The following is a 57,671-nucleotide window of genomic DNA, read 5'->3' as shown; positions in this document are numbered from 1 at the left end:
CGTTCACAGCGTGCGGATTGAAGGGTTGCGGCCCGCCACCAGATACCGTTACCGGGTTTATACGCAGGAAGTGCTCAGCCACGAGAGTTACATCGTGAAATACGGCAGCATCGCGGCCAGTGCGGCTTACCGGGCAGAACTGCCCACCTTCACCACGCATAATCCCTCGGCCGATCACATCAACTTCGCCGTCATCAACGACATGCACCAGCAAAATGATGTGATCAAAAAACTGTTGGGGCAGGTAGACTGGACAGACAACCAGCTTGTGTTCTTCAACGGCGACATGCAGAACAACTCGCGGAACGAGGCCCAGATATTCAGTTCGTTCATGGACACGGCCATCCGTATCTTTGCGGATCGCATCCCCATGTACTATGCCCGCGGCAACCACGAAACGCGCGGGGAGTTTGCCGCCGCATTCCCCCGGTACTTCCCTACCGCCACCGGCAAGCTGTATTACCTCGTCCGCACCGGCCCTGTCTGTTTCGTGGTGCTGGATACGGGAGAAGACAAGCCGGACTCCGACATTGAATACACCGGCATTGCCGATTATGATGCATACCGCACGCAACAGGCAGCCTGGCTGAAAGAAGCCCTGAAACGCCCCGAATATACCAGCGCACCCTATAAAGTGGTGGTAGCGCATATTCCGCCATTCGGCGGCTGGCACGGAGAGAAAGAAGTGGCGGAGAAATTCGTGCCTTTGCTCAATGAGGCCGGCGCCCAGATCATGCTGTCTGGGCACCTGCACCGGCATGTCAAAAAAGCGCCGGAAGCCAATGGCTGGCGTTTCCCCGTTCTGGTGAACTCCAATTCAGCGATCATCAAGGCAAAAGCCGATGCGCGGCAGCTGCAGATAGAAGTATTCGACCTGCAAGGGAAGAAAATCGACGCGGTAACGATTGCACCATCGAAATAAATGCGGCGGAAGAACAGCCGCCCATTTTCAGAAAAGATATTCAACACAAAACCCGCTCACGGAGCGGGTTTTGTTATACTACAGGCATTTTGCCGTCATTCGTTCCCCTCCTTTTACCATCACCTCCACAAACGACAGCCGATCACCATTTGCGTCGACCGTATAAGCTACCTTCATCTTTTTACCATTGACTGCAATAGCCGTCCGGTTCCCGGCGAATACCGCCCTCCAGCGAAGCGGGGCTTTACCTTTGTTGACAAAGATCGTGGCGGCACCGGTATGCTCCACACGAACAGTGGTATTCAGCAGCAGCAGCCCATCAAGCGAGGAAACGGCTTCCTTTCCTCCACGGTAGAATGTGGCAATCGTGTTATGAACCGCATCCGGTGTGATGCCCATCCAACCACCGACGATGCTTTCCATCACGGCGTACGACACCTCCGGGTATTCCCTTCTGGGTGTAGCGGGATTGGTGAGATACCGCATGTATTTGTTCGCCTCCTTCCAATAACCGTACCGGTAGAGCAATGCCGGCAGGTACGAAGTATTTTCGACATTAAATTCACCGGCCACCAGGTGGTCGATCGTTTTTTTCCGGCGCAGCGTATCGGTCAGTGCATCGAACCACAGCAGGAATACCTCTCCCTCGCCTTTCCCGAACTTTCCATTGCCGGCATAGTTGGTAAAATAAAGGGAAGTCTCGCCGTCCCACCAGGCCTCATCGATCTTTTGGCGGTAGCGCGCAGCTCTTTGCCGGTATTGCTGCGCCTGAACGGGATGTCCCTGCAACTGCAAAATGTCAGCGTAAGTCTGCATTCCCCTGTAAATGGCCGCCACAAGGTCGATGCCCATCTTCAGATCCGGCACGTTTTCCACATACGACGCGAGGCCGCGGCAGCGGTGGAAGTTATCGCGGGGATTAAAAGGAACAGGGGCATTCGGATGGGTGGGCCGGGTTAACAACGAGTCTTCGTGCAACACCCACCGGTCAACGTATTCGTTCACGGACTTTTCAAAAAAATGCGTGAACACGGGATGACGGACATAGGCCGTGTCTCCCGTCCACATATACAATCGCCAACAGGCGAACAGCAGGTCGAAATTGGCATTGAGATTATACCAGAATTCGCGGTCGTTCCGGTAGTCTTCCGGCGCGGGCCGGTTATCCCGGTTGATTTCCCAATAGGAGCACCAGTCTTTACCCTCGGAAATATTTTCGGCGAAACGTGTCAGCATGTTTTTGTTTTCCCTGCCCAGGCCCAGTATTTCAGCGCCAATTACCTGGTGCGACACATCGCGCATACAGAATGCAAAACGGGCGGGCAAAGCCGCTTCGTACCATGGCCCCACCGGGTCTGCCGGGTTACCCCGGTAACGCATGGCCATTTGTTGCGCCCGGTCGAAAACGAGTTGCATGGCCGTATCGGTAGTGCTGAAAGTAAGCGCTGCGTGTTGCGCAGCCGCCAGTCCATACCCACAACAGATTGCCGTCAGCAGCAGCCATCTTCTTACAATATGCTGAATGTTCATCGTTATAATTTAAAAATCCGAAGCCCGTATGGCCAGGCAATGTTCATTGTTATCATTCAAAGACCCAACAGGATTTCAGGGGCAGTTATTCACGGCCGTTTCCCTGACCGTGCATTTCAAAAAGGTTTCCGGGCCAATGCCCAGGTAGCCCGAACCGGTCTGCAAACCGGGCACCCTGCCGGAAATAAAATCGAGGTACCAGTTCATCCATGGAAAATTATAGCCGTACAGCTCGGCGGCATGCACCACTAATCCGTCGCCGGCCTTTTGCGGCATCTTTTTCCCTTTGGCCTGGTAGAAATATTCCCCTGTCGTATGCAGCCATTCGTGCAGCCATACGCCCGGATCGGTGGTTTTGTAATAGTTGATCCTGTCGTTGATATTCGTACCGGCATTGAACTTGATCGTCACAAAACCGGTTTTGATGGTTTCGTTCATCGGGTTGGTCCATGCCAGGCCGAAATAATTGCTCGTAAAACTGCAATTGCCTTCACTTTCCCGCCAGAACACAAAAATACAATCGTAAGCGCCGGGCCGGATATCCGGCAACAATTTCGTGATCGAATCGGGCTCTACGGTAAACCAGGTGTTACTGCCTTTTTTGAGACGCACCGGCACGGAAATGTCCCGCCTTTCAGTTTCCCATTGCATCGTACCGTAAGAATATTTCTCAAAGTGCTGGCTGATGCTCCACTTGTAAAAATCGAACCCCGCATCCAGATCGGCTTTGGAAAAACGGGTGCTGCAATCGCCTGTGGCAGCGCTGCCGGTTGTTTCATGCAACCCTATCCATAACGCTTTCCATACTTTCGGCGCCGGTTTGTCCGCTGCCGTTAAATTCACGGTGGCATTCGCCGTCAGGTTGACTTCCTTTTTCAGATACTGAAAGGAACTTTGCAAAGCCACCCCGATGACATGGTTTCCCTTCGGCACTTCAATCGTATTGGGCGACCGGATGCCGGTATAACTTCCGTCGAGGTAAATGAAGCCGGTTTCCGTGGCAGCAACAGTCACTTTTACGTAACCGGAAGCAGGAGGCGGTTCGCCGGAAGGATTGTTTTTCTTGCAGGACCAGCAAATGCCTGCAAGCACCACTATAACAAAATATTTTTTCACAGTCGTTTTGTTTTATACGCACTAAAAAGTACGACCCGCCGGGCAGAAGAATGCTCCTGTACCCTGAACGGGCCGTACGGGGTTACGATCCATTATCAACCGGCCGGCTATTAATTGTAACCGGCGTTTTGAGGCAGATTCGTTCTCCTGATTTCATCACGTGGAATAGGCAGCAGGTAGTGCTGGGGCTTAAAGACCCTGTCCTGCACTTTGATCGGCGTATAAGTTTTGGAACCATCCGCGTTCTTCACGATTTTCATACCGCCCAGTTGTTTATTCTCCGTCACATCCGCGATCTTCCAGCGGCGCACGTCGTAATAACGATGCCCTTCGAGGCAAAGTTCCACCTGGCGTTCGTTTTGTATTTTCTGTAACAGTGCTGCGCCGGTCAGCGTACCCGGAAGGTCTGTTGCAATGCCCGCCCTGCGCCGGAGGATATCGAGTTGCTGCCGGGCCACGTTTTCGTGTCCCAGGTTGAACTCGGCTTCGGCGTAGTTGAGGTAAATTTCCGCGAGCCGTGCCACTACCCAGAATTTGTTGGTTTGTGTTTCCACATTAAAATTGAAGGTGGTATCTACATACTTGCGGAAACTGTACCGGGTGAAGCTGGCGTTCCAGTTATCCCAGCCCTGCTGGGAATCCAGGCCGCCTTCATACATCTCGGCAACATTGCTGTGCCCCGCGTCGTAACGGTCTTTGAAAAAATCAGGCCTTCCGTAAGGGCGGCCATCAAAAACGATGTCGCTGTAAAAACGCGGGTCGCGGCCGGCATACGGGTTTTGCGGGTTATACCCGGAAGCGGGATCTGCAATATCTCTCCCGTTGGCCATACCGAAAGCGTCTACCAGGTTCTGACTGGGCGCGAAAGACGACCAGCCGTGGAAACCGTTGGGCGACAGGAACATCTCCGCTCCCTGGAACGCGTTCCACTGGTGTTCCTTGTTCACGCCGCGCGTCATGATCAGTTCCGAATTGAGGGTGGTAAAGATGTCTGCGTAGTTGCCCGTGTAAAGCTGGAAACCCTGCAGGTCGAGCACGGCTTTCGCCGCATCGGACGCGCGTTGCCATTTACGGCTGTCGTTGGCGGCATTCCATTGCGGGCTGGCGGCATATAACAACACCCTCGATTTGAGCGCCAATGCAGCGGCTTTCGTGGCGTGACCGAACTCCTTATTGCCCGCGCTGTAATTCACAGGCAGCAGAGCAGCCGCGGCATCGCATTCCGCTGCGATAAATTCCGCGCACTCGTCGAACGTACTGCGCGGCACTTCGAAATTACTGTTGAGACTGAAAGGCGTTTTCACCAGCGGCACGCCGCCATAGTCGCTGATCAGCTTGAAGTAAGCATATGCACGCAGGTACATTACCTCGCCTTTCAACCGGCCACGGACAGCTGCGTCGCCGGGCACACTTTCGATTTTAGAAAGAAACAGGTTGCAGTCCTGAATACGTTTGTACGTTTCGTCCCAGATATCAAAATTACCCAGGTTATCGGGCGTCAGCGCGCCGGAGTTCATAATGGAAGCGTTATAGTCGTCGAACTTGTTGAACGCCTCATCGCAGGCGGAAGACAGCGCCCAGGAGCGGTTAGACAACTTGTTCCAGTAGTGGCCGGGATTCGGCAGCACGTTGTATTGAAAATCAGCAAATGCTTTTGCGAGGTTCAGATCGTTCCAGACAGATTTGTCGGAAAACGAGTCCAGCGGCACTTTATCCAGCACATTTTTTTTACAGGCCGTCAGGGAAGCAACCGCCAGTAATGCAACGCCTATTGTCGAGTATATTCTTTTCACGTTGGTAGATTTAATGGATTATAAACCGATGTTGATGCCGGCGCGGTAGATCCTTGTTTGCGGGTAATTGATGCCGGTCACGTTGTTGGTTTCAGGATCGCGGTAGTATTTTCTCATGTGGTCGATGGAGAACAGGTTGAACCCGCTCAGGAACACCCGGATGTTTTCGATGCCGATGCGATTATATACGCTCCGCGGCAGCAGGTACGACAGCTGGGCCGATTTCAGCCGGATAAACGACGCGTCCATGAGCCAGAAGTCTGCGTACACGGAGTTCCTCGTATCCCTTGCGTTGAATGCCCTTGGGTAAGCCGCATCAGGGTTTTCAGCCGTCCATCTTCCGTCATAGAGCCATTGCGGCGGCGCTACCACCGAGCCCTGCATCTGGGGCAATATCAGCTGCCTGGCTTTTGTTTGCCCGGCCCATACCATTTCCAGAGCGAGCCCTTTGTATTCGCCCGCCAATGTTACCCCGAATACAATTTTGGGATAAGCAGACTCGGGGATACGCACCTGGTCATCGTTCGTGATGGCGCCGTCCTTGTTTTTATCGACCAGCCACAGGTCGCCGGGCGCTGCGCCCGCCATATGGGGTGAACGGTTCACTTCGTCCTGGGTGCGGTAAATACCGTTGGTTTCAAACACTACCCACGAATCGATGGGTAGCCCCGTAGACCGTTGATAAACAGGAATATTGGGCGCTTCATCCCTGAACAGCACTTTGCTTTTGGCATAGGTGAAATTGAACCCAGCATTGTATTTGAATGCACGCACCTGACTCGTGTAGTTGACGATGAGATCAAATCCCCTGTTCAGTGTACGGCCGATATTTTCATCCGGCAGTTTCAGGCCCGTGTATAACGGAACGGAAGCATTGCGCGGTGCGAGGATGTCTTTGCGGAGGTTCCTGAAATAATCCACGGTGATACTGAGTTTGTTGTTCAGCAACGAGGCGTCCAACCCCAGGTTCCGCGTATCCTGCTTCTCCCAGGTGATATTGGCATTCGGGACAGACGACAGGTAGATGGCGGTGGCTTCTGAATAATTCGGGCCGAAATAGGTATTGTACTGTTTCGACAAACCGCTGGCCACCAGCCCGTACCGGGCGATATACTGGTATTTCGAAATCGCGTCGCTGCCCATCAGGCCCCATGACCCACGAACTTTCAGGTTATCGACGAAGGTCACGTTGTTTTTGAAGAACGGCTCTTCAGACACGCGCCAGCCCAAAGACACCGAAGGGAACAGCCCCCAGCGTTTGTTTTCGGGAAAGTTGAACGAACCGTTGTAGCGGCCCACCACCTCTGCGAGGTATTTACCGGCATAGGCGTAGCCAATTCTGCCGAGATAACTTTCGCGCCCGTCCTGGTCCGCGCTACCGGAAGCATTCTGATCCACCGTGCTGCCCGTAAACAGCTGGTCGAGCTGGTCGCTCACGAGGTTCCGCCGGTAAGCGGTGGTTTTACGGTAGCTGCTGACGGTCTGCTCGTACCCCACGAACGCATTGAAACTATGCAGTCCGAACGCCCTGTCGTACGCCACCTTGTAGAAGTACGTGTTCATACTGTAGGTGCGTTCGTCCTGCGTGAGGCTGAGAATAGCAGTGGTTGATTTCTGATTGTTGTATGTGTTGGTAGAAAGGCTGTAGGTATAGGCATCCCAGGGGCGGGTAAAGATCTTTTCGCTCCTGACGCGGTAGTCGAATGCCGCATATCCGCTCACCGACAATCCCTTCGTGATCGCCGGCAGCGCAAGGTCGAAGCCCAGCTTGGGTTGTACCACCAGGTCGGTCACCTTGTCGTAACCGGGCGCCGACGACGTCATCAGGTAAGGGTTCCGGCCGTTCGAAATACCTGCGGAAGGCTGCCCGTTCGTCCAGAACACAGGGATGAAAGGATACATGCTCACCGTTTCGTGGAGGATGTTGGCGGAAGGGAGCGCGGGATAATCTCTTTCTTCTTTCCGGGCGGCGATGTCGAGGTTGATTTTCAGGTTCTTCGACACCGAGGCGTCGATATTGGAGCGCAGGTTATAGTTGCGGTAGCGTTCATCGCTGTTCTGCCAGTTGCTTTGCTGCGACATGTAACGGCCGGAGATAAAGAACCTGACAGCTTCGCTTCCTCCCCGCACGGTAACACCATGGCTGGTTTGGGGCGCATTCTGCCGGAACACTTTCCTCAGCCAATCCGTGCTCGTGTAATTGGGATCGTTGCCCGCTTTATGTTTTGCGATCTCTTCGGCCGTATAGGGCAATGTATTGCCCCGGTAGCCGTTCAGTTCGTTGTAATAGGTCATGTACTGCCAGGAGTTCACGCGGCGGTCCATCCTCGTCAGCTGCTGGATGTCGTAGGTGCCCTCATAGGAAATCTGCGGCTTGCCGGCCTTCCCTCTTTTGGTGGTTACCAGTATCACCCCGTTGGCCGAACGAACGCCGTAAATGGCCGCGGCGGCATCTTTTAACACCGTTACGCTTTCGATGTCGTCGGGGTTGATGCGGTCGAGGTTCCTGTCCGGTATACCGTCCACGATGATCAGCGGATCTACCCCCCCGCTGAAGGAATTAAAGCCGCGGATGTAAATGGACGAATAATCGTCGCCCGGCCTGCCGGACCGGTTATTGGCGATCACACCGGGGATGCGCCCTGCGAAGGTGTTAGACACGTTGGCGGTCGCTACTTTGGCGATGTCGTCTCCTTTCAGGGAGGCTACCGAGCCGGTGAGGCTGGCTTTTTTCTGTGCGCCGTAGCCCACTACCACCAGTTCCTGCTGCTGCGATACCAGCCTCTTCAATACCACGCGGATACTGGATCTGCCGCCAACCGTCACTTCCTGCCTTTCCATGCCCACGAAGGAAAATTGCAGCACGCCTGCCCGGTTATCCGGCACATTGATCCTGAATTCCCCGTTCGCGCCGGTCACCACACCGGTGCTGGAACCTTTCAGCTGCACGGTTACGCCGATGAGCGGGGCGCCGTCTTCGTCCGTCACCTTTCCCGTTACCTCCGCGTAAACGGGCGGGGAAACGCTGGACGAACCGTTTTCTTCCGGAGCGCCTTTCCTGACGATGATCGTCTTGTCGATGATCCCGTACGAAACAGGCTGATTTTTAAAACACAGGCGCAGCACTTCTTCGAGGGAAACCTGCTTCACCTCGATGTCTACATTGGAACACTGCTTCAACAGGCCGGTATTGTACACGAAATTGTACCCACCCTGTTTGCGGATTTCCTTGAATACCGCACCCAGCGGAGCGTTCCTCAGCGAAAGGGTAATGGTCTGCGCTCTTGTTGCCGCGTTGGCCTGTACCAGCAACACCAGTGTAAAAAACGTAACCAGCCTCATGACTAACCGGATTTTGGCGAAAAAATGCGTCCGGGGTTGTTTCAACCCGCCGTAGCGGCCGCCGGAAAAAGGGGCCCTACAAAAAACATTTTGCATACTTTTGTGAGTGTTTGGATGTAAACAATTAGCAGTCCCTATGATTGTATAATTGAGTTATCCAACTATTCCCGGGGAGTGCCGCAAACACTTCCCGTTTTTCGTTCAGACAACTGTTTCACTTAGTTTTTGTCGACCACGATCTTATTTCCGTTCATGGTAAAACGTACGCCTCCACTGAGTTCCAGGAAGCGCAACAATTCGGGGAGAGGCACCTGCCGGGATATGTCCACGCTATAGGTATCGGTGATCGTGCTGTTGAATCTCACTTCCACATCGTACCACCTTCCGATCTGGCGCATGATCACGTCCAGGCCGGCGTTGTTAAAAGAGAACCGGCCGTTCATCCACGCCGTGAGGGCCTCCGTATCTACCTGTTCCAGCACTTTGATGCCTTCTTTCACCCGCGCCTGCTGCCCCGGTATAAGGGCCACCTCTTTCCCTTTGCTGCGCACCGTTACGCGGCCTTCGAGCAGGGTGGTGCTGAGCACCGGTTCATTCGCATATGCATTGATGATAAAGTGTGTGCCCAGTACTTTCACTTCCGTTTCCCCCACAATGACCCTGAACGGCTTTTCCTTGTTGTGCGCGATCTCGAAATACGCCTCCCCTGTCAGTTCCACCTGTCGCTCGTGGCCGGTGAAAGCGGAAGGGATGCGCACAGACGATGCCGCGTTCAGCCACACCTTGCTGCCGTCGGGGAGCACCACCTGGAACTGGCCCCCTCTGGGCGTGGAGATGGTGTTGTACACAATGCTTCCTGTTGTTTGACCGGGCGTGTACACCAGCCGGCCGGTGCCAAGGTTCAATACCCGGGTATTTCCTTGCTGTGCAACGGTGCCGCTGCCCGCACTGTCAAGCACCACGGTGCTGCCGTCGGCCAGCGTCAGCAGTGCCTTGTTGGTACCGGGTGATACCGCTTTTTTAGTGTTTCCGGAAGAATGGGCCATGCCCGGCTTTTCAGGTTGGAACGGATGCAGGAAGAGCAGCGACAATGCGCCGGCCACCAGGATAACGGCCGCCGCGGCGGCCATGTGGTAAAGGGATATCCGTTTCCGGGGCGCGACTTCCGCCGCTTTTTCCATGATGCCCCGGAAAACAACATCGGCGCGGCTTTTGTCGGCAGCACCGGCAAACGAATTTTCAGTCAAGGCCTGTTCAATGGCCTGCTGCAGGTGGCCGTATGATGCATCCCCGCGCATCAATTCCAGGAGTTCCTGTAATTCACCGGCAGAGAGATCATTCTTAAGGTAGCGTTGCAGCAGCGTTTTCAAACGTGCATTATCCATGTTGTATCAGCGTGAAATTTCACCGGTTGGCCCGGTCTATTAGTAAAGACACCAAATTTGAGGGGAGGTATTAGTTGCGGCAAAAAAAATAAATGACCAGGAGGATTTCCGTTTCGTGGCGTTGCTGCATATAGTGCCGGATGGCCTGTAAGGCTTTATTCATATGGCTTTTCACGGTATGGCGGGATATATTGAGCGAATCGGCGATCTCTTCCTGGCTGAGGCCCTGGCGGCGGCTCATCTGGTACACGGCCCGTTGCTGCGGCGGCAGCCCTGCCACGGCCGTCTCTACCATTTGTTCCAGTTCCTTGCACAGCAGCGGCGCGTCGGGCGTTTGCGCCGTTTCCAGGAAATAGCCGAACAGGTGATCGGTAAATTCCTCCTCTTTTACTTTCCTCCGGAGTTCATTAAAAATATGGTTCCGGGCCACCATAAAAAGATAGCCGTCGAATTTTTCCACACCTGAGAGCTTTTCCCGCTTCAGCCAGATTTTCAGAAAAACATCCTGCACCATTTCTTCGGCGATGGCAGCCGATTTGGTGAAAGCCAGGGCAACGCCGTAGACATTGTCCCAATAATGGTCAAAAACTCTCCTGAAGGCGGTTTCATCACCCTCCGCCACCCTCGCCAGAAGGGCTGTTTCATTGTATAACGGAATAACCTGCAAAGTGTAATAGACGGTTATAAGTGGAATATAGTGGCCGGTGTAAGCGTGGAATGCCAACCATCGCTATCAATCCTGTGGATATAATTTTGGTTTTTTGTTTCAGCTTGTCAGTTAATCGTGCAGGAAAGGTAACGGAAAAACCAATAGGCCCGTTATCACCGATTGACCATTTCTATGCAGTTTTTAACCTGCTGTCATTTCCGCCCATAACTTCTCCGGGCCGCGGAGTTCGGTTCAACGTGCGGAAGGGATGCCCGCCAAATGTAAGTGACAACAAGGGCGCTGCACCAGTTCTATTTTGACCGTTTTGCATGTTATTTTTGCGCGGAACGGCATTCAGCAACGTTGGTATCCGGGGAAGCGAAAGAAGGATTCCCCGTTTTAATGTGGTCTTTCATCTCCTCCCAGGTGACAACTGCACCTTTCAAAACAATCAAATCTGATACTGTATTTATTGACCACCGTTCTCTATTTTGCAGGAAATTTCACGGAAGCCATGCCAGCAGCGCGCACTATGCCATCGACGGATAATACCACCGGCGGATGGATAAACGGATTTATCGGCGTACTTATTTTTAGCGGTTCCCTGCCTGCCACAAGGGTAGCCGTGCAGGATTTCAGCCCGGTGTTCGTCACCGTGGCCCGTGCCGCCATTGCAGGCGTACTGGCGCTGGGTTTGCTGCTGATATTTAAAGAGAAGCGCCCGGTGCGGTCGCAGCTCTTTTCATTGATCATCGTTGCCATAGGCGTGGTGGTGGGATTTCCCCTGCTTTCCGCTTTGGCTTTGCAATATGTAACATCGGCCCACTCCATCGTTTTCCTTGGTATGCTGCCGCTGACGACCGCTATTTTCGGCGTCATCCGGGCAGGTGAACGCCCCCGCCCGGCGTTCTGGATTTTTTCGATCACGGGTAGTTTGCTGGTAATCGGTTTTGCCGTTGCGCAAGGCCTTACGGCGTCACCGGCGGGCGACATCCTTATGCTGCTGGCCGTGCTGGTATGCGGCCTCGGTTATGCCGAAGGGGCCAAACTGTCTAAAACGCTTGGCGGCTGGCAGGTCATCTGCTGGGCGCTGGTATTGTCCCTGCCGTTCATGGCGCCTTTAACACTTCTCCTGCAGCCCGCATCTTTCGCCGGGGTCAGCACCCCCGCCTGGGTCAGCCTGGGATATGTGGCCCTTTTCAGTATGCTGATCGGATTTATCTTCTGGTACCGCGGCCTCGCCCAGGGAGGCATCGCCGCCGTCGGACAACTGCAGTTACTGCAGCCGTTTTTCGGGCTGGCCCTCGCCGCCACGCTGCTGCACGAACAGGTCAGCATCGGCATGCTGGGCGTCACGGTCGGCGTTATTCTCTGTGTGGCTGGTTCGCGAAAATTCGCGAAGTAGCGGTTTATTCATATCCGTTCTCAAACACTACCGACTGTCCTTTTTTGAGCTGCACGGTCACAATACCGTCTGCCGATATGGTAAAGGCCGACATGGGCATGGATTTGGACAACCATGTCCTGAACGGCAACCGTATCCGCAGCAGTCCTTTCTTTTCCGCCACCACGGTCACTTTTGAAGGCACCCCGTTTTCTTTCGCGGCGGATACCAGGAAGGCGCCTTCGGCCCTTAAATTTTCGAACGAAACGTCTTTCCAGCTGCGGGGCACCGCCGGGAATACCTGCAAATACCCGTTCCTGCTTTGCAGCAACAGTTCGTGCACGCCCTGCGCAAAGGCGAAATTACCTTCCAGCGTGAACGGGCGGTAGGTGAAGGAAGAATATTGCCCGCCTTTCTGATCGCCGTTGAGATGGAAACTGTTAGGCGAACAGAAGTTGGACGCAAAAATCTGCAACTGCTTCACCGCACTGTCTGCCTGGTAGGCCCGCGCGTACAACGACGCCATCCAGCTGAACGAATAACCGCACCAGGCCATCGTCCCTTTTTCTTCAATCCGTTTCAGCGAATTGTCGATGATGGTTTTGTCTTCGGGTTTATTGACGTCGAGCAGGGCCAGCGGATAAATGGCCATGTACTGCGACATATGCCGGTGCGATTCGTTGAGGTTCTGACCCGGGGCCACCGTGAAGCCGGTTTCATTGACTTCGTATGCCGGCAGCTGCGCCAGTATTGCCTGCCAGTGTTCGGCTTCTTTGGATTTCCCCATGGCCGTAGCCACCTCGCCGGCAGCGGTGAACAGGAATTTTGCGAGCGACAGGTCAAAATTGCTCCATTCCAGGAACCATGCGCTGATCCGGTTGTCGTTATATTCCGGGCTGGAGCTCAGCGGCAGCTTCCGTACGCCGTCTTTCAGCCGGGTAATATTCTCGAGGTACGTGGCGGCTTCGTGGATGTAGCGGTAAGCCTGCTTTTTCAGGAAACGTTTGTCCATCGAATATTTCCACTGCCAGTAAAAGTGCTGGGCACACCAGGCCACCACCGTCGGCGACAGCGAATACTGGATCCAGCCGCCCATCGGGTCGCCGCCAAGCGTTACAACGCCCGGTACATTCAGTCCTTCCACCCCGAAATAACTTTTTGTATACTCCTTGTTCTTCGGCCGTATTTTCCAGAGCCAATCGGTGAACGTGGCGCCTTCCGCCAAACGGTTGCCCGTATAAGCTGGCCAGTAGCTCAGCTGGGTGTTCAGGTCGTTGTGGAAATCTCCTTTCCAGGGCGGCAGGCTCCCGTTGTCGGCCGTCCATACCGCCTGCAAAGTAATGGCAGGAGCACCTTTGCGGGCTGCGCTGCCGAGCTTGTACAATTCGAGGTAATATTGTTTCTCCACGGCTTTATCGGGTAGTACCACGGCCGACTGCGCCCAGAAATTTTTCCACCAGGCGAGATGCGCGGGCCACTCCGTAGGTTCGTCCGTGCTGGTGAGACGCGACAGTTTGGCGGGCCGGTCGTTGCTGATCGTCCAGCTGCCGATCACCTTGTTGCCGGGATATTTTTTCCACTGTATCATCACTTCGTAATAATGCCCGTCGTAAATAGGCTGATGGTACAGCGTGGAATTTTCGTTTTGGGTGATGGTCCCTTTGGCGTAGCCGAGTTTCTCCAGGCCTTCGCCGGCATGACTGTTATCGTTCTCCCGTTTCCCGCCGTTGTAATTATGTGCCAGCAGTCGGGGTAATGCGGCCAAAGAAGTATCGTGCAGGTTTTCAAAACTGAAATACCCTTCCTGCTGCGAAGCATGGATATAACAGTTGAACACGGTCCCGTTGGTGAATTTGACGGTATTGAGCGCGGTGGCGATATCCAGTTCATTGGACGCTACCTCGCCCAGGGAACGGATATCAAACTCTACGGCAGCTGCCGGGAGTTTGGTCGGATATGGAATGGCGTTATAGGGATGGTCGCCCACGGCCTGTACGGGGCCATAATCTTTTTTCAGCACCTGCTCTTCCACCCATTTGAAAGTGAGCTTCGACATGTCCAGCGCTTTGCGTTCGTCCCATAGATCCGCTCTGTCGAGCGAAAGGCGGAGCTTTCCTTCTTTTTGCCAGATCAGCGCACCCATCATGCCGTTACCCAGGGGCATCGCTTCATCCCATCTTTTGGCGAGATGATTAAAACGAAGGTTATGTTCGGGTTTAGGCTGGGCGTATACATCCACCGCGCCTGCCGCCAATAGCGACAAACAAATACAGACAATAAATTTCATAGAGTGCATCTTTTTACATCCGGTTGCCTTGTGCCGGCAACCGGATTTAACCCCATAATACGATTTTTTTTGCGAGCCTGTACCCGCCGTTTATTCTGCCTGCCGGATGAGGTACCAGCCAAACCCGCCCGCGGGGAGCGATAACTGCATTTCCACCGTGGCGTCATTGTTCAGCGCGAGCGTCATGCGGTCTTCATTACCGTTGGAGATGGCTGCTTTCCCTTTAACGCCGGTATAATACAGGGGCACCCGCACTGTTTTTGTGATGGCGCGGTCGGTGGGGTTGAAGGCAACGAGCATGCCCTTGTTACCGGCCGAAGGATTGACATGCAGCATCAGGTCGATGTCCCGCCCGTCCGGACGGCCGAGATGGATGATGTCCGCCGTCAGGATGTCGCGGTACAGTTTGAACCAGTTCACCCATTTCGACACCATCGCTTTGGTTTCAGGCGTATCGTACAAACGTTTGCCCCTTACCGTAAACTGGCAGCCGCTGGCAAGGTGCTGGAAGAGGCCAGTTTCGTAGCGGTGAAGGTTCTGCGACAATGGTTCCAGCCCTACACGCGGATCGTTGGTGTAAAAACCAACGAGCTGCAAGCCGAGCCAGCCCATCGTCGGCGTTTTATGCCAGGTGCCGTCGTAGATATACTGGCGGCCCAACAGCAGCTGCTGTTGCGGCGTCAGGTTGGCGCTGGCCTCGCGGTAGCCCATGCCGGTAGACGACTGACCGTTGAGGAAATACCAGTCCGGTATGGGGACGTACATATTGCGGCGCTGCAGTTCATGCAGTACTTCCACCTGTGTTTTCCATTGCTTCCACTGTGAATCTTCCAGGCCGCTGTGATGCGCATGCGTGGTGGCCGCGCACACGTCGCCGTGATACGGTCCGTCCATATTGTAGGTCATCAGGCCTGTGCGGTCGTAAAACTTCCACATGTTGGGATAATACGTATCCTTCCATCCACTCGCGATGCAAACGCTTTGCCCGAACAGGCTGCCGGGTTTGCCGCTTTCCGGGTCCACACAATCCACTTCTTTCCCCCTGCCCCGTGATGCTACCTGCAATTCATAGCCTCCCATCACGATGCCTTTTTCTTTTGCAAAAGCTGCGATCTCTTTCCACAATGCCACATACCCGGTATCGAGCCGGTCGTGCGATATACCGGGCCATGCCATGATATCGAGCCGTTCGAAACCAAGCTCCCCCATCTGCGTGATGAAATGTTTCAGCTCGGCGCGGTCGTGCGACGTGATGCCGCCGGTAAGCAGCGATTCGGTCACCTGCGGAGCCAGCGTACGGTAGAACCGGCGGTGGGCCAAACTCTGCCGCTCACGGTCGTCGCTGTCGTGCAGCATTTCGAAGGTGGTAAAGGACGTGAAGGTATCTTTCGGCGCCAGCATATCGGCGGGCCCCATGGGCAGCTTACTCACCAACAGCGAATGATGTGGAAAATCGAGGAATTTGTCTTCCGCCTGGTTATGCGACGCCCAGGTGTGATAATCCCTGTCTACCTGCCAGGAAGTAGTGGAGCCGCCTACGTGGTACGCAGGCGGTTCGCCTTTGTAATGCATCAGCGCACTACCGCGGCGGTCCGCATTCGCCAATGCAAAGGAATAATCGCTTTCCACATGCAGGCGTTTTTCCTGGTCCTGGCACACGGCCAGCACTTCACATTCCGTTTCCGCCACCAGCACGGGCTTCCCTGTTCCGTTCCGGATGGTCATCCATTTTGCGAGCACGGGAATGCCGTCGTATATTTCGTAGTGTACAGACACTTTAAAATTGTTCTTCCACTCCGGTTTGCTGCCGGGTGCTTCATAGTGCATCACCACCTGCAGACCTTTCGGCGGCCAGTCCGCATGCGCCGCGTTGTATTTCTGCTGCCAGGGGTAACGCGCCTGCGGCTGCCGGAGCTCCAGCCCGGTGAACTGAAATGCGGACGGTTCGGTGACCATGTCTTTCAGCCAGCTTTCCAGCAGGTATGATTTTTCCGGCTGACCGGAAAGTCCGCCGATATCGTACCAGGTGCTGTCCAGCTTGATCCTTGCTTCCGGCTTCACCGCACGGAGATATTGCGCGCCATTCGCCAGGTTCCTGAAACTGACGCCGGCGAGGTTGTCGCCAATGTAAAACTCGCGGCTGATGAGGCCGTTCGACAGTTGCAGCTTACCGGTGAGCCCGTCGGGCGATTGGCGGAACGACAATGCCGATGGCCGGTTGATTTTTGTCACCAGCCAGTCCTGCTGCACGGCATTTTCCGTCAGTACATCTACGGTGTTGACTTTTTTATTGGCAACGATGGCGGCGATGATCGCTTTCTGCCTGCTGTCTGCCAGCTGTTTGTTGCGGGCGACGGTTTGCTGGTTATAATGCAGGTCTTTGGCAGGATTGAATTTCCCGTTTGCCAGCTTCGTCAGCCGGGCATCATACAACAAACCGCTGAAAGCCGGCGTACGGCCAATGGCGCCAAGGAAAAGAGAATCTGAATCGAGCGCCGTTGTGCCGGGCACGTCGAGGCTCTTTTTGCCGTTCAGGTAAACGGACACGTTTTTACCGGTGCTCACCAGCGCGATGTGCGCCCATTCACCGGGCATCACTTTGCCTATGGGTGTGCCTGCAACGCTTCCGGGTGTACGAAGCGCCCATTCGCCGCCCTCTCTTGATATACCGTAGCCTTTCGCCTGTGAGCCGATGTGCACGACGGATGTTTTGGCCGGCAGGCGGTCGGCCGCGCCCTGCCGTGCATTGGCCTGCAGCCATACTTCCAGCACAAAGTCCCCTTTTGCGCCTGCCGTTCCCAATGAAACGTATCCTGCATTATCCTGGAACAACACCGCTCCTTCCCCGGACAGTTTCTTTTCCGCCGGTGCGTCCGCAAAAAACAGGGGCTGCCCTCTCCTTTTGAGCGGGAGGCGTGTGCCGGCTGCCTGCCACAAAGTATCCGGGGCCGTTGCATAGGTCACGGCTCCTGCCCTGCCCATGTTGTAATACACCACGGGGGCCTGCTGGCCGAGGGCGTTGCCCGTCATTACAGTGAATGCGGCAGGGAGCAGCGTGTTCATTAATCCTTTTCTGTAGTTCATCACAATATGCTGTTGTAAAGTTTATCGATGATTGTCCGCCGCTGGCTGCAGCGTCACCTTTCCGTCCGCCGTAATCCGTACGGTCAGTTCACCGCCGGCAGGCACATTTACTTTCGGCCAGCGCAAAAATGCGGTGTACCCCAATGGTTGCGACGCCTTGCGGGCGTTTTCCGCGAATACCGATACGGCAGCGGCGTACGGCGTGCGGTTGGTCAGGCGTAACGTCACGGAAACCCGGTCTTCCGCTACCCTCGCCACCCCGATGTGATCGAACACATACATTTTTCCTTCTCCCGGCCGCACGTAAATACCTGGCAGCTCCATCGCCATGAGAATGCCGTTTGTTTCTGTCCATGAGTTGCGGGTATGGATGAAGTTGCCGATGGCACCTTTCCCTTCCGCATCGCTCGGCTGAATGCGTTCCATGCTGCTGCCGATGAGATAATTGGTGGTGATGTGACCGGGCATATTCACCGCCTCGGTATGCGCATGCTGCATGTCGCGGATCAATTCTGCGTATTGTTCGTCGCCGGTGGCGCGGTATAATTTGAAAAGATGGTCTGCAGAGGAAGTACAAACGCCCGGCGCCGCATGTTTGTTCTGGCTGCTGGCCCAGATGGCACCGGTCATCCGGCCGCCCAGTTTTGCGATAGTACTGCCGGGAGGGAAAACCGGATCATATGCCAGGGCCCAGCTGGAGCAGAGTGCGGCCTGTACTTTGGCACGGGCCAGCCATACCGGTTTGCCGGTGTAATTATACAACGCCATCAGCGACTCCAGGAAACCGAAAGCGGTTTCCGAATCTGCATCCTGAGAAATATCACCGCATGCGCCGCTGGTGAATCCCTGTTGTTCCACATCGCGCTGATAATAATGTGCAGCAGCGGCCTCCGCAATGGTCATCCACTCTGGCTGGCGGAAATAATCCGCTGCCAGCGCGAGACCGGCGGGGGCAATCGCTCCGGCTGTGGAATTGAACACAGCGATCTCGCCTGTTTCGGGCAAGATGTACTGGCCAAACTCCCCGTATTTTTTCCAGGTGGTGGTAAATGCGCCGGCCAGTTTCCGGGCGGCTGTTTCCCATTCCGGTTTGATGATATGCCCGTGGCCCTGCGCTTTCAGGAGCAGCAGGTGTTTCATCAGCCAGAACAATACATCCCCGTTCTTACGCACCATCGCCTGCAGGGCGGGAAAATCGGGATGGGCTTTTTCAGTACCGAGCTTGCCCTCCGCACTGATGAAGCCATAAAAATAACCGCTTTTCCCCTGCATCCGCGAGGTGATGAAATCCAGTTCTTCCGCTACTCTTCTCCGCTCCGTGGCATCGTTGAGCGCGAGCATGGGGAAAGTATTGATCATGCCGCTTACCCAGCCCAGCTGGAAATGCCGACTGTTTTCAGGAAGATAATATTTGCCGGCGGTGGTTTCCGCAAAATTATCGCGGCAGATATCTGTTCCCAACTGCACCAATTTGCTCATCGGCACCAGGTTACGCGGCTGATTAGGCCCGGTCACGGATTTGCGCGCATGCATAAACTGCTGCAGGTGACCGGGGATACCATCCGCGTCCGATACATATACCCGGAAGCGTAGCACCATTTCATCGCCCTCGTTCCAGTCAGGCGCTTTGTCGCCGCTGCGGTGAAAATCGCCGAAGCCCGCCGCGCGGTTACGCATGGCGGGGGCCGAAATCCGGAATATGCAGCTGTCGCGCCGGTTATTTTCTTGAATGAACAACCCGCTGTTTCCCCAGCGGGTACCCTGTTCCGTCAGCACCATCCAGCTTTTCCCCGCCGCCGGCGAATAAAAGCTCATTGCCGGTGCAGCGGTGTTGGTGGTGGAGAGCTCGAGGAATGAACTGTCGTTTGCTGAAAGCGACAGCCTCGGGTTGTTGGAAATGGTTAGCGGTACCGCCGGGTTGAAGTACATATCTTTCGGATAATCCGGGTTGTAGCCATTGCCGATGGCGCGGTAACGGTTGCCGTTATATACGATGCCGGGTACCATTACATAATTACGGACATCCCACTGCCCGAACGCAAACGCCACAGACAGCGCAGTAGCTGCGGCGCGGCCTTTAACCAGCTTGCAGGTGAGCGTTACATCACAGCTGCGGCCATCCGCCGCTTTCGCGGTTTTCCAGGCGAGCTGCCAGGTATTTTCACCGTCCGTCAGTTCATTGTTGTGGAAAAGGCGCGTATTGCGGAGCGCACTCCCTTCGTACTGCTGAATGGAAACCTGCAGCCCGCCGTTGAGCGGGCGCAGCATTTCCGGCAAGCCGCGCTGTTGCCCGGCCGCGCTGCTTACATACACAACAAATATCAACCATACCAGTATCGATCTTTTTTTCATCATCCTTTCTTTTTGTCAATGTTGCGATGTAATCATTTTAGAGATATCTGTTTTTAATAGCCCGCACAACGTTGCAAGTGCCGGGCGACAATAACTGCAGCCGCAAAATCGCGGCTGCAGTTGAATATGAGATGTTGCAAGTGCTCCTGTCAGATACTGCAACCTGGTGGTATTCCGGTGAAATTCCGCCGGGAACGGCGGAATCGATTTTCCGTCTGTTACCAGGGTCAACAAAGGAGAGGACAAGCTGTCAGGATCATAGACCCTACCTGCCCCTTATCCTTTACAGATAACAGGTAGCCTTTCTTGTTGATTGATTGTGAACGTCATAAAATCTGTTTCTTTTTTTCCGGCCCCTGCATCCACGGTACAACCACACTGAGCCGGTAAATTATTGGATAGCATCTGTTTTATTGCAGCGGGTCAAATGCGCCGCCCCACTCCTTGTTCTGCTGCAATGCGCCTTTGGACTGTGAAATCTGTCCTTCCGGGATGGCATAGAACCAGTGGTTCAAATCCAGGTTGTATTTAAAGTTGGCGTCGCCATCGAGGTTATCGATGTAGTTGGCCATGAACTTCGCCCGCACTGCAGCGGTCATGATGTTATCCGCCGGCACTACCATCTGCCCGTCTTTGAGGGTGATGTACAAGCCATGGCGTGTTACCTGGTTGTTGAGCACATCGTAGCGTTTCCAGCGGCGGAGGTCGCCGAAGCGTTTGTTTTCATAGGCGAATTCCACCTGGCGCTCGCGGATGTATGCTTCGCGGATGTCGGCTTTCGATACGGCGGTGATGCCGTACGTGTCGCCAACACCGGCGAGGATGCCTGCGCGCTTGCGGATGTCTTTCAGCACCTGGATGGCTTCAGCCGCACGGCCGGTTTCGTTGGCGCATTCGCCGTAGTTCATCAGCACTTCAGCGAAGCGGATTTCAGCCCAGTCTGTCTGCGCCTGTCCGCCAAGGCCCGCCGTCACCGTGGTATCGAGCCCCTTCCGCTGGAAGAAGCCGGTGATGCTGGGGTTACCCGGCATAGCGGGGTGGATCACGTTCATGATGTTCACGTATTTGTTCTCACCCGCGTTGTACCGCCATACGTTCCAGAAGCTGTTTCCTTTTACGTAAATGGGCGCCACTTCATCCGGGCACGGATAAGGCGTACCGCCGCAGAACACCGTTGCATAAAAACGGTCGTCGCGGTTGGTATAAAAATCCGTGAGGAACTGGGCGTTGTAAGCCGGGTCGGTCAGCTGCGTCTTGTCGAATTGCATCGGCGAACCGTCTTTTTTCGGGAATGCCAGTAACAGGGATAAAATGGGCTGGTTGTTGTTGGAAGCGTCTTTGGTCAGCGGCTCCGGACGGATGCCGTTGAAATTGTTCGGATGATTGGGATACTGGAACTGGTTGACCATGATGATCTCCTTGTTCCTTTCCTGCACCCAGATTTTACCAAATGTGGGATGCAGTGCGTGCCCCTGTGCCACCGCGTAATCCAGCGCCGCTTTGTTCGCATCGTAAGCGGCCTGCCACCTGGCGGCGTCGTTACCAGGATTGAAAAGCGGGCTGGCGTAGCTGAGCAGCACCTTCCCCTTGAAAGCCATAGCGGCCACACGGGTAATACGGCCATAGTTCACGCCCGCATTGGGATGTACGCCCGGCAGGAGCATGATGGCACTGTCGAGGTCCTTGATGATCTGCGCCACACATTCCGAGGTCTTGTTTCTCGGTACAAACAGCGCTTTCAGGTCGTCTGTTTTCTGTGTGTGCAAAATGAGCGGCACGCCGCCAACGTTGTTCACCATTCCCCAGTAAGCCCAGGCACGCCAGAATTTGGCTTCGCCCTGGTACTGCTGGTTAGTGGGCGTAGACAGTATACTGGCCGGCGTTTCAGACAGCTGATCAAGGAAAAAATTAATACGGTCGATCTGTTCGTAGTTCAGACTGGAAGTAGTGGTCGATACCGAGATGATGCCGCGAGAATAATCGGGCATGCTGCGCACGTTGCTGATGCCCTCATCGGAACTGTTGCCGTTGAAAGGCCATCCCGGCATCATACGCCCGTAAATATCGCTCAGGAATGATTTGATCATCGCCGAATCCTGCCATACGGTTTCAGGATTCAGGTTGTTTTTGTTCTCGTAATCCAGCCCTTTTTTGCAGGACTGGCTGCCGCCGATCACAGCAGCGCCCGTTAAGAGCAGCGTCAAAAATTTATGTTGAAATTTCATGTTTACCTGATTAAGTGATTACAGCGAAATAAACGCACCGAAATTGAAAGCTTTCATTGTTGGATAAGTGAAGCCGTCGCCAATTTCCGGGTCGTAGTATTCCTTTCCGAATTTGCTGATCGTGAAAAGGTTGGAGCCGTTAAAGTAGACCCTCATTCCGGCAATACCCACCTTGCTGGTCAGCCTTGATGGCACTGAATAAGACGCACTCACGAAACGCAGGCGCAGGAAGCTGGCGTCTTTCATCCAGAATGAGCTTGCGTCGTTGGTCACCCTTCTGGTGCCGTCGTTAGCGGAATAACGGCGGGGCAATGAGGCGTTGGGCGTTTCCGGCGTCCAGGCGTCTGTATACCATTTCCGCCACATCCTGTTCCATTCCACGTTGCCGTCTACCAGATTGTTCACCATCCTCCACTGATTGAAGTAGCCGCCGAAGGAAGCCTGGATGGAAATACCTTTCCAGGAACCACCGAAGTTCACACCGGTCACAACCGGGTTATTATTCGGTTTCAGCACCTCCAGGTCCCAGTCGTTGATGATACCGTCAGGTTTGTTATCGGGGCCGCTGATGTCTTTGTAAGTCAGCTGCCCGGGTTGCGGTACTATGCCGTAGTATTTGTAACCCGGATTTTTAACCAGGAATGCGTCAACATCCGCCTGTGTGCGCAGCATGCCGGTCGCCACACGGGAAACCACCCTGTTGAGGTTGGACCCCACGGTTTTCTGGTAGGGATAGGTGATATTTTCGTCGCGGATGGCGAATTTCGCCGCACCGTAACCGAAGTTCGCATTCACGAAATAGGAGAAGTCTCCTGCTTTTCGATTCATGCCGATTGAAAACTCAATCCCCTTCACATTCACTTCACCGTAGTTGGAGCTGGGCAGTGTGCGGCTGAAAGTGGGCGGCACGGAAGCGATACGCTGGCCGAGGATGTCGTAAGTTTTAGCCTTGTACAATTCAAGCGTTGCGTTGAAATGCTCCAGGAAGTTCACGTCCACAGCCGCATTATAGCTGAGCGTTTTTTCCCAGGTGAGGTCCGTGTTCACGATGGGACCGTACGTGATACCTGCATTGGTCCTGCCGTCGTTGCCGAAAAAGGCGTTGCTGCCGTTCTGGTAAGACTGCTGCCACTGCCATCCGCCCACCGCATCGTTACCGGTAAGCCCCACGGAACCGCGGAGCTTCAGGAACTGGATTCCTTTCACCCCCGTCATGAAATTTTCTTTCGATACCACCCAGCCCACAGAGCCGGAAGGGAAGAAACCCCAGCGTTTGTCGTATGCGAATTGCATCGAACCGTCGTACCGGTAGCTGAAGGCAGCGATGTATTTGCCGTCGTAATCGTAGCCCAGCTGGCCCACCCACGAGCGGCGGCCGTTGGCCTGTTCGGTGTTGCCACCGTTATAAGAATCCAGCCTGTCGCCGCTGGTAGCCCACCACTGGTCGGTAAGGTACACAGGGAAGTTATCACGCGCGGTGGAAATACCGCCGTTTTCCCATTGTGATTTTTCAAACACCGCCAGCGCACGGACGTGGTGCACGCCATTGAATGTCGTATCATAGTTCACCTGGAAGTTGAGCTGGTAGTTCGTCATCCAGTTATAGTTTTCCTGCAGGAAATTCTTTCCGATCTGCGAAGAGCGTTTGATCGCTACCCTGTCGCCGTCTTTTGTGCTGATCTGGCGGACACCGGTAGTCTTCATCACCCACATATCATATTGTTTCTCGAAGATTTTCGCCCGGTTATAGGTATAGCTTTTCGAGAACTGCGCGGAAGCGGAGAGCCCCGCAATGCCCGGCACCTTGTATTGCAGGCGCAGGTTAATGTTCGGCGTAAGAAAATTTCTCTTGATATAACCGCCATCGCCGCGCGCCTCAGCGCCCACGTTACCGATCCATCCGTAATCGATAGGGTTGCCGCCGTCCGTCCATACCGGCTGCTCAGGCTGCCAGAGCAGCTGTTTGCGGTAGAGGTCGTTCGGGTTACCGGCCACGGCCGTGTTGGGAGGACCATACGTGAGGTTGTTGTACAATCCCACCCCCGCAAAAGCCTGCAGGCGGGGTGTGATGTCGGCCGTCAGGTTCGCGCGGAAGTTATACCGGTTGAAGGTGAGGTTTTTCATGATGGCGTCTTCCTTCACATAGGAACCGGACACGAAATATTTCACTTTTTCGCTGCCGCCGTTGACGCTGAGGTTGTGCATGTTGATATTCGGATCATTATATACTTCCTTCAGCTGATCATATCCCCATCCGTTGTTGATCTTGCGGAAGTAGTCAAAATCCGATTGAGACCACATGCTGCTGGAACCGGGGTTGAGGCGGTTATAAATTTCGCCGGTTTCGATGGCGTTGGTACGCTCCGCATTCTTTCCGCGCTTAGAGAAACCGTTGTTATAAGAATAATTGATGCGCGCCTGGCCGCTGGCTCCCCTGCGGGTGGTCACCACAATTACGCCGCCCGCTGCGCGTGCGCCGTATACGGAAGCGGCCGCCGCATCTTTCAATACGGAAATATTGTCGATATCGTTCGGCGCGAGGTTGTTAAAATCGTCTGCCGAGCTTACAAACCCGTCAATTACAAACAACGGATTCTGGGCCGTACCGGGAAAGGTACTCCCCGTTCTCACACGGATCGTAGGCTGCGAACCAGGGATGCCAGAAGGCGTGGAAATGAATACGCCCGGCATCTGCCCGGCCAGCAGGTTGGCTACGGATGTCGTTGGAAAATTCCGGCGGTCTTCGTCCATTTTCATAGACGCCACCGACCCCGTCACGAGGTCTTTCCGCTGTGTGCCGTAACCGGTCACCACCACGTCTCTCAACGAGGTAGCCGAGTTTCTGAGCGCGATGCGGATGGAAGCTCCCGACACCGTTACCGTTTGCGGTTCAAAACCTGTCATGGTAACTTTCAGGCGTGCACCAAGGGAAACGTTCATTTGGAATTTGCCCTCGCCGTCTGCCGCGGCATTTCTCTTTTCACCGCCGATCTGGCTGATGGACGCGCCCGGCAACGGGGCGCCTGCAGAATCTGTAACGGTCCCTTTCAAGGCGACCTTCTCTTGTGCATACATACGCGTGGAGTACAATACCAGGCATAACAGGCCCAGCAGCCAGCACATAAATTTTGATTGACTCATAATTGGAATTGTATAGGTGGAAAAATGATAAAAAATTCCCCTCTGTAATTGAAATCCTAGGTGATTGGCAATGACATAAAATTCCAACAATACCTTCCCTTCTACCACCCTAAATTTGACTATTAGCTATGCTTTTTTTGCAGGCGACCCTTTTCAACGCATTCACCATGATGTAACAAGGGATATCTTGCAATTCATTAAATTTGAGTAATTTTAGGTCCTTCAGGGACAACAGTGTTACAAACCAGGGTCGTTTCAACGAGATAGCAAGTGTATGCAATACATATATGAAAATTTCACTTTCCCACCGGACCAGTCATTTACCATCCGTTCAGAAATACTGGAAATAAAAAAATACGCCGCACTGAAATCGCATATCAATTTCGAGATCGCGTTATTGGAAAATTGCAGCGGCAAAAGGTTTATCGGGGACCACATCGAAGATTTTGAAGGAACAGAGCTGGTATTGCTCGGCAGTTACCTGCCGCATTGCTGGCAGTATTACACGGCATTGGATCCCATGATCCAGCCGCAGGCCACCGTCATTCACTTTTTCCCGGACTTCCTCGGGCAGCAGCTGCTCGAAAAACCGGAAGCGCGGCAAATGAACGAATTATTCGCAATGGCGGCAAAGGGCATTTCCTTTTCCGGTTATACCATCCAGACGGCCAAAATGATCATGCAGCAGATGCTGTTTTCTACCGGTATGGCAAGGGTGGCGCTGATGCTCAGCCTGCTCGACACATTGGCGAATGCGGATCAGCGGAAGGTATTGTCGTCGCCTTATTATAACTCCGTCAGTTCCTCGCTCGAAGCGCAGAAGATCAATAAAGTGTTCGATTTTATTTTCAGGAATTTCAGGGATGAGATTTCCCTGAAGGCGGTAGCGGATATACTCCATTTGTCACCGGCGGCGTTCTGCCGTTTCTTCAAAGCGCGCACCAACCGCACGTTGATCGACTTTGTAAAGGAAGTGCGCATCGGCCATGCCGCCAAATTATTACTGGAAAAGAAACACAATGTAACGGAGGCCTGTTACATGAGCGGGTATAACAATCTTTCGAATTTCAACAAACATTTCAAAGATGTAAAGGGACTTTCGCCACGCGACTTCATGCGCCAGTACGAAACGCCTGAAAGCCAGTAATGGCCTCAGGGACGGCTGAACTCGTAAAACGGCGCCGCTTCCGTCCACGTTTCGCCGGGCGCCGTGCCCGCCACGCCTTCCTGGTAACCCGCCATCAGCCGGTTCCATTCAGCGCAGCGTTTATCGTACGACTCCGCCTTTTTTCCCATCGCCGCCAGATCCGCGCCTTCCGGCACGGCAATGACCATCACCACCGTATGATGACTTCTGAATAACCGGATCTTTTCATAACCGGCCAGCGTAAACCCCTTCTCCACTTCCGGCCATACGTTACGATGATAATCCAGGTACGCTTTCAACTGGTCGTCACCCGGCTTGATATTCATGACAAATACCTTATCTATCAGTTTTTCACTTTGACCGCACGAGAAAAAAACGGCCGCGGCCAACAGGGCTGTCATAAAAAAAACAGGTTTGCGCATATCGTCAATTTTAACCGAAATAAAGATAAATGACGCACATCACGATGGCCAGGGCTCCCCAGAGCAGCCATACCCTCGCGGGACTTTTGCCTGCTCCCCGCCATGATTCGGCGATGGATGGCAGCACGTTCACAGCCGGGGGCTTGGTGAGCAGCGTTACCGCCACCAATACGGCCGACATAGCCACGAAGAGATAAAACGACAGCAACAGGAAATGCGGCCAGAAGGCTTTGGACGGGAAGTTCAGCACATGGCAGGCGCCCACCACGAGGCAAACCAGTCCTCCCCCGTACAACACCACTTCCGCGGCCGTGCGGTTGACCCGCTTCCATGAAATACCGCCTACAAACACAACGGATAATGGCGGCGCCAGGATGGACACCATGCCCTGGCTCAGTTCAAAGAACCCTTTCCCCGAATGAGAGAACAGGTATGCCACCCCAATGGCCAGCACCGCCGCCAGCACGGTCACCCACTGCCCGGTTTTTCTTTTCGCGGTATCGTCCATATCACGGAAGCGCGCCAGTACGTCGAGTGTAAAAACAGTGCTGAAGGAATTGAGCCCGGACGAAACGGTGTCGATCAGGGCAGCGATCAGTGCGGCGATGCACAGGCCGAGAAAACCGTGCGGCATCACCTGGCTTACCAGCGTGATATAGGCATTGTCCGGCTGGGCGATATCTTTATAAAGCACATAACACATGATGCCCGGGAAGATGAAAATAAAGGGCATGATGATCTTCAGCACGGAAATAAAAATCGCGCCATACTGCCCTTCCTGCATGCTTTTACCGGCGAGCACCTTCTGCACGATCGTTTGATCGGTACACCAGTAATAAATACCCACCACAGGATATCCCAGCACTATCGCCACCCACGAATATTCCGGATCGGAAGCCGGGCGGAACAATTGCCAGTGCCCGGTGGGTACCGCATCCGCCAGCGCCTGCAGGCCGCCGATTTTTTTCAGCGACAGGTATACGAGGATGATGGACGACAGAATGATGATCGCGGATTGAAAGATACCCGTGCGCACCACCGCCTTCAGCCCGCCCACGGCAGTGAAACTGGTAGCGATGAGCGCCACCACCGTTACGGCCTGCATGAGCGGTATCTGAAATATCTGCGAGATAATAAGGCCGCCGGCGTATAACGCGCTGCCCAGCCACACCACCAGAATGGAAATGAGGCTGTAGATCACGAGGAAGTTGTAGGACGGTTTGCCGAACCTGGCGAGCAGGAATTGCGGCATCGTGAACACTTTCGTGGAAATGTAATGCGGCAGGAAAAACATCGACATCAGGAAGATGAAGAACCAGGCCAGCCATTCGAAGTTGCTGCCTACCATGCCCTGCGTAAACCCGATACTGGCGAAACCCACCAGCATCGAAGGCCCGGCGTTGGCGCTGAACAGCGAAAAGCCGATCTGCCACCAACTGAGGGAGCGCCCGCCGAGGAAAATATCGCGGCCGGCGGATTTACTCCGGCGGTTCAGGTAAAAACCGGTAGCCAGCAGCGCAATGACGTACAGCAGCAGCACCCCATAATCAGATCCATTCAGTGTTATATTCAAAACGTGGTATTTAGGCGTTTACAATGTTACATTGGGCAGGTAGGCGGTAACGGAAGACGGTTCCCATTGTACGGAGCGCATTATTTTGCCGGCGCGGCGCCAGTGCTCCCAGTCAATCCGCACGGGCGCCCCCTCGATGTCCGGCAGCGCCCATCCACCGTGCGCCCAAACAGGCTGCACACTGAAGTACCGTTCGAGCCCGTGCATGATGGAGTAAAGATATTCCACGCGGCAGTTTTCTTCTGCGGTAGCCATCAGGCCGGCGGTGTAAAGCGAATACCCGCCCGAAGAAAAATCGGCTCCGTGCGCTTTGGCGAGATCACGGACCTCCGCCCATTCCCGCACCCCGCCAATCTGCGTTGGAACCGGCTGCAGGTGGCGAACCCCCATTTGCAGCAAGGTAGGGAACAGTTTGGACGTGCGTTCGGATTCACCGAACGATACTTTAACAGGCGAAGCGGCGCAAAACCGTTCTATCTGGTCCATTCCCGCCGAATGCACCGGTTCTTCTATCCATTCGATGTTTTGATCCGCAACCAGGTCGAGGAACCGGAGCGCCTGGTCACAATCCCACACCTGGTTCACATCTACCGCCAGCTGAACGGAAGGGCCGAGCAGGCTGCGCACGAACTTCACTCTTTCGGCATCTTCATGCGGGCGGGCGCCAAAATCTTTCCCGATTTTCATCTTGTAACAATCCACGCCTTTATCGAGGAAATAAGTGGCTTCCGATTCAAGTTGCGCATAACTGTAATTCGTGCCGCCCCCGCTGCCGTATACTTTTACATGATCACGGTTGCTGCCCAGGTAACGGTGCATCGGCAGGCCGGCGCGGCGCGCCGCCAGGTCGTGCAGGGCGAAATCTATCTGCCCCAGCATGGCCGCCGCCGCACCGCGGAATCCCTCGTTGCGGATAGACCAGTATAATTTGCTGTACATCTCACCGTACGGAACACCGTTACTATGCAGGAGAATTGGCAGAAAGCAGGATTCCAGGATGTTGGTGTAGCTGCTGAATACCGGCGCTTCGCCCACATATCCGTTTTCATCTTCCAGGGTAATGACGGCCAGGCCGAACGTCAGGAAGGGCCCCATCGTGGCATCCTGAAATGGTGTTACGGCGGGCACGGGCTCCAGCACATTGATGCGGACGCGGGCAATATTAAAGATTTGTTCGCTGATGTCTTTCATCTTGTTGATATCTCCTTGCTGTAATGCAAAATTTTTTCGTAAAGGGTTTCCGGTAAAGGCCCGGCGGCAAAATCGCCGAGGGTTTCTTCCAGCTCCTGCGGGTTAGACGGGCCGATGACGATATTGAATGTTAATGGAATTGATAACAGAAAACGGTGGGCCATGGCGCGGAGGGGCATCCCTTCCGATTCCGCCAGCTGATGCAGCCGGCTTGCGGCCTTCAGATCACCTGCCGGCAGCCACGCCGGGTAATCACCGGAGAAACCGGCAAAAGATTTACCGAGAAGCCCCATATTTAGCGGGCTGGCCGCAAAATAACGCAACCCCGCCGCTATGCAGGCGGGTAAAGAAGTATCCATCGCTTCGGTATGGCAGGCATTGAGACGGTTGTATTCCATCAGCACATCAACCCCGCCATCCCGGAGCCAGGGCCAGGCCCATGCCGGCGGGTTACCGCCGAGGCCGGTGGCGCGCGCATAACCTTTTTCCTTCAGTTCCTGCAACACGGCCACCGCCGCACCGAATTCCCCTTCGGGGATCTGTGCGGGATCGTGAAGAAAAAGTATGTCCAGTGAAGTAAGACCGGTTCTTTCAAGGGTGGAGGCAACGCTGCGGAACATGGCATCCCGGCTGTAGTCGTACCGGCCATCGTAAGCCGTAAAACCCTGCAGCCTGCCCACTTTGGAGCTGACTGCGGGAACGGGCCCTTTCCATTGCCGCAACGCTTCACCGAGGTATGCTTCCGCATGGGCATAGGCCGGCGCCGTGTCGATAGCCTTCACGCCCCGTTCCAGTGCCAACAGCACCGTTTGAACGGACGCACCGGGGGAAACCTCCCCCCAGATGCCGCCGATGCCGGCGGTGCCTAATATAAGCCGTTCGAATTTCATCCCGGGAATATTGCAGTTCAAAAAACAGTTTTCAGTCAGTTCAAATGTAATCCCCTCGCAGGCAGCCCTGCCAGCTGCTTTTTGACCAATTTACATGTTTTTTTGACCCGGCTTGTCAACGGGAGTGGATTTCCATAAATCCGAAGACATGCCGGCTCCCGGTGGCGAACAATATCCTCCCCGGCGCCACCGGGAAAATTCTGCCGGCAATATTTGTTTTTACGTTAAAAAAGTCACTCAAATGCACACAGGATACTCGGATCCCCCTGCGCGCTCACCACCGGTCCCACGCTCGTTGTATTCGTAGCCGGGTCAAAAGAAAAGATGCCCACCCCGGTGTTGGTCGACATCCCGTAATACACCTTGTTCTCATACGGCAACACACAGGCCGCGTATCCATTTGAATAAGGGATATCCAGCTTCGTCAGCACCTTGTTTTGCAGGTCCGCCCGGAATGCGCCGAAGGTCTTGTCCTTCACATAATCCGGGGGATTGCTCATCAGCTTCGGGATATTCCCCGTGGCATACACAATGCCGTTGCCGGCATATTCGACACGGTGAAGATAATCGAGGTGGCTACCCGGTATGTTGGCCACCACATAATCGCTGATGTTGAAAAAGTACGCCGGGTCGAATTTTGTGTCTCCGTTTTTGATACGCAGGAAGCCGCATTTCTGCCCCGGTACGAATCCCCATGAGCTCATGCACAACACATACAGATCGCCGTTCTCCGTAAAGAACATCGAACCTGAAGACGAAGCGTTGCCGGCATAAGTGGCCCTGTTGTCGGTGATGCTGGTAATGCCGTAGTTACCAGCCACATCGATTACCAGCACCTGTGCCGGATGCATGCTGGTATAACCGTCTGAGGTTTGCAGGCAGGCTACGTACAGTCTGCCGTTTTTGTATACCATCACGCCCGGGTCGGGGCTTGCATCTCCCAGTGCGTAAGGGGTGAGGTCGATCAGGCCGGTTTGCGTCATGGTAGCGGGATTGATCACGGCGATCTTCCCGGTGTTGCCTAAAGACACGTATGCTTTTACGGCGCTTTCGAACGCGATGCAATAAGGGAACGATGCGGCCGGCATGACCAGACTACCTGCTTCCTGCAGCGTACCGTCCATATTGCGGGTATACTTTTTCACCTTGTCGCCGCTGCGCGCTTCGATAAGATAAACATCGTTGCCGTACACCTGCGCCAGCGCATAACTCACCACCTGCCGGGCATTGGCGTTGTTGTAAGTGCCTTTGGAAAAATCGCTGCGGGTACCCAGGTATGCTACCGGTGTGGTGCCCGTGTTGATGTTGGTGACCATGGCGATATGGTCGTACCCGGCTGTACGGCCGCCGGCGTCCGCCCTTCGTTTTGTGCAGGCGCAGAGCAGGCAGATGGCAACTATCGGAATCAAAAAATATTTCATGTCGGTGTAATGTTTAGGTTTTTAATGCCCGTGACCGGCTTTACCGATCAGCAGGTACCGCAGTTTGATGCGGAACGTTCTGCCGGGAAGCGGCATGTTCCAGTTGTTGAGGATATTTTCGTTGGTGATGTTGTGCACTTCTCCTGTGATGGTATATCGTTCGTCGTGAAACGACTGCTCTATCACGAGGTTATGCGCCACATAGGCAGGGATAAAAAACTGGTCGTACCGGCTGATGTTAAAACCGTAACTGTATTCGTTCGTAAAGCTCCCTTCGTAAATAAGCCGCGTTTTCGCGCCCCTGGCGAGAAGGCCGGTTTTATGAAATTCCACATTCCAGTTACCGAACAGCTCCGGCACGTTGGGGATTTGCAGCAGGTACGTGGGATTATCCACTTTATCGGTACCGGGCAGATATTGCGAAATGTCCCGGAGCCGCTGCCAGGTGACGTTAGCGCTGACGTATACGTGTTTCGTCACATCCAGTTTCGCTTCCGCATCCACCCCCAATATGTCCACATTCGCGTAATTCACGTAACCCGTCGTCAAGCCGCCGGTGCCGGCCAGCTGTATCATATCGTTCACCCGCATGTAGAATGCATTGGCGTCGAGCTGCAGGCGGTTGCCGGCCCCGTTGGTTTTGTCGAAAATGACACCTGCCGTGTAATTGTTCGCTCTTTCCGGCTGCAGTGAAATGGCAGGCGTGATCAGCGCACCGTCACCGAAAAGTTCCGCATTCAGCGGCAGGCGCACCGCTCTTTCATAACTCGCTTTCACCATCCACTCCGGCGTAAAACTGTATCGCATGCCGGCGTTATAACCTGCGGTGTTGGTGATATTGCGCACCCGGTCCGGCGGCGCATGCAGGTAGATATTGGTGTTATAACCCTGTACCTCGCTGTAATAATGTTTCACCGCGGCCGAGAGCAATAGTCGCTCCTGCAACAACCGGCTTTCCAGGGTCAGGCCCGTGATGGTATTGAATAATTTACCGGGATGATTGAACAGGTTTTTCCCGGCAAACGCATTGGCCACATCATCTTCCGGCTCAAAATCGCCTTTTCGGAGCGTATTGTTCAGGTTCAGCGTAAACACCTCGTTGAGCTCGAAATTGACATTGGCCAGCTGCCGGAACTCCTTCTGCACGGTAGTCGTCAGGTTGGGACCGATGCCCATCTCCCCTTTCCCGTAAATGCTCGGAGAACGAATACCTTCCCAGTCGTAGCTGTACGACGAAGTATCGACAAACCTCACGTTGATGTTCGCCAACGCGGCATTGTACTTAAACGACAGTCTGTTATCCAGCAGGCCCTTCTTTTTGGCCGACAGAATCGCCACGCCTGTTTTACCATGGCTTTCGATGTGCCGGATATTCCGCTGCACGCCCTGTAATTCTTTGTCGACGTCCACATAAGCGCCTTCCAGTTCCACCTCATCGAACCACAGTTTGTGAAAGCGAATGGAAGCGCCGGCCAGGATGGAACGGAAGCGGTCATGATCCCGGCGGATCTTCAGCCCCGGCTGAAAAGGAGATTCCATCGTATAATCGTTGTCGCTGCTGTTGGTGAAGATGCCCGCCCCGGCTTCGATGCCCGCTTTGTCGAATGTTTTTTTAAGGATGAGGCCGGTGTTAAGGGTGTTGTACGACTGGTACGATGCCGTTGCGTCGATGTAACTGACATCACGGTGTTTGATGACCACGTTCACCGCACTGCCCAGCCCGTCTCCTCCCAGCCAGGCGGGAATCGTTCCTTTGTAGATCTCGATGCGTTCGATGATCTGGAGTGGCAGGTCGTTGATGCCGAGGCTGCCGTCCGGGGTATTAAGAGGGTTGCCGTCGATGAAGATCTGTACCCTTCTGCCTTCCAGGCCCCGTACGGAAATTCTGGCCTCGCTGCCCAACCCGCCGGTTCTGCGGATTTGTACTCCCGTTTGCCGGGCAAGCAGTTCGTTGAGGTTGCTGGCACGGTTCTCGATCTGCCGGCCAGACAGGATGGTAACCGGCATCACATTGTTGCGGACCTTACGCGCAGCGGCCTGTTCCTCGCTCAGGCCCGTCACCGTTACGCCGGAGAGCTCGGTGCTGACCGCCTCCATCGCGACCTCTACCGAAAGGCCGGTTTTATCCACCCGCACGGTTCGCTCGACAGGCCGGTAACCCACAAAAGAAAACTGCAAAGTGTATGTACCGGTATTTATTTTTTTGAATTCAAATACGCCGTTCGCCCCTGTTTGCGTGGAAACGCCCGATTCGCGGATGTGCACCGTTACCTGCCCGAGCGGGGTAAAGCGTTGTTGATCGAGCACCCTGCCACGGATAACGTTCCCCTGGGCGAATGCGCAATGGGAAACGACGCAGCACAGCAGCACAAAAAGCAGCCTTTTCGTCATTCTGTTTCAAGTTGTAAAAGTTGGATAGTTACATGAATGCCACGTACCGGTATAGGAACAGTACGCCCGCAGGGGCACAGCCTTCACACGCGTTCATGCCTGATAAAATATATCGGTTCCCGCAGCAGCTGCCGCGGATATAAGAGAAGAAATTAATCCACCGCCGGCGGGCCTTTGTTGGAGGAATGGAAATAAGAAGCGGTTACCGGCCCTGGGCGATGAAACGAAAAAACGACAGCCAGCGCCCTGCGTACGAATACAAAGGAAACCTGCTGATCATTGTAATAGAAAGAATACTGATGGTCACAAATTTTGCAGGAACCGGAGAACGTCCCGCTTTCACCCGCATACGCCGGCAGCTGCGAAGAGGATTTTTCAGTATGACAACTGGTGCCGGCATGATGATGCCATACCTGCACCGGCAGGACTATAAACCCGTACAGCGCCAATAACAGCGCGGCTAACCAGGAACGATATGTGCTGACGGGCGCCATTTTCATTGCAACGATGTTGCAAATATAGAACGCCCGTCAGATTATTCAAAATAAGTTTGCGCACCTAGCGGTACTTCCCTACCAGCGTCACCACCGACCTCGCCCCGATCATCACCGGCGCACCCGCCTGCTGGCTGCTATACTGCAATTCTTTGGTATCGGACGTGGTGTACGCTGCGATCTGTCGCGTAGCGAATTTTACCCCATCGAGACTAACTTGTTCATCTTTCGTTGTCATATTGATCAGCACCACGACTACTTCTTTGCTGACAGGATTCTTGTAAGCGGAAATCATCAGGTTGGCGGCAGCGGTCTTCGGGTCGGTATTGTTTTCCAGGGAAGCATCTATTCTGATCATGCCGGGACGAACGAACCGCGAAAAATTCCCCAGCGCCCAGAGCAATTTCGATGCGTATATCAAACCGTCCTGCTGCGTGGCCGATAACTCGCCCATGGTACCGTTCACATTGGCCACATACACAAGTCCGTCTTTATAATCGGACGGGCTTACGCCGAGCCACCATTGCCAGGATGTGGCCCTGCCCACCACGATATCCGTATGAATGAGGCGCGCCACGTACAGGGCCGTATTGATGCCCAGGTCTCTTCCACCACCCTGGATGCCGTCCTCTTTGCCGAGAATGCAATATTCGGATTGCCAGTAGTCCACTTTCGGATTCACCGCGGCCATGCGTGCGGCCAGCTGTTGGCGATGATTGAGCAGCGTGGGGATATCGGGCTGCGCAAAGTAGCTATGACTGCTCTGTACCGGCGCCACGGAACGGAATGAGCCGATGTACCCTGCACTCGAGGGGTTCCAGAGATAATTGAACACATCGCTTCGCTCGGGTGCGGAATTCACCGTGCCATACACATAGTTCAGCGCACCGGCTTCGCCCATAGCAATCTTTGTGGACAATCCTCTTTGGGTGATGCCGGCGTCGAGGGCCCGGATGAGCTCGAAGGCTTCCTGGTTAGTGGCAGGCGTGCCTTCCTGGCTGGCTTTGCCGTTCTCTTTCGCCATCCAGTCCCATTGCGGTTCGTTCAGGGGACTGATGTATTGCACCGGTATGCCCGCGTCTACATAGTGTTTCGTCACATCCGCCAGGAATTCCGCAAATGCGTTCATTTTCCCGGCTTGCAGGTTCAGCTTCCCTTTCTCAACGCCGCCCGGTGCAAACGCGTATCCGTTCTTCGTCATATGCACGGGCGCACTGATGGAAAACAAAAGGAAATTCTCCACGTTCCGGGCTTTGGCGGCGCGGGCGAACCACTGGTTGCCGGCCTGCTTCGACCAGTCGTAGCTACCATCGGGCAACTGGAAAGATTCTTCCCGGCGCCAGGGCGAACTGATGTTACTCTGTTCTCCCTGCTCCGCACTGCCGGCGCCAATGTTGATGCGCCACATGGAAAGACCGATCCCTTTCGGGTTGCCTTTTTCATCCATCTCTTTGCTGAACAGCAGGTCCGCGATCTGGTTGCGTTTGCGCTCCGGCCAGTTTTTGCCGATGAACTTGATACCCCAGCAATCGGATGCGCCGAAGCTGTGCATGGTCTGTTTTTCGGCAGCCAGGTCGATGGTGGCGGTCAACGCCTTGCTGACGGCACAGGTATCTCTGCCGTTCACGATACAGGGATTTTCCGTACGCGCCGGCCCACTGTTTTTCACGCAGGCCATGAGGACTATCATCGTAAGCGTCGTCATGTTCATCTTGATCATTCTTTGGTTTAATATACTGCAATTATGCCGGAAGCGGGCCAACAACCCCGAGGCAGTTTCAAAACGCTGCCGCCGTCGAACATGGCCCTGTTCTGCGGGTTATTATGTTTGCCCGGCCGGTTCCGCAGGCCATGCGTTGTTTCATAATTGGCGCTTCAAGTTCCCCCGGATTCTTTTTTATTACAATGGACGTTCCGATTAAAAAAATGGAGATAATTACGGGATGGCATGGAGCTCAGCCACAAAAAAGCGCTTGAGAAAGATTACAAACGGCCGGCATCAAAAGACCGTCCGCAGCGCCTGATCTATGCCGTAGTAAAACCGCAAAGATCAGGCGCATTGTACGAAGAGTGTTTCCGATTAATGAGGATTACCAGATCGGGAAGAATAATCATCCCACCTACAATACGCACAAGCTCATCGCCACTACACGTGCATCGGCAGCTTCTATTTTAGGCGCGTTACTTCAACACCGGCACGCCGTCAACACCGCCGGGCGTTGCGGTGATGTGTCCTTCGCCGGCATCGAAGCACAGCGTATTGTTACCGTCCGCCACGGCGGCAGTAAAGTTTATTTTTCCATCGGCGCTCCTGATATGCCAGTAACCGCCTTTCAATCCGGCCAGCGTTACCTGCCGCGTTCCGGCGGGTGCTTTCATTATAAACGAACGGTCAATTAAACCGGAGCCGGCGCTCATGCACACCACCCTGTCTGCGATGGCGAGCTGGTAGTGCGTCGCTTCTGCTTTGAAATTTACGGGCAACGGTTTGGTATTGCCCGCTACCATCTGGAATACGGTGAGAAAACGATCCTGTAAGCGCGGAGTTGCAGGCGTTATCATGATGCGGTGAGCATGGGCCTCCGGTTTGTCGGACACTACCTGGTAGGGTTGCCCGAAAACACTGTTAGCCGAATCACCGCTTAATATTGCCATGATGCGGTCTTTGGGCGCCGGCAGCAGCATATCCACGTAGGTTTTACCCGTCAGCCCGTTGCGGCTGTTTTGCAACACCAGCCGCCCCCCTGTCGTGTCCGGCAGGTGCAAGGTGTTGATCTGCCAGTATTTTTTGAAGTCTGCTTTTGCCGTCGTCATATCGTCGGTCAGGATGATCACAGCCGGCACATCCTCGCGGCCAAGGTTGAGGAAACAGAAACCGCGCGTGTATCGGGTCATCTTGGATGTGTAAGCACTGGTCAGGTCGGCCTTGAAGTAACTGAACGCGGGTGCGGTTGCCGAGGGGCCGAAGCCGGCCGACTGCACCTGCCCGTTATTGAACCAGGGATCGGACACGGTCTCCTGCGGTGTTTGCGGAAAACGCTGGTTGAACCTTGTACCGCCGTCCCGCACCCGTGCGCGGAAGAGTAATTTTTCTTCCGGATCCACCGCCAGCATCATGCTATGCGCCACCGATCTTTTGTTGAAGTTAAAATCATAGGGCGTGCCGTAAGAAACATACAAGCCGATATCCCCTACCTGTATGCCGCGGTAATAGATCTGCAACGCACCGGCATCGGCGTGCTGGTGATTGGCGAAGTGATAACCGCCTCCCCGGATCTCCGCGATCACGTCGTTACTGCTGTCTGTATTATTCCAGCCGGTACGCGCTACCATGCCACCCAGCACGGTACCGAAATCTTTGGTCAGGGGAAGTTGTGCAAGGCGGTGTTCCGCTTTCAGCGCAGGATCATTCACCAGCAGGAACAGTACTGGATTGCCGGGCAAACCGCCCTGCCGCTCGAACTCACCTTTGATCACGGCATCATTCGAATAGGCATAACTCAGCAACATTGTTTGCGGCTGTTTCCAGTAGACCGGTTTGCCGCCGCTGATTTTTCCGCTGAACATATCGCCGTCGCGCAGCATATATCCGTCCGGCTGGCGCATGTACAGCCAGAAGTAAGGCAGTTTTTTGATGTTGTCGTCGAAAACGCGGAGCCCTGTCATCCGGTAATAGAACCAGGCGGCATGCATCTCCCAGCCGAAGCGGTAGGCGCCATAATCCACGCCCTGGTTATGCCGGGGAGATGCATATTCAAACTTCCGCATGGGCACCAGCTGTTCCAGCACCGTGTAAGCAGTGTAGCGGTAAGGGAGCGGATCCACATCATACAGCGCGATACCCATCGCCAGCAAGTCGCGGCAGATCTGCGCTTCGTTACCGTGGCCGTTGATGATGCTGTCCATAAAGGGCGGCCATCCTATTTCCATATCCCTTGCGAGCCGCAGCATGTTACTGTATAACGCCGCTTTATCCTTCCTGCTCAGTAGTGGATAACACCAGTCATACACCAACGATGCCGTATAAATGGCACGGCCTATTTCGCGTGTAATATCGCCATATGTCACGTTACCGAATTCCAGTGCGGACAAATAATCCGTCATCAGCCGCACCGCTTCGTTGCCGGCTTTTTTATCCCCTGTCATCAGGTAATAAAATGCTTTCGCCTCGGCGGCTTTCTCCAGGCCTTCGTTGTAAAACACTTCCTGTTGCGGGTCGCAATGAAAAACATACGGCCGCAAAGCGGTGGCGCGCACGCCGTCCCAGGCGGGTTTGTTTTCCGGCGCCGTCAGCCGCGATTTCACCAGGGGAAGCGTTTGCGGCGTCACCCATAAACGGGGATGGCCCGGTGGCGGCACAATTTTCGGCATGTAATCTTTTGCGGCAGCAGGTACCGCGGGCGGATTATAATTTTTCCATTCGATATATACCAGTTGAATGCCCGGCGGCAGCCAGATTTTCAGTTCCTGCTCTCCCTGCTTCAGTTCGAACCTGCCCGTTACCTGCCCGGCGGCGTGGTGCCTGTCGTATACGATCCGCCTGGTTGCGCGCTGACGGCCCAGCTGCAGCCTGATGTAACTGGTCACGATGTTTCCTTTTTCATCCCTTTGCGGCTTTTCCGCCCCTCCCTCCGGAATGGCATAGGTAGACAGCCGGTAGGTACCCGCCAGGGGCACCCTGACGCGAAATACAACATCCGGGGCAACCGGCGGGTTATGCTCCGTCGCCCCTTTTTTTAATCTCACACCACCCTCACCGCCTCGTACCACTTCAGCATGTTCCGCATTCACCCATGCTTCGGCAGCCGGCTGCCTGTTCACGAATTTATCGCCCACCACGGCGGGATACGCCTGGCAATAAGCAGCCAGCGATATTACCTGCAATAGCAGCACGCCAATAAAACCTGTTCTTGCTTTCTTCATGCTTGTCAAATCAAAATCCCCGGGGCACCGGGCCCCAGGGAATATTTCACATAAACCTACCGTAAATTATCGTTTAATAGCCAGGATTCGGCTTTACATTCGGGTTGGCGCTCAATTCCGCTTCCGGTATCGGCATCAGCCTCCTGAAATCCGTTGTTTTTACGTCCACATAAAACGAATATGCCTTGGCGCCCATGTTCTGGCGGGTGAAGTTCACGTTAGTCCGCGCGAGGTCGAAAAACCGGAGACCTTCAAAAGCAAGTTCCTTGCGCCTTTCCCGCAAAATGGCATCCAGCAGGGCCGGCCCGGCATATGTATAATCCACCAACAGAGGATCCCTGTTTTTGGCGAGCATGTTGAGGTACAGGCGCGCATTGGTTTCATCGTTCACCCGGGCGTAAGATTCAGACAAGGTCAGCAGCACTTCCGCATAACGCAGCAATTTGATCTCGTCCCTGTCGGCCACGCCCGTATTCTGGTACTTGTTGACATAGTTCACCTGCTGGCCGGCCCGCGTACCGGCTACGATAAGCGCCTTCCTGCGGTCGGTTTCGCTATAGAGCGCATAGGTATCGTCGGTCACCAGCAGATCGCCCAGACCGGTCCTGGCGTACATATAGTCGAGCCCTTCCACGCCGTTGTTGGCGGTGGCGGAATTGTTGAGTTCAAAAATCGTTTCCAGTTTATCGGTGCGGGTGACGTTCGATGCCCAGTACGAGGTAAATGCAGCCGCGGTGCCCGCCAGGTTATAGCCGCCTTTCTGCACCACCAGCAGCGCCGCATCGCGGGCTTTTTCATAATCTCCTTTATACAGGAAAGCTCTTGCCTGCAGGGCTTTTACCGCATACTTCGAAATGAAGTTGGTATTGTTGGCGTGAATGGCAGGCGGTGTTTCGGGCATGATGGCGAAAGCCTTGTCGAGGTCCGCAATGATCTGCGTGTACACTTCCGCCACGGTATTCCGCGCGGGTTTGACAAACGCCCCGCTGATATTGGCAGGTACGGTCACCACCGGCACACCATCGGCGGCAGGGTTAACGGTATGCGGTTTGGCAAACCAGTTCACCAGGTTCAGGTAACAAAACGCCCTGATGGCATATGCCTCCCCTCTCAGCTGGCTTGCATTGTTCGTTTCTGCGATGCCGGCAGCCAGGATGCGGTTGGCCTGCAAAATGGCATAATAATTCTGCGACCACAGCAGGCCGGCTTCGGCGTTGTTGCCTACATAGGTGTAGTTATTCCAGGGCAGCAGCCGGCCGGAGGTAGAACTGCTGATATACACATTGTCGGCCAGCAGATCGCCCCACACCAGCGCGTTGCGCCCGTAGAGGTAGTAGTTGTTCAGCACCCGGTATGTACCCGCCAATGCCTCCAGCATATCGCCTTCGGTCTGGATGGCTTTATCGACGGACACCGAAATGGAAGGCTCTTCTTCCAGGAAGTCTTTACCGCAGGAAACAACCGCCATTACGGATGAGAGCAGGATGGATATATATACATGTCTTCTTTTCATGGCTCGATCTTTTAAAGTCCTACGTTAATACCAAAGGTGAAAGTTTTGTATTGCATCATGTCCTGGTAATCGAACCCGGAGTAGTTCACTTCAGGATCGAACGGCAGGCGTTTATCGAACGTGCGGGTGAACAGGTTGGTAGCCCTTCCGTACACATGCAGTTTGCTGATGCCCAGTTGTTTGACCAGCGGGATGTTCCGGAAATCGTATCCCACCGTAACGTTTTTCAGGCGGATGTGATCACCTTTATACAACCGGTAGGTACTTACCGAATTGTCTGTTTTGGTCGTGAACTTCGGCACGTCCGTAACCTGTCCGGGCGTCGTCCAGCGATGGTCGTAAATGTATTTGTATTTGTTGTACGTATAGTTGGCGCCGGAAGTGGTGTAGAGATCGGATGCGCCGTACACCCAGTAACCCAGGTTGTAACTGAAGTCGATGCCCAGGCTGATGCCTTTGTAGCTGAACATGTTATTGAAACCGCCCGTCGCTTTCGGAACGGAGAGCCTGTCGAGCGGCACGAGCTGCGCATCGGCGATATTGTTCGTGGTGGCGGCATGCGTGCCATCCTTATAATACAGCGGGTCGCCCGTTTGCGGATCGACGCCGGCGAACTCTTTCATGTAATAGGTATTGAAACTGTAGCCCTCCTTGAGATAGAACAGGTTGTTCTGCACACTGGTGCCCGCCGGCAGCCGGGTGATCCTGTTCTTGTTGAGGGCGAGGTTAAAATTGCTGTTCCAGGTAAAGTCTTTTATCCGGAGCACATCACCCTTCACCGTAAATTCCCATCCTTTGTTCACCATCGCGCCCACATTTTCGCTGACGGCGGAGAAGCCGGTGGTGAGGGAAGTAGGTACGGAGCGGATGAGGCCGTCGATGTTATTGTGGTAGTAATCTACCGTGAGCATAAAACGGTCGCCGGCAAAACCGATGTCGAGCCCCGCATCGAACTTCCTGGAGGTTTCCCAGCGCAGGTCGATGTTGCCGATGGTGGCGTACTGCTGGCCGTTGATGCCGGCATATCCGTAAGCAAGCCCGTAACCCGCCTGCGGCAGCCAGGCATAGTTGCCCAGGCTGGCATTACCGGTGGTGCCGTAAGAAGACCGCAGCTTCAGCGACGATAAAACATGCTGGCGCTGGAAGAAGTCTTCCTGGTGCACGTTCCAGGTGCCGCCTACGGAATAGAAGCTGGCATATTTGTTATTGGACGCGAACCTTGAAGAGCCGTCCCGGCGGAAAGAGCCGTTCAGGGCATATTTGTTCCGGTAGTTGATACCGGCGGTGGCATACAATGAGGTGAAGGCATAGTTGCTGTACTGGCCATAGGCGCCGAGGGGCGTGGCAGCATTGCTCAGCGCGGTGAGGCTTTCGTGCGTAGACGGGAACCCGCCGCCGTCTGCCGCCAGCAGGTATTCCTTGGAACGCTGCGCTTCGTAACCCACCGCCGCCGTGGCATAAAAATTATCCACGCCTTTGAAATCGTACCGGTAGTCGAGCTGGTTACGCGTCAGCCAGTTAAAGTAACGCGTGTAATAGTTCCGGCTCCGGCCTTTGAGGGAAACGCCGTCGCCCATCGTCGCATTGAGGAAAGTGGTTTCCTCCAGCGTCTGATAGTCGGCGCTGATATAGCTCGTGTAATTCAGTTTATCCCAGATGTTCCATTTCAGTTTCACGTTACCCAGCACACGTGTTTCCGAGAGGTATTTTTTATCGTGCTCGGCAATCCACAACGGATTGTAAATGCCGGGGAAGTTCGTATTGCCGGCGATGGTGGTGTTGATGGAACCGTCGTCTTTATAGGCCAGCTGGAAAGGCCGCAGTACGCGTGCCGCCCAGGTGGGGTTGCCGGAAAACTGTGTGCTGTAGGGCGTGTTTTGTCCTACGTTGGAAACATTGATGCCGGTCGACAACTGGAGCCGTTTGCTGATATGCTGATCGAAATTCAGCAGACCGGAAATTCTTTTGAAGTCGGAGCCAATGGTGGTGGCCTCCTGGTTAAAATAACCGGCGGAGCCGAAGAACTTTGTTTTCTCCGTGCCGCCGTTGAGGCTGACGTTATATTGCTGCTGTTTACCCGTGCGGGTAACCAGTTTGTACCAATCGTTGCTTTTGCCGCTGTTGAGGCCGTAACTTTCCGCCAGTGCGGCAATCTGGTCGGGTGTGGAACCGCCGTTGCGCAATGCTTCCCTGAACATTTCGGCATATTGCGGACCGTTGAGCGGCATGCCCGCATCCGGCGGATCCATCTGGCTGCTCACACCCGCTTCCGCATCCACCCGCACCTGTGTTTTTCCGGCCTTGCCGCGTTTGGTGGTGATAATGATCACGCCCGTGCTGCCGCGGGAGCCGTACAATGCCGTTGCGGCCGCGTCTTTCAATACGTCTATGCTTTCGATATCGTTCTGGTTCAAGCCTGCGAGGGCGTTGGACGTAGTCATATTATACCCCAGCTGACCCGAATTCACGATCATACCATCGATCACGATCAGCGGGTTCGACGACAGGGAAAGGGAGCCCAGCCCCCTGATGCGGATGTCGACCGCCGCACCCGGCTGCCCGCTGGTGGTAGGCGCGGTCAGACCCGCGATATGCCCCTGCAGGGTTTGTGCAAAAGTGGAGAAAGGTTTGTTCTCCAGCACATCGCCCTTTACCGAACTGATGGCACTGGTATTGGCGGCCACGGTGGTGGTACGGTAACCGTCCGACACCACCACTTCACCAAGCGTACGCACGTCGCGCTGCATGGTAACATTGATCTGGCTTTTGCCGGCCGGCACCTCCTGGGTCACATAACCGAGCATCCTGAACACCAGCACGGCACCTTCCGGCACCTGGCTGAGCTGATAATACCCGTTGGCATCCGTTACCGCGGTCTGCGAGCCGCCGGACACCTGTATGACCACTCCCGGAATCGGCGTACCGGCGTCATCTTTAACGGTACCGCTGACGTTCAGTACAGCCACACCGGTAACGCGCGCATCCGTAAGCGCCGGCGCCGAAAATGCGGGCCGTGCGTCCACCAGGCTGAAGGCTACAAAACAAAGCCCCACCAGCCGGGAAGCGCTCGCCATACGGGACCTGTCAAGTGTGCGAAACAGGCTGTTCACCCTCTTTTCAATATGAATGCTATAATTCATACATTTTAAAATAGACGATTAAAAAATGAAGTTGTTAATACCGTTGACACGCCGTAGCGCCATGGAACATCCAGCTAAATAAATCTCATAGTCTTTTAATACCGGTGATACACCCCCTCATACATCCACTCTTGCGGATAGCCGGAGCCGTTGGCAAAAAAGTCCCTCCGGAGCACTTTTAAGCCGGCGCCCTATTGTTGCGATCTGCATAACGAAGCCTTATGTTGCGTATCTCCCCTTTTATGAAAGTTTAAATGAACGTAGAATGATTTTGATTGACTCGTGTCTATGTAAACAAATATATGCCTTTTTGGTAAACAAAATGCAATTGTTATTTTTCTTTAAAACAGGGACTTCAAAAGGCAGAACATAATTAGTGAATGATTTTCAACTCATTATCAGGATAAAACCTCCAACAAAGGCATATCAACCCATATTATGTAAACAGAATATTATTAAAAAAGTAAACAATTAAGCAAAAGAATATGCAAACAAAATAAGTGCATTAACAGCCGCCTAACATTCTCCGCCGGTACACGAAGTCGGCCCATCTGTGGGAGCACGCTGTTGCGATGGTGATAAACAGGAACCGTCATTGACCACCGGGTCAGCAGGTAGCGCAATGCTCCCTTTCATTGAAAAGAGCACGCATAAAAAAAACACAAACCCGCTCCCGGTGCGGGTTTGTGTATCAGGAAATTTTGTACCTGCGCAGCGTTCAGTACTGCAACGCCAGCACTCTCAGCGCCAGGTTGTAGCCCGCGGTTTTACCCACCTCGCTGTCGAAATCATAGTGAATGCCGCCATATACTCTCGAAATGGCGGCTTCATTGATCATGGCCTGAAAATTGGCAAACGGGCGCGGTGCAAAACCATCCGGTACTTTCTGATGATCGGTAAACGAAAAACTGTTGCCGAAACGTGCGGCCATGATATGACCGGACACGCTCGTGAAAGTGGAGTGGCCGGAGGTGAAGGACGGGAACGGCGGCGTACCGATGAGGGGCATCCAGCTGCTGTCGATTTGCGCACGGATGTATGTTACCGGCCGCAGCACGTTGTAGCGGTACTTATGTCGCCAGCACAGGATAGCGGCGTCGTTCAGGCCGATACCTACCTGGGCGAAGAGTTTCGCGGCGCCGGTGAGACTGAGGTCCTCATCGTTCACCAGCTGCGCGGTGATGGCGATGAGGTGCCCCGGCGGCGTGAAAGTACCGCCACCGTCTGCCCAGTAGCGGGCAATCAGGTTTTCTTCCGGCGTAAGCGAAATGCCTTTCTGATAAACATACTTCGCGGCCTGGTAAAATGCCGATGTGGTATCGGTGGAATACGCAGGGAATGCTGCGCCGGCGGTATCGGAAGGTGCAAACTTCAGCAGCAGGCGGTTGTTGCCCCAGTAAGGCAGCATGGCACGCTGGAACTGCGGCGGCGTGGACACCCATAAACCGGGACCAACAGGCGGCACATAATCCGTCGGGAAGTTGTTCAGATAACCGTCTTTTCCGCCATCGGTGCTGGACCACTGGTAAATCGCCGTGGCGATCTGCCGGCCGAAATAAATGGAACGGTCCACTTCTGCCTGGCTGCAGCTGTCCGCCAGGGCGGCCAGGTTATCAGCTTCCAGCTGGGTGATGAGCTGCTGGTTAGCGGCGCTGGCGTTGGGGAAGAGGTCTTTGATCGCCTGCGCCATGGCGCTGTTCGCCGCGATCGCCCAGTTGTATTTCTTCCACTTTTCGGGTTTGGGAAGATTGGACAGCCCGTTCAGCTGACCGCTTAACGTATGGCCCCAGGGCGTTCCCCATACCACCGCCTCGTGCAGGGTAATACCGGTGTACGCGATGGCCCGTGCAGCCACCGGCGGCGTGAAGCCGCTGCTTTCTTTGATCAGTTTTAATTCAAGCTTGTACCACGACACGGGCACGGCCGCGCCGCCGTTGAGCGACTGCACATCGATGGCAGCCATGGTTTCGGCCGAAAGGGTTTCCCTTTCCGCCAGCTTTTCCTTGTTACAGGCCAGCATACTGAAAATCAGGGTAATGGATAGCATGCGGGTAAGCAAACAAATAGATTTCATTTTGGTTTTTTTAAAGTTAACAATGTAATAATCCGGGAATTTTTCGGGGGTTCGGTTATTTGACTTTGCTAAGGTAGGCGGCGGCTACGCAACCTATCCGCGCAGCATATTTTTGGGAAGAAAGATTTTATCTGCAGGCAATTATAACACGCCGTTGATATGTTATGCGGATTATTCAGGAACACCCGGGACAGGCGTGCATCCATTCCGCATCACTGCAAAAAAGCAGGCGCAAGAAACAATCCCGCGCCCTGTTAACACCAATAGCAACACTGCGCGGAAGCATCGGCTTCCGCGTCCCTTCGTGAAATTGGCTGTTATTGGCCCGCAGCGACCGGCTCCTTGCGCTGCGGCGTTTCTTCTCCCTTCGCCAGCCAGCGCGTAGCCTTGTATTTGGGCAGGAATTCATCCAGCTTTTTCTGCAGCCATTTGGAAACAAGCTCGAACACGATGAAACCGATCACGATGGAAACGCCCCACTCCATCATGCTGAATGTTTTTTTGTCGACCACCGTGCGGTGCGCGGTCAGTCCCCAGAGATTGCGGATGCTGCGGGTGGTAAAAAAGTGGGAAACGAGGCGGGTGGAGGCCATGCCTACCACAAAGCCGAGAAAGTTGCCGGCATAGTTGCCGTACACATAGCCCAGGAATTTCCTGACAAGATTGATTTTCATAGGTATCAGATAACAGTTTTATGCTAACAGCACGCCTTCGCTGACGGGCTTCCCGTTGCACAGCTGGTCGATGCTGCGCATCGTGATCTCCGCGATCTGCGAGAGCGCTTCTTCTGTAAAAAAAGCCTGGTGGCCGGTAACCAGTACGTTCGGAAAACTCATCAGCCGTTGTATCATATCGTCTTCGATAATGGCGGCCGACAAATCCTTGAAGAACAGCTTTTCCTCCTGCTCATACACATCGATGCCGAGGTAGGCGATATGACCTGATTTCAGGCCCTCGGTCACATCGTGGGTATTGAGCAAGGCTCCGCGGCTGGTATTGATGACGGTAACGCCCTTTTTCATCTGCCGGATGGCTTCGCGGTTGATGAGGTATTTGTTGTCCGGCGTGAGGGGGCAATGCAGGGATAACACATCCGCCTCGCGCAGCACCTCCCCGAACGGCAGATACACCACTCCCCCCTTTTCCAGCGCCTCATCAGGATAAGGATCAAAAGCCAGCACCCTGCACCCGAACCCAAGCATGATGCGGCAGAAAGCGCGGCCGATCTTGCCTGTACCGATCACGCCCACCGTTTTACCATACAGGTTAAAGCCCAGCAGGCCATTGAGGGAAAAATTCTGCTCCCGCACGCGGTTATACGCTTTATGCGTTTTCCGGTTGAGGGTCAGTAACATGGCGACGGCATGCTCCGCCACCGCTTCGGGAGAATAGGCCGGCACCCTGCATACGCGGATGCCATGTGCTTTTGCGGCATCGAGATCTACGTTATTAAAACCCGCGCAGCGCAGCGCGATCACTTTCACGCCTTTGGCGGCCAGCACCGCGATGACTTCGGCGGTCAGTTTGTCGTTCACGAAAACACATACCGCCGGCGTGCCGTTTTCGACGGCATTGACGATGTGCGGGCCCAGGTGGGTCTCCAGGTACTCCGGCGCAAAGCCGTACTTTTCATTTTCCCGGTTGAAAAATTGTTTATCGTATTGTTTGGCGGAAAAGAACACAACCTTCATAGCCATGAAAATACAAAAAAGGCGGTTGCGAAAAAGCCCGGTTTTTCTGTATTGCAAAGTAATCCTGAAGATACTCCTCCAAATTACCTGCTTCACAGCTGATTACGGACGGGCCTCCTGACCGGAAATAAAAACCGCCACGCACGAAAACGGAACTGGGAAGAGCAGAGTGCAACTACCCGATGGGAGAGGCTTCGATGGCCGCAGCGAATTCTTCTTCCAGCGGTACATAAGGCGGGGGACAAACCCCCTTCCCGACAATCTTAAACTGGCCTTCGGTATCTTTTTGAATGTGGAACCGCACCGTTCTGCCCTGGAAGGGCACATATACCTGGTACAATTGTTTATGGACGCAGCTCATGGTCACGAACTTAATCCTTACTTGTTCACTGTCTACAATAAAATCCTTTTCGAAATTCCTGATCAGCTTCCAGCCTAATGAGCTCATACGTTATAAAAATGAGGCGCAAAGATCAACTTTTTTTCTTTTGCAACGGTCTTTTTTCCTTCGTTTTGTTTTGTAAGACAAGCGGTTGCGCGGTTGCGATCAAAAACAATTCCGCCGGCGACACCGGCATAACGGCGCCACCGGCGGAAAGGACGATCATCTGAAACAATGGTGCTATACCGTTACGGGCTTCGCCAGTTTCCCGTAATACACATAAGAAACGATCAGTATCCCCAGGAACAGCAGCGGCATGATGCTGTGCGATACCGTATCCCCGATGGCCAGATGCGTCAGAAATGCCGATGCCAGCACGATCATGAACCCCACATATACAAATTGTTTGGCAAACCCCTTCACCGCCGGCACCAGCAGTAAAACACCGCCCACCAGCTTGGCCACCGCCAGCTCTATCCTGAAAAACGAAGGGAAACCGATCTGTACGAAAGCCTGTTTCATTTCTTCATTCGTCAGGTAAGAAAAGCCGGTGAAAAGCATCATCAGCGACACGATCGCCGTGCTGGCCCAATAGATAATCCTGGTTTTGTTCATTTATTTTGGTTTAGGCAACAAAACTACCTACATTTACTATACATTAGTAAGTACTATACGATTGTATAGCACTATACTGTTGTATAGTAAAACGCACCAGATGAAATCACGTGAAGGCCATGAGCCTGGGAAATGTCTCAGCATGCTGCTGCCCATTACCGATGCCCTCGAGGTATTGAGCGGAAAATGGAAACTGCCGATCCTGATCAGTTTATCGTTCGGCAATAAACGATTCGGGGAAATGGCGAAGGAAATACCGAAGATCACGGACCGGATGCTGTCGAAGGAATTGCGCGAACTGGAAGCGCATCAGCTGATCAAACGCACGGTGTACGACGCCGTGCCGGCCATCGTGGAATATTCGATCACGGACTACGGCGCTTCCCTCGACCCGCTGATACAGGAGTTGTACAAATGGGGCAGCCGGCACCGGAAGCGCATGATGGCGAAGTCACATTAGCTGGCAACGGACATACGGGCAGGAATATTTTCCCCTTCGCTACTCCCATGCTGCGTTTCAGTTGTCTTATCTGAAAGAACAACCGTCTGGCATGTTATACCGCATTATGAACAAACCGCAATCATACGCACGCGCGAAGGGGATATTCATTACAGGACTATTGCTGTTGCTGGCATCTTCCGCCGTCAACGCCCAGCAGGAACTGGACGTTATCCGTACCTGGCAGGCGTATTCCGACGCGCCCAATTCCCTCTACCGCCACCTCGCCACAGCAGCCATACAACAGCTAAGCCGCCGGCCGCAGCAATACAACCCGCAGCAGCGGCAGCAATGGATCCGGCAAACCCTGCAGGATGCCGTGGGCGCTTTTCCCGCCAAAACGCCCCTGCATGCGAAAGTCACCGGCACTATCCGGAAAGACGGCTATACGGTGGAACACATCGTGTACGAATCACAGCCGGGATTCTATGTGACCGGCTCTTTATTTCTCCCTGCGCAAAGCGGCAAAGCCCCGGCCGTGATCTATTGCAGCGGCCATTCCGCCAACGGCTACCGCTCTCCGGCTTACCAGCGCGTCATGCTGAACCTCGTGAAAAAAGGGTTCGTGGTGTTTGCTTTCGACCCGGTCGGGCAGGGAGAACGACTGGAGTATTACGATACCGCCACCCGTCAATCACGGCATAAATGGCCCTCGAATGAACACTCCTACCCCGGCGCCCAGTTATTCATGGCGGGCGGCACGCTGGCACGACAAATGATCTGGGACGGCATCCGCGCGGTCGATTACCTGCTTACCCGCAAAGAAGTGGACCCGCAGCGCATCGGCATCACAGGCCGTTCGGGCGGGGGCACGCAATGCGCTTACATCGCGGCGTTCGACGAACGGATAAAAGCGGCCGCGCCGGAAAACTATATCACCAGCTTCCGGCGGCTGTTTGAATCCATCGGTCCGCAGGATGCCGAACAGAATTTCCTGGGAGGCATCGCGCGCGGGCTCGACATGGGCGACCTGCTGACGGTGCGCGCACCCAAACCCTGCCTGATGATCACCACCACCCGCGATATGTTCTCCATACAGGGCGCCACCGAAACGGCGAAGGAAGTAACGGCGATGTATGCCGCCCTTGGGAAAAAGGATAATTTCGGAATGGTGACGGACGATGCGCCGCATGCATCCACCAAAAAGAACCGCGAAGCGCTTTATGCCTTCCTGCAAAAACACCTCGCCCACCCCGGCAATGGCGCCGATGAAGAAATCCCGCCATTGAGCGCGGAGGAACTGAAAGTAACGCCCACCGGGCAAGTCAGCACTTCGCTGAAGGGTGAAACCATTTTCAGTCTCCACCTGCAAACCGCACAAAAGCAACAAACCGCTTTACAGGCGGCGCGGCAATCGCCGGCTTACATCAACGCCATGCTGGATTCAGCCAAAAAACTGTCGGGTTACCGTGCGCCGGCCACCGCCATTCAACCTGTACAGGCTGGCCGCTTGCAGAAAAATGGCTACATCATCGAAAAGGCGTTCGTAAAAGGGGAAGGCGATTACGTGATCCCTTACCTGCTGATGAAACCGGAACTCGCTAACCGGAAGGCCGTCATCTACCTGCATCCTTTGGGCAAAGCAAAAGCGGCCGCCCAGGCGGAAGCTTTGCTGAAAGCAGGTTTCACGGTGTTGGCGCCGGATATGGTGGGCACGGGCGAAACCGGGCCGGGCGCGTTCAAAGGCGATTCCTTCATCGACAGCATCTCTTATAATTTGTGGTTCGCCACCGTGCAAACGGGCCGCAGCATCACGGGCATCCGCGCGGGCGACGTATCGTTGCTCACCACGCTGCTCATGAAAAACGAAGGATTCAAAACCATCTACGGCGTGGCGGAAAAAGAGATGGCTCCGGTACTCCTCCATGCCGCCGCATTCAACGCCCATATCTCCCGCATCGCACTCATCGCGCCCTGCAGCTCGTGGTGGTCGGTGGTGAGCAGCCGCATTTACCAGCCGGCGCTGATACAAAGCGCCGTGGCGGGCTCCGTCGGTATATACGACCTGCCCGACCTGGCCGCCAGCCTCTCACCGCGTAAACTGCTCGTGGCGGGCGCTACGGACGCGAACGGCAACAATGCGAAGGATACGGAAAACCATACCGTCATCCAGGCCATGTACCGGCACCACAAAGCGGATAACCAGCTCAAAATAACCGGTAACACAGGCGAACTGCTCTCCTGGTGGTTAAAAGACTAAACAAACATTCCGCATCACTCCCGCAAACTTTTCAACATGACCGTAATGAAACAACTTGGGCTGCTGTGCCTGTTATTTTTTACTCAACAGACCGTTGCCAAAGATTACCCGATTACAGACTTCGGCGCAAAGCCAGGGCCGGGACATATGAACACGGCCGCCATCAACAAAGCCATCGAACAATGCCACGCCGCCGGCGGCGGCAGGGTGATCGTTCCCGCCGGTGTTTTCAGCTCCGGCACGCTTGTCATGAAAAACAACGTCAACCTCCATCTCGAAATGGGCGCCACGCTGCTGGCCAGCGCCTCGCCGGACGACTTCCCCGCACAGCCGCAGCCGCGCTACCGTTCACAGAAAGATCCCGGCGGCTGGCGCGCATTGATCTATGCAAATGAAGCGGAGAACATCGCCATTACCGGCCACGGCACCATCGACGGTAACGGCGCCAGACATCCCGGTAACCCCAAAAACAGGATCGGCAGCGATATGGACGGCCGCCCGCGCAACATCCTGTTTATTTCATGCCGGAACGTACAGGTGGGAGGCATCCGCATGCGGAACGCCGCCATCTGGAACCAGCATTACCTCGATTGTGAAGACGTGATCGTTGACCGGGTGCAGGTGTACAACCACGCCAACCGCAACAACGACGGCATCGACATCGACGGCTGCCGCCGCTTCGTATTGTCCAACTCCACCTTCGATACGGACGACGACGCCATCGTACTGAAAAGCACCGGGGCCGCGGCTACGGAAGATGTGGTGATCACCAACTGCATCGTATCGAGCTTCTGCAACGCCATCAAGGCCGGCACGGAATCCACCGGCGGCTTCAAAAATATCGCCATTTCGAATTGTGTCATCAAACCCAGCCGCAACACGGAAAAACCCATCTACGGCACCTCCCGCGGCATCGCCGCGCTTTCCATCGAGATTGTGGACGGCGGACAGATGGAAGGCGTCAGTATCAGCAACATCAGCATCAGCGGCAGCGATTGCCCGCTGTTCGTTCGCCTCGGCAACCGCGCCCGCAAACATACCGCCGCCGCACCGGAGCCCCCGGTGGGCACCATGAAAAACATCGTGATCAGCAATGTAACGGCTTACGGCACCGGCAACTATTCCGCTTCCATCACGGCCATTCCCGGACATTACGTGGAAAACATCTCTTTGTCCAACATCCAGTTCTTCAACCGCGGCGGCCTTGCTGCCGGCGGTTATATCAAAGATGTGAAAGGCGTAAAGGAAGATGAAAAAGGCTATCCCCAGCCCACCGCCTGGAAAGAGCTGCCTTCTTCCGGCCTCTTCATCCGGCATGCCCGGAACGTACAGGTAACCGGCCTCATGCTCGGCGCCGCAGCGGCCGACCCGCGCCCGCCGGTAGTAGCGGAGGATGTGGAAGGATTGCAGATCAAAAACGTGGCAAGAATCGCCAACTGCACGGCCGGTGTGTTTTTCAAAGGCAGGAATGTGCGGCACTTCAATGTGGAAACACCACCGGGATGGGATAAGCAGGAAAAACAGCTCGACGGTCAATAATGCTTCGTAAAGCCGTAACCGGATCAGTCGCTCTAACAGCAAAAGCCGGGCAGATGTCCGGCTTTTTTTTGATAGTATATGCGACAAAATAAAAGAGCCGGAAACCCCGGCTCTTGCGATGAAACTGTATGCAGACTTTGGAGCCAGATCTTCACTTTTACAGCGCCGGGCGCTCTTACTTCCACAACGGGTTTTGCTCCATGGCTTTGTTCAACGACATTTCCAGGCTGGGAATCGGCAACAGGTTATGTTTCTCCGATACATTGTTATACCCCCTTGTGGAATACTTCAGGCCCGCCGGCGCGTTCGCCTGAAGGTCGGCGCCCACGGCTTTCATCACCGGTATGAAAATCCCCCAGCGTATCAGGTCGCCCTTGCGCAACGCTTCAAATGCAAGTTCCCGCGCCCTTTCGTCCTGCAGCACTTTCCGGAAACCCTCCTGCCCCAACCCGGACAGATCCGCTTCCGTAATATTGGTGGCATTGGGCAACAGTTTGCCGTATCCCCTTCTGCGCACGAGGTTGATGGCAGTGTAAGCCGTAGCGGAAGGGCCGCCGTTCAGTTCATTGTCCGCCTCCGCGTACATCAGCAGCACGTCCGAATAACGGATCACGGGAAAGTTGGCAGGACCGTAATCGGTATTGCGCGGCAGCACGGTTTCGTATTTACGCCGCCATTTGGCGCAGCTGCGGGTATAGATGTCCGTGGCGGCTTTCGGTACTTCTTCCGTTCCGCTGCTGCTCCGGAAGCTGTATGGCGCAATAGCCCAGTCGCGGCGCAGGTCGCCGGCGGCATACATCCGGTAGAGCGTACCCGTCACGCCAATCCTTTCATACGCGTACCCGGCAACGTTGTCACGGTTCAGCGTAGACGCATAGTTCACGAACCGGCCGCCGCTTTTCAGCGTATTGGTGCTGTTGCCGTAGAACTCTATTTCCCACAGCGTTTCATTGAACTGCGTATCGTAGAGATCGGCGGTTTCGTTGATGAAGATCTGTTTGTAATCGATATTGAGCTTGTGGATGCCGGACTGTATCACACTGTCGGCCCAGTCGCGGGCATCTTTGTACCGGGCGGTTTCTTTCAGCGGGTGCCCGGCCATTTTGAGGCATACCCTCGCCAGCACGCCCATGATGGCCGTTTTGGAAACATGCACCGGTTTGCCGGTAACGGTGTAACTGTTCACCAGGTTTTTCGCCGCGATCATATCGGCGAGTATCTGTTCATATACTGCTTTCTGCGGCGTGCGGGGATTGTCGGTGTTCCGGCTGTCTACCGTCGGGTCCAGGAGCAGCGGCACATCGCCCCAGTTGGATACCAGCTGGAAATACATGAACGCCCGCAGGAAGAGCGCTTCGCCTTTGATCACATTGCGGGCGGCTTCACTCATCACGGGTTTATTGATATTGGCCAGCAGGTAATTGGCCCGGTTGATGCCTTTGTAGAGGTCGCGCCAAAGGGCGTCTACATAAGAGTCTGCGGTATTGTGGTCGTAGGCCATGGCGTTGGCCGTGCTGGTCGTGGATTTGTAAAACGCCTCATCGCTGCCGTGCTGCAGGAACAGGGAAAGATACAGGCCATAGGTGGCATCCAGCGCCAGTGCATTGTACACGCCCGCGAGGGCTTCATTCAGTTCTTTTTCCGTGCTGTAATACTGCTCCGGCGAAGAAAAGTCCTTCGGCTTCGTTGCCAGGAATTTTTTACAGGAAGTCCCGGCCAGCATAGTCAGCGAAATGAACAGGACGATTGTTTTTTTCATGTCGGATGCTTTTATAATGTCAGATTAAGGCCAAAGGTGATGGTGCGGGCGCGCGGGTATACCGAATAGTCAAACCCGGGCGTGAGCGCGGAATCGAAGGCGGATACTTCCGGGTCGAAGCCGGAATAGCGCGTCCAGGTAATGAGGTTCTGCGCGGAGGCATAAATACGCAGGCCCGTCAGTTTTGCTTTTTTAATGATGTGCGCGGGAAAATTGTAGCCCAGCGCCACCGTTTTCAGGCGCAGGTAAGAACCGTCTTCCACCAGCCGGGAAGAATACCCGAAATCGGTGGGGCCGCCGCCGTTGGTGCGGAAATAGGTGTTGTTCTGGTTCTCCGGCGTCCAGCGGTGCCGGTAGGTGGCAAACATGTTCTGGTGCATCCTGCCGCCGCCTTCGAAAATAATGCGGTTGGCATTGAAGATCTCCTGCCCCACCGTAAACTGGAAAAATACGTTCAGGTCGAATCCCCGGTAGGAAAAGTTATTACTGAACCCGCCCGTATAGTCGGGATTGGGATCGCCGATCACGGTACGGTCGTCTGTGTTGATGACGCCGTCGTTATTCATGTCGCGGTAGCGGATGCCGCCCGGCTGCGTAACGGCGCGGTTGGTATGATAGGTGGGCACGCCCGTTTTCAGCACATAGGCGCCTGAGCCCGTCTGATCGAAATCGCTGTACTGGTAATTGCCCTCCCACTGGTAACCATAGTACAGCGCAATGGGCTGGCCCACTTCGGCGATGTACAGCGGCACCCGGCTGAAATCGAGGTTCCAGGTGAGAATGGAGAGCAGCGACTGCTGGTTTTCCGCCAGCTGCACCAGCTTGTTTTTGTTGAACGAAATATTGAACGAGGTATTCCATTTCAGGGCGGTGTTGGTCAGCACATCGGCATTGACGGTAAACTCCAGCCCGGCGTTCTGCACCTTCCCGATGTTTTTGAAAGCACTGGAGAACCCCATCGAGGTAGGCAGCTTCGCGTCGAGCAGCAGATCGGACGTCACCTTTTTGTACGCATCCACTTCCAGTGTGAGGCGCTGGTTGAAGAAACCGAGGTCCAGGCCGATGTTGCTTTGCGCCGTGCTTTCCCATTTCAGGCTTTTGGTGCCCAGCTCGGATAAAACGGCCGCTTTCTGCGGCAGGTTGTCGAAACTGTAGGCAATGCCCGCAGGCAGGGTGATGGCCGACAGGTAAGCAAAGTCGGACACGCGGTTGTTGCCCGTTACACCATAGCTCACACGCAGTTTGGCATTGGAAAGAAAACGGAGCTGCTTCAGAAAATTCTCCTCGCTGAGCCGCCATGCAAATGAGCCGGAGGGAAAAAACCCCCACTTGTTGCCTTCTGAAAATTTGGAAGACCCGTCCGAGCGGAACGAAGCGGTAAGCAGATACTTATCGCGGAAGGTGTAGTTGATCCTCCCGAGAAAAGAAGCGAGCGTAAAATTGGAAGCACCGGAATGTACGGCCACCGGCGTGCCTTCGCGCAGTCCCGCAACGCCCAGCGCTTCGTTGGGCACCATATTGGCGGCATGTCCATTGGTGGTGCGTTCGCTGGTTTGCGCCGTAAAGCCCGCCACGGCATTGATGCGGTGGTTTTTATTGAATTCCCTGTTAAAGGTGAGCGTGTTTTCGTTAAGGTAGCTGGCCCTTTCATTGAAAATCACGGAGCCGTTCACGCCGTTGTTTTTTCCCGTTTGCGTGAACGGGCTGCCGCTGGGCGTTCTGCTGTTGTTGAACGATTCGTTTTTGATGGTTTCTTTCGTCATGCCGCCCGTAACGCGCAGCGTGAGGTATTTGCCGAACTGGTACTCGGCGTAAGCATTCAGGATCGTAATGTCCGACAGCATCTTGCGGTGCTCGTTCTTTGCGGCCGACAACGGGTTGAACCGGTAATCGGCCAGCGGGTCCACCGCATCGTCCACATCTTCCTCTATCAGTGAACTGCCTGTGCTGCCTGTCACCGGCCGGTAGCCCCATACGCTGTACATCAGGTTGCTGGAAAATACCGCGCCCCTGCCGGTGGCCGGTGTGGTGCCGAATTTGTCGAGGTGGCTGAGGTTGGCGTTGAGCCCGATCTTGAAACGGGGATTGATGGTCTGATCGATATTGAAGCGCCCCTGGTAACGTTTATACCCGGTATTGACGATCACGCCGTCCTGGTTCAGAACGGAACCGGAAAGGGAATATTTCGTGGTTTTATTACCGCCGCTGACGGAAATAAAATGGTTCTGCATGGGCTGTATGTTGAAGATCTCGTCCTGCAGGTCGAGGCCCTTTACGTTCCGGTAATCTTCGATCGATTTGCCGTTGGCAAGGTAGGCGGGGTTGGCCAGCGCACTGTCCCGCTCCACCTGGTATTTCACGAACTCGTACGGGCTCATCAGTTCCATTTTCCGGATGTTCTGCTGGATGCCGTAATAGCCGTTGTAGGTAATCACCGGCGGGCCTTCACGGCCTTTCTTCGTCGTGATGATCACCACGCCGTTCGCGCCCCGCGCCCCGTAAATGGCCGTGGCCGAAGCATCTTTGAGCACTTCGATGCTGGTGATTTCGGCGGGATTGAGGGCGTTGTTATCGGGGTTTTCCATCGGAAACCCGTC

At 54.5% G+C, this 57,671-nt stretch carries 35 protein-coding genes (2 of these 35 only partly in view); 7 read left to right on the top strand and 28 right to left on the bottom strand.

All coding sequences use genetic code 11. The features are described 5' to 3' along the window. Positions 1–922, top strand: the 3' portion of a protein-coding gene (locus EGT74_RS23935) for an FN3 domain-containing metallophosphoesterase family protein (RefSeq protein ID WP_123849148.1). The gene continues 248 nt to the left of window position 1, outside the view; the window shows 922 of its 1,170 coding nt (coding positions 249–1,170); the start codon falls outside the window, past its left edge; the stop codon is at positions 920–922. 78 nt (positions 923–1,000) lie between these two features. Here EGT74_RS23935 and EGT74_RS23930 read toward each other — a convergent pair whose 3' ends face one another. From EGT74_RS23930 to EGT74_RS23905, 6 genes are all read right to left on the bottom strand, one after another. Further along, positions 1,001–2,452 (bottom strand): glucosidase family protein, encoded by a 1,452-nt coding sequence (locus EGT74_RS23930; RefSeq protein WP_123849147.1) that lies wholly within the window; start codon positions 2,450–2,452, stop codon positions 1,001–1,003. 75 nt (positions 2,453–2,527) lie between these two features. After that, positions 2,528–3,568: a PEGA domain-containing protein gene (locus EGT74_RS23925; RefSeq protein WP_123849146.1), complete on the bottom strand. Its 1,041-nt coding sequence runs from the start codon at positions 3,566–3,568 to the stop codon at positions 2,528–2,530. A 110-nt stretch (positions 3,569–3,678) separates the two neighbouring features. Next, positions 3,679–5,361 carry a RagB/SusD family nutrient uptake outer membrane protein gene (locus EGT74_RS23920; RefSeq protein ID WP_123849145.1) on the bottom strand — a complete coding sequence of 561 codons (1,683 nt, stop codon included), beginning with the start codon at positions 5,359–5,361 and terminating at the stop codon, positions 3,679–3,681. A gap of 18 nt (positions 5,362–5,379) precedes the next feature. Further along, the gene (locus tag EGT74_RS23915; protein ID WP_158618284.1) at positions 5,380–8,703 is read right to left on the bottom strand and encodes a TonB-dependent receptor; all 3,324 of its coding nucleotides are present in this window, start codon (positions 8,701–8,703) and stop codon (positions 5,380–5,382) included. 218 nt (positions 8,704–8,921) lie between these two features. Next, the gene (locus EGT74_RS23910; protein ID WP_123849143.1) at positions 8,922–10,088 is read right to left on the bottom strand and encodes a FecR family protein; all 1,167 of its coding nucleotides are present in this window, start codon (positions 10,086–10,088) and stop codon (positions 8,922–8,924) included. Positions 10,089–10,158: 70 nt separating this feature from the next. Then, positions 10,159–10,755, bottom strand: a complete 597-nt coding sequence (locus tag EGT74_RS23905) for an RNA polymerase sigma factor (protein ID WP_158618283.1) — start codon at positions 10,753–10,755, stop codon at positions 10,159–10,161. A 514-nt stretch (positions 10,756–11,269) separates the two neighbouring features. Here EGT74_RS23905 and EGT74_RS23900 point away from each other — a divergent pair. Beyond that, the gene (locus EGT74_RS23900) at positions 11,270–12,142 is read left to right on the top strand and encodes a DMT family transporter (protein WP_246008295.1); all 873 of its coding nucleotides are present in this window, start codon (positions 11,270–11,272) and stop codon (positions 12,140–12,142) included. A 4-nt stretch (positions 12,143–12,146) separates the two neighbouring features. Here the strand turns inward: EGT74_RS23900 and EGT74_RS23895 are convergent, their stop codons facing one another. From EGT74_RS23895 to EGT74_RS23875, 5 genes are all read right to left on the bottom strand, one after another. Further along, positions 12,147–14,408, bottom strand: coding sequence for a glycosyl hydrolase family 95 catalytic domain-containing protein (locus tag EGT74_RS23895; protein ID WP_181954775.1), 2,262 nt, complete (start codon positions 14,406–14,408; stop codon positions 12,147–12,149). Between the two features lie 90 nt (positions 14,409–14,498). Further along, entirely contained in the window at positions 14,499–17,492 is a 2,994-nt protein-coding gene (locus EGT74_RS23890) for a LamG-like jellyroll fold domain-containing protein (protein WP_123849139.1), read from the bottom strand. A 21-nt stretch (positions 17,493–17,513) separates the two neighbouring features. Further along, complete coding sequence (locus EGT74_RS23885; RefSeq protein WP_123849138.1) at positions 17,514–19,847, bottom strand: hypothetical protein; 2,334 nt, start codon at positions 19,845–19,847, stop codon at positions 17,514–17,516. 407 nt (positions 19,848–20,254) lie between these two features. After that, positions 20,255–22,069, bottom strand: coding sequence for a RagB/SusD family nutrient uptake outer membrane protein (locus tag EGT74_RS23880; RefSeq protein WP_123849137.1), 1,815 nt, complete (start codon positions 22,067–22,069; stop codon positions 20,255–20,257). An 18-nt stretch (positions 22,070–22,087) separates the two neighbouring features. After that, complete coding sequence (locus EGT74_RS23875) at positions 22,088–25,210, bottom strand: SusC/RagA family TonB-linked outer membrane protein (protein ID WP_123849136.1); 3,123 nt, start codon at positions 25,208–25,210, stop codon at positions 22,088–22,090. A gap of 274 nt (positions 25,211–25,484) precedes the next feature. On the opposite strand from EGT74_RS23875, the gene EGT74_RS23870 reads away from it, so the two are divergent. Then, positions 25,485–26,357, top strand: a complete 873-nt coding sequence (locus EGT74_RS23870; protein WP_123849135.1) for an AraC family transcriptional regulator — start codon at positions 25,485–25,487, stop codon at positions 26,355–26,357. A 5-nt stretch (positions 26,358–26,362) separates the two neighbouring features. Here the strand turns inward: EGT74_RS23870 and EGT74_RS23865 are convergent, their stop codons facing one another. The 6 genes from EGT74_RS23865 to EGT74_RS23840 all read right to left on the bottom strand — a co-directional run bounded on the left by EGT74_RS23865 (position 26,363) and on the right by EGT74_RS23840 (position 34,245). Then, entirely contained in the window at positions 26,363–26,758 is a 396-nt protein-coding gene (locus EGT74_RS23865) for an L-rhamnose mutarotase (protein ID WP_158618282.1), read from the bottom strand. A 31-nt stretch (positions 26,759–26,789) separates the two neighbouring features. After that, complete coding sequence (locus EGT74_RS23860; protein WP_123849133.1) at positions 26,790–28,352, bottom strand: sodium:solute symporter family transporter; 1,563 nt, start codon at positions 28,350–28,352, stop codon at positions 26,790–26,792. A gap of 18 nt (positions 28,353–28,370) precedes the next feature. Beyond that, positions 28,371–29,543 (bottom strand): enolase C-terminal domain-like protein, encoded by a 1,173-nt coding sequence (locus EGT74_RS23855; RefSeq protein WP_123849132.1) that lies wholly within the window; start codon positions 29,541–29,543, stop codon positions 28,371–28,373. Next, a complete protein-coding gene (locus EGT74_RS23850; protein ID WP_123849131.1) occupies positions 29,540–30,433 on the bottom strand; it encodes an aldo/keto reductase in 894 nt (297 codons plus the stop codon). Before EGT74_RS23850 ends, EGT74_RS23855 begins: the two co-directional genes overlap by 4 nt. Positions 30,434–30,666: 233 nt before the next feature. Continuing rightward, positions 30,667–31,854, bottom strand: a complete 1,188-nt coding sequence (locus tag EGT74_RS23845) for an NHL repeat-containing protein (protein ID WP_123849130.1) — start codon at positions 31,852–31,854, stop codon at positions 30,667–30,669. A 21-nt stretch (positions 31,855–31,875) separates the two neighbouring features. Next, positions 31,876–34,245 carry a TonB-dependent receptor gene (locus EGT74_RS23840; protein ID WP_123849129.1) on the bottom strand — a complete coding sequence of 790 codons (2,370 nt, stop codon included), beginning with the start codon at positions 34,243–34,245 and terminating at the stop codon, positions 31,876–31,878. A gap of 218 nt (positions 34,246–34,463) precedes the next feature. Here EGT74_RS23840 and EGT74_RS23835 point away from each other — a divergent pair, with 218 nt between their 5' ends. After that, positions 34,464–34,697: a hypothetical protein gene (locus tag EGT74_RS23835; RefSeq protein WP_123849128.1), complete on the top strand. Its 234-nt coding sequence runs from the start codon at positions 34,464–34,466 to the stop codon at positions 34,695–34,697. Positions 34,698–34,803: 106 nt separating this feature from the next. Here the strand turns inward: EGT74_RS23835 and EGT74_RS23830 are convergent, their stop codons facing one another. The 9 genes from EGT74_RS23830 to EGT74_RS23790 all read right to left on the bottom strand — a co-directional run bounded on the left by EGT74_RS23830 (position 34,804) and on the right by EGT74_RS23790 (position 49,077). Then, complete coding sequence (locus tag EGT74_RS23830) at positions 34,804–36,459, bottom strand: glycoside hydrolase (RefSeq protein ID WP_123849127.1); 1,656 nt, start codon at positions 36,457–36,459, stop codon at positions 34,804–34,806. Positions 36,460–36,920: 461 nt separating this feature from the next. Beyond that, positions 36,921–39,662: a hypothetical protein gene (locus tag EGT74_RS23825; protein WP_123849126.1), complete on the bottom strand. Its 2,742-nt coding sequence runs from the start codon at positions 39,660–39,662 to the stop codon at positions 36,921–36,923. 73 nt (positions 39,663–39,735) lie between these two features. Beyond that, the gene (locus EGT74_RS23820; protein WP_123849125.1) at positions 39,736–41,175 is read right to left on the bottom strand and encodes a RagB/SusD family nutrient uptake outer membrane protein; all 1,440 of its coding nucleotides are present in this window, start codon (positions 41,173–41,175) and stop codon (positions 39,736–39,738) included. An 11-nt stretch (positions 41,176–41,186) separates the two neighbouring features. Next, positions 41,187–44,249, bottom strand: coding sequence for a SusC/RagA family TonB-linked outer membrane protein (locus EGT74_RS23815; protein ID WP_158618281.1), 3,063 nt, complete (start codon positions 44,247–44,249; stop codon positions 41,187–41,189). A 784-nt stretch (positions 44,250–45,033) separates the two neighbouring features. Beyond that, positions 45,034–46,389: a vanadium-dependent haloperoxidase gene (locus EGT74_RS23810; protein WP_123849123.1), complete on the bottom strand. Its 1,356-nt coding sequence runs from the start codon at positions 46,387–46,389 to the stop codon at positions 45,034–45,036. Positions 46,390–46,706: 317 nt separating this feature from the next. Next, entirely contained in the window at positions 46,707–47,063 is a 357-nt protein-coding gene (locus EGT74_RS23805; protein ID WP_123849122.1) for a hypothetical protein, read from the bottom strand. Positions 47,064–47,081: 18 nt separating this feature from the next. Then, positions 47,082–48,086 carry a 2-hydroxyacid dehydrogenase gene (locus tag EGT74_RS23800; RefSeq protein WP_317126729.1) on the bottom strand — a complete coding sequence of 335 codons (1,005 nt, stop codon included), beginning with the start codon at positions 48,084–48,086 and terminating at the stop codon, positions 47,082–47,084. A gap of 169 nt (positions 48,087–48,255) precedes the next feature. Next, positions 48,256–48,528 (bottom strand): hypothetical protein, encoded by a 273-nt coding sequence (locus EGT74_RS23795; RefSeq protein ID WP_123849121.1) that lies wholly within the window; start codon positions 48,526–48,528, stop codon positions 48,256–48,258. 174 nt (positions 48,529–48,702) lie between these two features. Then, positions 48,703–49,077, bottom strand: a complete 375-nt coding sequence (locus tag EGT74_RS23790; protein WP_123849120.1) for a DoxX family protein — start codon at positions 49,075–49,077, stop codon at positions 48,703–48,705. Positions 49,078–49,177: 100 nt separating this feature from the next. Between EGT74_RS23790 and EGT74_RS23785 the strand changes: the two genes are divergently transcribed. From EGT74_RS23785 to EGT74_RS23775, 3 genes are all read left to right on the top strand, one after another. After that, on the top strand, positions 49,178–49,537 hold the full coding sequence (locus EGT74_RS23785; RefSeq protein WP_123849119.1) for a winged helix-turn-helix transcriptional regulator: 360 nt from the start codon (positions 49,178–49,180) through the stop codon (positions 49,535–49,537). Positions 49,538–49,628: 91 nt separating this feature from the next. Continuing rightward, positions 49,629–51,776 (top strand): alpha/beta hydrolase family protein, encoded by a 2,148-nt coding sequence (locus tag EGT74_RS23780; RefSeq protein ID WP_246008294.1) that lies wholly within the window; start codon positions 49,629–49,631, stop codon positions 51,774–51,776. A 36-nt stretch (positions 51,777–51,812) separates the two neighbouring features. Next, a complete protein-coding gene (locus EGT74_RS23775; protein ID WP_123849118.1) occupies positions 51,813–53,315 on the top strand; it encodes a glycoside hydrolase family 28 protein in 1,503 nt (500 codons plus the stop codon). Between the two features lie 175 nt (positions 53,316–53,490). On the opposite strand, the gene EGT74_RS23770 is transcribed toward EGT74_RS23775, so the two are convergent. Both EGT74_RS23770 and EGT74_RS23765 read right to left on the bottom strand, forming a co-directional pair. Next, positions 53,491–55,074, bottom strand: a complete 1,584-nt coding sequence (locus EGT74_RS23770; protein WP_123849117.1) for a RagB/SusD family nutrient uptake outer membrane protein — start codon at positions 55,072–55,074, stop codon at positions 53,491–53,493. 11 nt (positions 55,075–55,085) lie between these two features. After that, on the bottom strand, positions 55,086–57,671 hold the 3' portion of the coding sequence (locus tag EGT74_RS23765; RefSeq protein WP_123849116.1) for a TonB-dependent receptor. The gene runs 798 nt beyond the window's last position; 2,586 of the gene's 3,384 nt are visible here — the last part of the coding sequence; the start codon falls outside the window, past its right edge — the gene reads right to left on this strand; the stop codon is at positions 55,086–55,088.

The organism is Chitinophaga lutea (genome assembly GCF_003813775.1).
In the GTDB taxonomy this organism is placed as follows: domain Bacteria; phylum Bacteroidota; class Bacteroidia; order Chitinophagales; family Chitinophagaceae; genus Chitinophaga; species Chitinophaga lutea.
Note: the sequence above shows the minus strand (reverse complement) of the source record. Positions and strands in the feature narration are given on the sequence as shown.

Coding starts and splice junctions, on each gene's coding strand:
- EGT74_RS23770 (WP_123849117.1), bottom strand. CDS start 55,074: ATGAAAAAAACAATCGTCCTGTTCATTTCGCTGACTATGCTGGCCGGG.
- EGT74_RS23790 (WP_123849120.1), bottom strand. CDS start 49,077: ATGAACAAAACCAGGATTATCTATTGGGCCAGCACGGCGATCGTGTCG.
- EGT74_RS23815 (WP_158618281.1), bottom strand. CDS start 44,249: ATGGCGAGCGCTTCCCGGCTGGTGGGGCTTTGTTTTGTAGCCTTCAGC.
- EGT74_RS23800 (WP_317126729.1), bottom strand. CDS start 48,086: ATGGCTATGAAGGTTGTGTTCTTTTCCGCCAAACAATACGATAAACAA.
- EGT74_RS23840 (WP_123849129.1), bottom strand. CDS start 34,245: ATGACGAAAAGGCTGCTTTTTGTGCTGCTGTGCTGCGTCGTTTCCCAT.
- EGT74_RS23810 (WP_123849123.1), bottom strand. CDS start 46,389: ATGAAATCTATTTGTTTGCTTACCCGCATGCTATCCATTACCCTGATT.
- EGT74_RS23780 (WP_246008294.1), top strand. CDS start 49,629: ATGTTATACCGCATTATGAACAAACCGCAATCATACGCACGCGCGAAG.
- EGT74_RS23835 (WP_123849128.1), top strand. CDS start 34,464: ATGAAACGAAAAAACGACAGCCAGCGCCCTGCGTACGAATACAAAGGA.
- EGT74_RS23845 (WP_123849130.1), bottom strand. CDS start 31,854: ATGAAATATTTTTTGATTCCGATAGTTGCCATCTGCCTGCTCTGCGCC.
- EGT74_RS23895 (WP_181954775.1), bottom strand. CDS start 14,408: ATGAAATTTATTGTCTGTATTTGTTTGTCGCTATTGGCGGCAGGCGCG.
- EGT74_RS23900 (WP_246008295.1), top strand. CDS start 11,270: ATGCCATCGACGGATAATACCACCGGCGGATGGATAAACGGATTTATC.
- EGT74_RS23825 (WP_123849126.1), bottom strand. CDS start 39,662: ATGAAGAAAGCAAGAACAGGTTTTATTGGCGTGCTGCTATTGCAGGTA.
- EGT74_RS23865 (WP_158618282.1), bottom strand. CDS start 26,758: ATGACAGCCCTGTTGGCCGCGGCCGTTTTTTTCTCGTGCGGTCAAAGT.
- EGT74_RS23885 (WP_123849138.1), bottom strand. CDS start 19,847: ATGATGAAAAAAAGATCGATACTGGTATGGTTGATATTTGTTGTGTAT.
- EGT74_RS23880 (WP_123849137.1), bottom strand. CDS start 22,069: ATGAAATTTCAACATAAATTTTTGACGCTGCTCTTAACGGGCGCTGCT.
- EGT74_RS23910 (WP_123849143.1), bottom strand. CDS start 10,088: ATGGATAATGCACGTTTGAAAACGCTGCTGCAACGCTACCTTAAGAAT.
- EGT74_RS23820 (WP_123849125.1), bottom strand. CDS start 41,175: ATGAAAAGAAGACATGTATATATATCCATCCTGCTCTCATCCGTAATG.
- EGT74_RS23785 (WP_123849119.1), top strand. CDS start 49,178: ATGAAATCACGTGAAGGCCATGAGCCTGGGAAATGTCTCAGCATGCTG.
- EGT74_RS23805 (WP_123849122.1), bottom strand. CDS start 47,063: ATGAAAATCAATCTTGTCAGGAAATTCCTGGGCTATGTGTACGGCAAC.
- EGT74_RS23830 (WP_123849127.1), bottom strand. CDS start 36,459: ATGATCAAGATGAACATGACGACGCTTACGATGATAGTCCTCATGGCC.
- EGT74_RS23775 (WP_123849118.1), top strand. CDS start 51,813: ATGACCGTAATGAAACAACTTGGGCTGCTGTGCCTGTTATTTTTTACT.
- EGT74_RS23850 (WP_123849131.1), bottom strand. CDS start 30,433: ATGAAATTCGAACGGCTTATATTAGGCACCGCCGGCATCGGCGGCATC.
- EGT74_RS23870 (WP_123849135.1), top strand. CDS start 25,485: ATGCAATACATATATGAAAATTTCACTTTCCCACCGGACCAGTCATTT.
- EGT74_RS23890 (WP_123849139.1), bottom strand. CDS start 17,492: ATGAACTACAGAAAAGGATTAATGAACACGCTGCTCCCTGCCGCATTC.
- EGT74_RS23875 (WP_123849136.1), bottom strand. CDS start 25,210: ATGAGTCAATCAAAATTTATGTGCTGGCTGCTGGGCCTGTTATGCCTG.
- EGT74_RS23795 (WP_123849121.1), bottom strand. CDS start 48,528: ATGAGCTCATTAGGCTGGAAGCTGATCAGGAATTTCGAAAAGGATTTT.
- EGT74_RS23855 (WP_123849132.1), bottom strand. CDS start 29,543: ATGAAAGACATCAGCGAACAAATCTTTAATATTGCCCGCGTCCGCATC.
- EGT74_RS23930 (WP_123849147.1), bottom strand. CDS start 2,452: ATGAACATTCAGCATATTGTAAGAAGATGGCTGCTGCTGACGGCAATC.
- EGT74_RS23915 (WP_158618284.1), bottom strand. CDS start 8,703: ATGAGGCTGGTTACGTTTTTTACACTGGTGTTGCTGGTACAGGCCAAC.